Below are 57,671 nucleotides of genomic sequence, written 5' to 3' on the forward strand. Positions count from 1 at the left end.
AGCTGTGCCTCGGGACTTGTTGCATCATTGAATTTTTCGATTAATGCCTCAAAATCCACTTTAAATTGATGCATATCTGGACGTTCGTATTTAAAATCTTTAAATTTCATAATGCCTCCTAATTTATAAATTACTTTACTTAACTATACCATGACTTAAGTTTATCATAAAAAAAAGAGCACGTATAATTTTTTTTATACGGCCCTTACCATACATATTCATTTGTTGAAAAAATCACTCTGCAAACATTTCAAATTCAGGTGGGTTGAACATATGCTTTTTAACGGAGCACAAATCCATTGATCTCATAATTGCAGCTTTATATTTCTCAGGAAAACCATCTGGTAAAGTCAAGTTTAAGGTAACTTTCTCTATCATTTTAGTTTCTGGGTTTTTAACGGTATCCATTGTAAGTGCTAATCCCTCTGAACTGATTCCTTTGTGTTGACAAAAGCTCAAGGCATAGATGCCTGCACAGGTGGCAATCGATGATAAAAAAAGATCAAAAGGTGCTGGTGCACTGCCTTCTCCCCCAGCATGTACAGGTTGATCAGTTGATATAACATGCCCTTTCATATGAGCGTCCACTCGAACACCACCAGGAAACTTTACTTCAATCAAAGCCATATTTAACTCCTTTTCATATATTATTTCAATATAAGTTAGATTAATTGCATTATAGATAATTCAAATTTCTCCGTCAAGAGATTTAGTCACACTATGGTACTAAGGATTCATTATTTTTGCATCTTTTGGAAGTGCTAATTCAGTTTCAAAAGTGCCACCAATCGTCAAATCTTTAAAATAATAACTATAAGATGGTTGTCCCTCAGTTTCGACGACCATCTTGACAATCAACCCCTCATCTTCCCATACATAATAAGTCACTTTCATTCCTAAGTGCTCTGCAACAAAAATATAACATGTTTTTCCATCAATGATTTCGGTTCCTTTTTCTTTCATGCTACCAAGTGTCTCATCGTCAATCTCGCCTGCAAATAGAAATGGAGACTCCCACTCATTGCTGGTCGTTTCAATTGGTGTTTTCATCAACAGATTTTCTGAAGGCATGTAAAGAAAGCCTTCCCCTTTGTCATAGTCAAGGTATAAACTTTGTCCCTCATCTATTGCATCATATCTTGCTTTATTTCCTGCAATCCATAACTTAAACCCACCGATTCTTTCATCACCTGTTGTCATCACAAACTCATAATAGTAGTTATCAATTTTGCGATCGCGATTTATCATATCAAATGCTTTGACGTTATCAAAGTTTTCTTCAGTATTTTCTTCATTTGTAGCAACAGAGACTGGTATGTTTTCAGTATTTTCAGTAGTCGCGTCATCATTAGAACTACAAGCACTCATCACTAAAACTACTAAAATCAGCAACATCATGATACTTGCACTTCTAAATGAAACTCTTTTAAAAGACATAAAAAAACCTCCCTTCTTCAGAGAGGTTTATACCCATATTTACTTGAAAAATGCATACCCGGCTTTTCCCGAGTTCTTAACTTTATAAAGTGCTTGATCTGCTTTGTCAAGCAAATCATCTGCATCGTTACCATCTTCTGGAAATAGACTTATCCCCATTGAACATGTCACAAACAAACTTTTATTTTCAATGATAAAAGGCTTAGTAAATTGATCGAGTATATGATTTGCTACCCGCTCAATATCTTTTCTATCAATGAGACCTTCCATCATTATGACAAACTCATCCCCAGAAAGTCTTGCAACAGTGTCAGAGAATCTTATAGCATTTTTAAGCCGTTTAGACATTTCCATGAGAATCGAATCCCCATATCGATGACCAAACTGATCATTTACTTCCTTAAGGTTATCTAGATCAATAAAAAATACGGCTATACTTTGTGCTGATTGATCTATGATAAAGTCCTCTAGTCTTTTCCTTAATTTATCCATAAAAAACAAACGATTAGGTAATCCTGTTAAGACATCGTGCATCGCCATCTGTCTGGATATTTCTTCATTTTGTCTAATTTCGTCATTTTCTTTTTCAAGATATTTGATAAAATGTTTCATCTTTTGTACTTTCTGATAATGGCCAGTATGATCTTCAATTTGAATCAATATAAACTTGTTGTCAATACTTTCAATTTGAAGATTTTGCTGCATATTGGGATTGAGCTCTAAATCAATATTGGAAAAAAAACCACCATGAACTGCGCCCGCCAAAAACCGACCTTGACCTGTTTCTATCACTAGGTCCAAGATTTTGCTGTATTTGGGTCTTAAAAATTTTGGAGCAACTTCATCAATTTCATAGTTAAAAACGGTCTCCATTTTTAATTCAGTTTTTAACTCCATCCAGTGATTCCAAAACACGATCTTCTTTTGGTGATCCAATAATATTACGCCATTATTTAATTTATTCAAAACTTCGTAAAAAAAATTGTTCATTATAATTCTCCAAGGACCTCATCAATTTTACCTAAAAGCTTATTTAAGGAATTTAAACCGAGTGCAACTATGACAACACCTTCAACTTGAGCCTTTTCAAGTTCAAAGCTTGTGTATAACATCATCATGTACACATTGTTTTTAAGGTACATTTTCTGCTCGTCCTCAGATACAAATACCACTTCAACATCGGGTATTGAAAATTCAACAGTTGTTCCAATGAGATTGCTGAACTCACCAATTACTGAATTTAAAATCACATTACTAATTTCTTTTAACACATCAAAATCTGTATCAATCAAATCAAAACTATTTTCTTCAATAGAACTCGACGCCATGCCCATGCATGCATCCACTAAAAGTTTCGCTTTTTGAGCAGGAAAAATTAAAAGTGCTCTACCAGAAAATTCGTGTCCAAACTTCATAGAAGAAGAGACGATATGACCATGAGAAAACAACGGCCTATCAAGTGCTCCTTTTTCATCAGACATATTGACAATTTCAACTTCAGGCACACTTAAAAGGACACGCTGATTTGCCATATCAGAAAGCATACTGGCTGCTTGTCCTATAAAAACATTCACATATTCTTTTAAAAGATCTTTCTGAAGTTCAGTCATCATAAATTTTCATCCTTTAGTAATTCTATTAGTTCACCTATTTTATCTGACGTCAACGGCTTGTTAATAAACTTAACAATTCCAAACGCTTCAAGTTCTACTTTTGTGCCTTTCTGAACATCCGCTGAGATGACAATAGTCTTCACCTTTGCGCCATCTTGATCTAATTTTAAAAGTAGTTCTTGCCCTGTCATCTCTGGCATAAGCAAGTCAGTAATAAGCCAATCACTTTTTATTTCAGTATACGTGTCATAAGCCTCTTTTCCATTGGTACAAAAGGTCAATTTTGCCTCTGGAATGGCGGTACTAATCGCTCTCGAAATGATACTTCTAACAAATGCCGAATCATCTGCAATAATAATATTCATGTAATCTCCAAACTTATTTATATTTATAATCTATGTCTCATATTTTATCACATTGGGTAAAATTTTGGGTAAATGATTTGTAAATATTCTCTCTCAAACATTAGATTCAACTACTTTTTCACAGCCATTGAACTTAGCAAATTGATCAAAGCACTTGTTTAATGCAACTTCTAACTTCTTAGTTTTCTTTACGCCTTCTTCTAACCATATGTTTTTTACCAACAATGTTTTGGTTTTCTTTTGATTGATGACTTCAACTCTGCCAATTAATCGTTCACCATATAAAAGAGGCAGCACATAGTAAGCATATTGCCTTTGTACTTCAGGTGTATATATCTCCCATTTATATGAAAAGTCAAAAACTGCTTGAATCAACTTCCGATCCCAAAGAAAATTATCAAGCGGTGCCAATAATTCACATCTTGGTTTTTCACTTTTCATTTGTATAACTTGATGGATTAGCGGCACATCTTCTGCCAGAATATAAAGTCGGTCATTTATTGACTCGACTTGAACTGCTACGATTTTGTGTTCGGCAATGAGCGCTTCAAAAGCCTGCTTTCTCTTTGCCGCTTTAAGTTCCCATATATTGAGCCATGCATCTGATGGTTTATTCCAAAGCAAACCAATGGCTCCAATTCTTCTTAAAATGCGCCACTTAATGTGCTCAATCTCATCTATATATGGATCCGATGATTCTAAGATCCTTTGATCTATACATCGCTTGGCTAAGTCATAGTATTTAAACGTTCCTTTTTTATGGTGAACTACCAAGTCCCCTCTAAAATAAAGTGTCTCAAGAGCTGCTCTTGATAACTTGGTATCGCTCCAATACCAGTCGACTTTGTGATCATATCCAATATCTCGGGATGATAAAGGGCCTTTATCTTCAATCATTTTAAGTACTTCATCACAAATGTCTTCAATTTCTTGATGGCTTCTACCACCACCTTTATACGCATCGCGGTAGCGCTGAAAATATGGCCAATCAGAAGCTTGCATAATCGCTAAGTTCTTGTCGAAATAATCTATTAGTTCTCGCTTATGGTAGAGCAAATCGTATAACCACTGTTTGTCAAAATCTTTTATTCTAGATTGAAGCACAAGTTCAGCGTTTTTTCCACATACATCAATAGGGTCAAACTGGATACAACCAACCTGCTTTACAAAAGCCATGATGCCTTCTTGTCCTTTAAAAATGTGCTTTCCCATTAGACCATGTTTTACAAGCATGAATCTACGTGCTTCTTCCTTTGATAAAGCGATCATGTAAAATCTCCTTCACTTTTGATATATTTCCAAGAACTTGAGCCGGAACATTTGTTCTTTTTTTATATCATGATTTTACTACAGTCCAAAGCAATTGGCAACCGAAAGGAAAGGGATACTTATTCTGCATATTGTACCGCGATTCCCGTTGAACGCAGATTTTCTAATAGTCCCCTATCAATAATCTTTTGGTCAAGTTCCTCATATGCAGTTAATTCTATCAATTTTGTCAATTGCATAATAGGCGTAATATCTGCCACATGGTTATAAGAAATATTAAGGCTTTGCAAATTTGTCAAAGTAGACAAAGCATCTATACTAACGACATTATTCATATGAATATTTAGGCTAATGATACTGTCTTTTCCTCTGAGCGGCTCAAGATCAGATATTGCATTATAGGTGAGATAAACATCTGTTAAGTTTTCCCAATTTTGCATAAACCCAATATCTGATAAGTTACAATCCGTAACAATAATACTGCTAACTGCTGTAAGATTTTTTAGAAAATCATACTCTGCTACATTAGTTTCTATAAAACCAACACGTTCAAGTGCAGGCGCATCGAAATCAGCAATAGGGTCAGATATTTCTGCATAACTCACATTTAGATAAAATAAATTCTGTAGGTTTACAACTGGGTTAAGAGATTTTAAAGTTCCTCTAGAAAATGAAAAATCATTTAAGTTAACCGCATATTCCAGTCCTGAAATTTCATTAACTGGATTTTTTTCATAATTGATATTAATTGAATAAAGCATCTCCATATCAAGCGTTGTAAGTTCACCCTCAGGCTTATCAAGTTGTTCTCGAATCATTTGCTCAAGAACTGGATCTTTAATTGTGATTCTTTCTTCAATGACAGGGGCATCTGTTTCTAGCATATCAGTATCTTCTAAAGTCTCTTCTTGTTCTATTGATGCTTTATTTACATCATCAATGACTTCATCTGATGTATCACATCCCACTGTAAGTAATGCAATGACGCAGAAACCAATAATTCCAATTACATTTTTTCTCATTATATTCACCTCCAATTTTATCATAACGCTACTCAGAAGATTGAGCTACTTCAATTAGAGATTTGTCATTGACATCTTTAGCTATAGTTATAGTACTGGTATTCTAGATAAGATAAAATATAATAGATCATACAAATATAAGCTCAAAAAAAGACTATATAGATATCTATATAGTCGATCATTTTGGTGCGAGTAATGGGACTTGAACCCACACGATATTACTATCATACGATTCTGAGTCGTACCTGTCTGCCATTCCAGCACACTCGCAAATACTTGCTTCAAGTGTAATTATACACCTTAAATTCGCAAAATGTAAATTGAATTTGAGCAAAACTTCTTTTGGTTGAACAGTAATGCCTCAATTGATATAATGTACTGGAATCAATTAATAGGAGGCAACATGACAAAGAAAAATTATACCAGTATTCATTATATGAGGATTGTTGCTTGTTTGATGGTCATCGCCATACATATCACTGCAGCGCCAGTCGTTACACTCGACAAAAATTCGATAGTACAATTGTTTTTTTTGTTTATTAATCAAGTTTCGAAACCTGCTGTTCCAATTTTTATATTCATCAGCGGTTTTTTACTGCATCATATCTACGCGAACAAACCTATACACCTGTTCACATACTATAAGAAACGATTACCTGCGCTAGTTTTCCCATATATTGTGTGGTCTTTGGGGTATTATTTACTCTATGTTAAGCTTGGCTATTATCCTCTCAATTTCAAATTTGCCTTGTCCGGGTTGATGTGGGGGACTTTCATTTACCATCTTTATTTTATGATCATCATCATACAGATGTATATTCTCTATCCATTATTGAAAATGTGCGGGAACAGATGGGGTGAAATCAAGTTGTTTATCGGAGTACTTGTGATTCAACTCCTATTGATTAAAGTTCCTTTTGAACATAGAGACCGCATTTTCATAACTTACATGAGTTATTTTACTTTTGGGATACTGCTTCAGTCACTCTATTCGAAAATTAATTTTAAATCGCTTTCATATGGGATTATGATTTGCCTTTTTATCTTATTTGGTATATTAAATGCAAGTGTATTTTTAGTACATCAAAATGGTTGGTTTGAAATCGCAAGTATTTGGGATTCACTTATATATGTAGACCTTAGCTTATCAGCGATCTTAGTCCTCTTCATTGGTCTAGAGTCATTTGATCAAAGGCATCCTCTTAAAACGACTCGGCACATCTCTATATTAACTCAGAGTAGCAGTAGCACTCAGTTTATCTACTATGCACATCCATTGTTTATTCTTTTAAGTGAATACTTTATGGATCAACTGGGCGTCATCTCTATCTCCTTACGGGCACTGTCAGCTTTTATGATGATTCTCTTGCTTTTAATCCCACTTGGTTATAAACTTGAGTCTTGGAAAACCAAATCAATTGAAAGGAAAAATTATGCCTAAAGATACTTTCTTTAATCTATCTGAAGAAAAAAAACAAAAGATTATGGAAGCTGCACTTAAAGAATTTGAACAAAATGATTATGATGCGGCAAGCATCAATCAAATCGTTATCAATTCTGGCATTTCTAAAGGAAGTTTCTATCAATATTTTCAAGATAAAAAAGACCTTTATATTTACCTTATGAATTTGATGGTTGAGAAAAAATTAAAATATATTACACCTGCAATGATGAATCCTTTCGAGCATAGTTTTTTTGAAGTTATTCGTGAAATGAATCAGTCGGGACTTATGTTTGCTAGAGAAAATCCTCAATATATGAAAATAGGCACACGACTACTGAAAGATCAAAACAGTGATATCTATAAAGAAATAATGGCACAAAATCAAGATCAAGCTTATGAAGTTTACGAACAACTACTACAACATGCTATTGCAAAAGGTGAAGTAAGAAATGACATTGATGTTAAATTAACTGCTCGAATTATATTTACAATTAGTGCGGACCTCGTTTCATCAAATAGTGAATTAATTGCTGAAACATGGCCAGAAAACCTTATCCAGCAGCTTGAGAAAGTAATGGCACTTATCCAACATGGAATTGCCAATCCAAAATAATGAAAAAAGGCGTTATTGCGCATCTAAGTTTTGATGTGCAATAACGCCTTTATTTATATGGCAAAATCCTGTACTATCTAATAAATTCTTTACCACCCATATACATCTGAAGCGGTTTAGGGATCTTAATTGACCCATCTTCTTGTAAGTTGTTTTCAAGGAAAGCAATTAACATCCTTGGAGGTGCAACCACTGTGTTGTTTAGTGTATGTGCAAAAATGTTACCTTGTTCTTTGTTTCTCACCCTGATACCAAGTCTTCTAGCTTGCGCATCGCCTAAGTTTGAACAACTTCCTACCTCAAAATACTTTTGTTGACGTGGTGACCACGCTTCAACATCTATGCTTTTTACTTTAAGGTCTGCTAAATCTCCAGAGCAACACTCAAGTGCACGTACTGGAATATCAAGTGTTCTAAAGAAATCAATTGTGTTGTTATATAGTTTATCAAACCATATTGGACTTTCTTCAGGGTTACATACGACGATCATCTCTTGTTTTTCAAATTGATGAATACGGTATACGCCACGCTCTTCAATACCATGTGCGCCAACTTCCTTTCTAAAGCAAGGAGAATAGCTCGTCATCGCTTGTGGCAATTCTTCTTCATCCATTAATGTATCTATGAATTTACCAATCATTGAGTGCTCACTTGTACCAATAAGGTAAAGATCTTCCCCTTCGATTTTATACATCATATTTTCCATCTCAGTGAAACTCATAACGCCAGTAACTACTTCAGAGCGAATCATATACGGAGGAATGTAGTACTCAAATCCTCTATCAATCATAAAATCACGTGCATAAGATAATATCCCAGAATGTAATCTCGCTATATCTCCCCTTAGGTAGTAAAAGCCATTACCACTTGTTTTTCTTGCACTTTCAAGATCAATGCCTTTTAATTTTTCCATAATTTCAACATGATATGGTACTTCAAAAGCTGGTACAAATGGTTCGCCAAATTTCTCAACTTCTACGTTTTCGCTGTCATCCTTACCTATCGGCACAGAATCGTCAATGATATTTGGAATCACAAGCATTCTCTCTCTGATTTTGTCAGCAAGTTCTTGTTCTCTTACTTCTAACTCTGCAAGTTCTTTTCCAATAGCTGCAACTTTTTCTTTTGTTTTTTCAGCTTCTTCTTTCATGCCCTTAGCCATGTATCCACCAATCTCTTTACTGATGGCATTACGTTGTCCTCTTAGATCATCGCCTCTGGTTTTAGCTGCTCTAAATTCAGTATCCATCTCGATAACTTCATCTACCATGACGAGTTTTTGATCTTGGAATTTCTTCTTAATGTTTTCTTTTACTAGCTCTGGATTACTTCTAATCATTTTAATATCTAACATGTTCTTCCTCCTGATTCAATAGTCAAGTATTCTGCGGCATCACCCGCTTTAATAAAATGGAAGTTCCTTCCTTGATGGAAGAATTTTCCGGTTAATGGTCAGAAAAAAACTCCCTGTCCCATTAAACAATGGGACGGAAGTATCCGCGTTGCCACCCAAATTGCAACAGAAAACTGTTGCCAACTCATAACTGCTATAAAGGGCTTACCCTTCGACTCATCGCCGATAGCTCCTAAAGTGGACAGATATGATTACGTACTAGCTCTCACCAACCGCTAGCTCTCTTAACCGCCTTCATTATCTTAGCTTTAATCATAGCTAAATTCATATGTTAGTACTATTTTACCTTAGAATCAGATAATTTCAAGTGGAATTTTAAAAATGCCAAAATCTAATTTAAATTATATATAGTTTTCAATATAAATGTTATTCATGGTCATCATTCTATTGCTCGTTCAACAGCTTGGTTTGAACCATGCTTTACATCTCTCAAAATACCAAGACCGAGTAAAAGCATCCCAATACCTGATAGCAAAACACCTGATAGTAGCATCTGATGAACCCCTAGTAGTTCAATTACCCATCCGCCACCGATGCTACCGATGATGCCACCAAAAGTTGTAGAAGCAATCAGGTAACTTTGACCTTTAACTTTGTCAAACTCAGTCATTCGATCATGTATATAAGAAACCGATGCTGGTACATATAGTGCAAAAGATAGAAACTGAAAACCCTGTGCAACATAAAGCATCGTAATATTCGTCGCAAATGCCATCAAGATACTTTTAATAAAGAAGAAAAGACCAGAAGCAATAAACAATTTGCCACAATCAAATTTTTTCAGTAAAAAACCAAAAGCGAGCATCGTTGGAAGCTCTGACATGGCAGCTATCGTAAGTGCTTTCCCAAATTGTAGTTCATTTCCATTGACATTTTGAACGATTTGAATCAAGTATATATTTGCCATGGTATGAAAAGCATATAATAGAGAAACCCCTAATAAAATCATGATAAATGTAGGATATTTATTGAAAAAATGTCCTTCCTTGTGTTTATGGGCTTGTGCGTGAGTACGCACTGTTTGACTTGCAGGATCGACTGGTAATATAAAAACTGCAAGACCACAAAATCCAAATAAAACTACCCCCATGAACGGTACCATTTGAGCTGAGAAAAGCCCTATTAAAACTCCCAAGAGGCTTGACTGTACTGCAAATGATAATGATCCAAAAGCACGTGTAATCCCAAAATTAAGCTGTTTACTTTGAATGATTCTGGTCATCACAAAAGCGTTGATCAGCGGTTGTAATGTCACTACAAGGGTGATGGTCAACAGATAGAGTACAGTCATTAACCAAAATATTTGATTAAAAACCATAGCTATTAACATCAACAATGCGCCTACTAGAAGTATGCTAATAATGATTTGCTTTAATCTTTTTGCTCCACCTTTATCAGCAATCGTGCCAAGTATAGGCTGAATCGTTATCGATAATACACTTGCTATAGCAATAATTATACCTATGCTTCCACTTTTATGTCCTGCCTGTTTTAAATAAAATGTTGAATAACTGTATACTGTGCAAAATATCATCCAATATAGGATTTGCACTAAAATCGTCACCACGCCATTGTTTCTATTTGATATTGTTTTAGCCACTATACTCACCAATCCTTAACACCTTTAATCTACAGTTATATTAACTGTAAATTATATATTTATAAACTTTAATTACAATACGAGTATACCCCATAAAAGTATGATAAAATATGAGATATCTCATACTAATAACAGAAAATTTTATTTGGAGGCAAATATGCAGATCAGTAATAACCCTGCAAACGTAGAAATGCTTTGCAATACCCATCATTTTAAAGATTTTTTTTCATTTGATATTATACCTTATTTAGAAATACATACATTTTCAAATAAAGAAATTATTTGTAATGAAGGCGAACCATTTCCTTACCTTTACTATCTAGTTAAAGGTAAAGCAAAAATATATTTGACGCATAAAAACGGACAACGCACTCTTGTACTTTTTGCCCAAGCACCTTGCTTCATTGGAGAAATGGGCCTCTTAGAAATTGAACCTTACGCAAAAGGGGTTACTGCTATGGAGATGTGTACATGCTTAGCACTCCCTTTATCAAGCTGTAGTAATATGCTTCTAGAAGATCCCAAGTTTTTAAGAAACCTCGCTAGAATTCTCGGTGATAAAGCAAGAATTCGAACTGATAATTTAGCTAAGAGCTATGCATACCCTTTTGAAAATCGCTTTGCATCTTTTATACTACTAAGCTCATGTGATAACGTCTATAACGAAATGCATACTGAAGCTTCAGAATTTCTAAATGTAAGCTACAGGCATCTTTTATTTACTTTGCATGATTTATGCTCCCGTCAAATTTTAGAAAAACATGGACGTGATTACCATATTCTAAATCGCGATTACCTTGAAAAATTAACAGATGAAATTAGCGAGACAATCTAAATTAACACATAAAAAGAACCCTTTTATGATTTTAAAAGGGTTCTTTTGCACAATTTAATCTAATCTTCTAAAGAAAATTGATCAACAACCTCTAATGGATATATAACTTCAACTTTCCATGTATCAGCCCCATCAAATTTTGATAATGCTTCATAGTTATCGATAAACACTTTAGGATATGTTACGTCACTGGATTGTATATACTGATCATTCGAATTCCAATTTTCCGTAGGTAAATACAGAGGCTGAATGTTCATGGATACTTCTGACATAGACTTACCAATTTTTTTGTACATTTCCTGAATTGGTTTTATCAATTCTTTTCTAATTGTAACTCCAATCTTATCTGATTGTACATTACCTTCAGTTGCATATGCAATTAAAGCAGGTATAAATATTTCATCTTCCCCAAACGTCACTAAATGACTCTTAAAAGGTTCCTCCATCTCATAAACATTTAATGTATTTTCAACCGTATCAATGTTTGGATAAAAATAATTTAGATCTTTATAATCATATGTCCCCATATATCCTTCTGCTTTTGGCATATCGACTTCTTCCATTTGCGGTAACATGTCCTTAACCTTATCTTCAAATGCTGCAATACATGCTTTGGCATAGTCTTCAGTTGGGTTTTCTTCATAGTATAGTATTGAATTATACCAACTTTCTTGATTAAATTTCTCTTTAAACGAACTTTTCGAATTTGAACTATTAGAAGCTGCTACGCTTGAGTCTTTTGAAGCATTTGAGTTAGATGATTCTAAAACGGGTTTTGACAATCCTATATGTGTCAATTGACTATCTGTATTAAATACAAATTCAACAGTATAAGCGCCTGTAAAATACGATAAAATAATTGAACCATCTTCATAAACTGCCATACCTTCTGGATCATCTACAGTCACTTGAAGGTTAGGTTCTCCAACGATTCCTCTTACATCTTCTATACTCATGCTAGGTGAAACACCATAAATCGATTCTTTAGGTGTCACCGAAATAAAAACCAAATCAGAATCTCCAAACTGATACAAAACATCATCATTATAAAGTCCTGGAGATCCCCAATATTGAGTTAATTCAAGTTTGTCATTATAAAGCGACTTTATCTCATCAAAAGTTGATGACATCGAGCCTTTTATAGTAGGAACCTTTCCCTCATATGCAGGTAATAAATTGTTTTTCAATATCTTATTTTCATATTCGTAGTTATCGATACAGTACCACTCAGCTATCCAGCCTGTAGTATCACCATCTATTATTTTTAGCCACTGTTTGCCCTCGTCACCAAAATAAATTTCTTGAACTTCTACTACTGCATCTTTTTCTAGTTTTCCAATCACATTGCTGTCTAGGTTATGACCATCTCTGACATTTAAAACGTCTGTTAGAACTCTAACTGAATTAGATTCTTCCGATTCCATCTTTTCAGTTGTAGCTTCGTTATTGTTTGCCGAAGTCACAACTTCATTTGTGGTTTCTTGGGTACTGTTCATAGATTTCTCTTCGCCTGAACATCCTATGGCAGAAAGTGCCATTACGATGCATAGCAATACGACTAAATATTTTTTCATAAGTCCTCCTAGTATAGTTTTGCATAAAACCAATTATATAAGAAGTCTTTTATTAAAACAAGTAATTGTCAGTCTCATTTTTCAAATTTATTGCCCTTTTTTTTATATCTGATAAATAAGGCAATGCACTTTGCGCACCCAGTTTAGTCACTGTAAATGCCGCTACCTCTGTTGCAAACTCCATTGCTTGTTGAGCAGTACCGCCTCTAGAGAGTTCATATATAAACCCGCCAATAAAACTATCTCCAGCTGCTGTAGTATCAACAGCTTTAACAACCTTTGCAGGTGTATGAAATTGTTTCACTCCATCATAAAACCATGCCCCTTTTGTACCAAGAGTCAAAATAATATTTTTTACGCCTATTTTTTCATACCCCTTGATTAAGTCATTGTGCTGAGTATAAGAAATACCAGAAATTTGTTCAAATTCAGTTTCATTTACGACGAGATAATCTACTAACTCTAGTAATTGGTCGTCTAATACTTTTGCTGGTGCGGGGTTCAGAAAAGTTGTTTTTCCAAGTTTTTTTGAATGCTTAAGGATTTCAGAAACTGTTTCAATAGGAATTTCAAGCTGTAAAGCTACATAATCCATCTTATCAAACCATTCACTCTTAACGTCTTCAGGTCTTATTTCTCCATTTGCACCTTCTATCACAACGATAGAATTATCTGCGTTGTCATTGACCATTATAAAAGCTAAACCGGTTGAAGCATTTTCAGTAACTTCAACATTGTCCTTTACGTTCATCTTCGCTAAATTTGCTTTCAATTGATGACCAAAAGTATCATTCCCAACTTTACCAATCATTGTTACATTAGCACCTAACTTACCAAGAGCCACAGCTTGATTCGCACCTTTCCCACCAGGATTATGATGAAGACCATTTCCTGAAACAGTTTCACCTATCTTGGGTGTTTTATGAACCCTTGTTACTTGATCCATATTCAAACTTCCTATGACGACAATGTTTTTCATACTCATAAGCGACTCCTTTACTGCGAATTAAATGATTACCTTGATTGTATCATTTAATATTTATTCGTCAATTCATCTATATTATTAGCGGATTATTTGTCTAACCCTAAAAAACACCTCCAAGTTAGAATCCAATTCTACTTAATTAGATTCTCTAACATGGAGGTATAATATCAAAATTAATACGGCTAATAACTCATCCTTATTTAATTTAATTTATTTTATTTTATTTTGTTGTAAGCATTCCGGTATAATTCCTTTAACTCTGAAACCAGTGGATACCTTGGATTAGCACCTGTACATTGATCATCAAAAGCATTGATAGCCATATCATCTAATGATTCTTCAAAACTTTTATGTGATATGCCCGCTTCTTCGATACTTAGTGGCAGCCCAATTTGAACTTTTAGCTGATTGATAGCATCTATCAAACGTTCAACTTTATCATCTTCAGTTATGCCACCAAGTCCTAGATAGTCACTAATTCTAGCATATCTCCACTTTGCATTTGGGTATTTATACTGAGGAAAGGCAGCTTGTTTTCTTGGATTATCCACAGCATTGTATTTGATCACTTCATTGATTAAAAGTGCATTGGCTACTCCATGTGGGATATGATGCGCAGCACCCAATTTATGTGCCATTGAGTGACATACACCAAGGAATGCATTTGCAAATGCCATGCCAGCCATTGTAGAAGCATGTGCCATTTTTTCTCTTGCTTTTATGTTCGTTTGACCTTCATTATAAGCAATAGGCAAATATTTAAAAATCAACCTTATTGCTTCTAGTGCTTGACCATTTGTAAATTCTGATGCAAGTACTGAAACATATGCTTCAATGGCGTGAACTAAAGCATCTATTCCAGATGATGCAGTTAAAGCTCTAGGCATACTCATCATCAGTTCTGCATCTACGATTGCCATATTAGGTGTAAGCTCGTAATCTGCAAGGGGATATTTAAAGCCTGTTTTTTCATCAGTTATAACCGCAAAAGGTGTCACTTCTGATCCTGTTCCAGCGGAAGTAGGGATGGCAATCATACTGGCTTTTTTACCTAATTTAGGGAAGCTATACACACGCTTTCTAATATCCATAAATCGCATTGCTAAGTCTTCAAATTCAACGGTTGGATGTTCGTATAATGTCCACATTATTTTCGCTGCATCCATAGGTGAACCACCACCAAGGGCAATGATTACATCTGGCTCGAAACTAAGCATATCTTCAGCACCTTTTTTTGCTGTTTTTAAAGTTGGATCAGGTTCAACATCGAAAAAAACTTTTGAGTCAATCCCTAGCTCATCTAAAAGTATTGTCACTTTATCAACAAATCCTAACTCAAATAAGACCTTATCTGTAACAATGTATGCCCGCTTCTTCTTTTGTTCTTTAAGTTCTTTAAGAGCAACCCCCATACATCCATATTTGAAATATATTTTTTCTGGTACCCTGAACCAAAGCATATTTTCTCTCCTTTCAGCTACCTGTTTAATGTTGAGTAAATGCTTTACACCAACGTTTTCAGAAACTGAATTGCCACCCCATGAACCACAACCTAATGTCAATGATGGTGCTAACTTAAAATTGTAAATATCACCAATAGCTCCCTGAGAAGCTGGCATATTAATAATGGTTCTACCCGTTTTCATCATGTTTCCAAATTTCTCAATTCTATCTTTAGACTTTATTGGATCAGTATACAGTACAGATGTATGTCCAAATCCTCCAAGCTCAATCAATCGTTCTGCTTTAGTAAGGGCAATATCAAAATTTTTGACTTTATAAAGTGCAAGTACTGGAGATAATTTTTCGTGCGAAAAGGCTTCTTCACGCTCAACTGAGCTCACTTCACCTATAAGAATTTTTGTTGCTTCATCCACTTCAATTCCAGCCATTTTTGCAATCGCATATGCTGACTGACCAACAATCTTTCCGTTTAGATGACCGTCTATGAGTATGATCTTACGCATCGCTTCTGTTTCTGCTTTGTTCAAAATATATGCGCCATGTTCAGCAAATTCTTTCTTAACTTCTTGATACACATCTTCAACCACAATTGCAGCTTGTTCTGATGCACAGATCACACCATTATCAAAGCTTTTTGATAAGAGAATAGAGTTTACTGCCATTTTGATATGTGCAGTTTCATCAATGATTGCAGGTGTATTACCTGCACCAACTCCAATCGCTGGTTTTCCTGATGAATAGGCCGCTTTCACCATTCCCGGACCACCAGTTGCTAGGATTAGATCCGATTCAGCCATCACCATCTGTGTTAATTCAAGTGATGGTTCATCAATCCACGATATTATATTCTTAGGTGCACCAGCTTTTACAGCTGCATCAAGTATAATTTTTGCAGCCGCTATTGTTGCCTTTTTAGCTCTTGGATGTGGCGATAGAATCATTCCATTTCTAGTTTTTAAAGCCAGTAAAATTTTAAAAATTGCCGTAGATGTTGGGTTAGTAGTCGGTATGACAGCAGCTACAACACCTATTGGCTCAGCAACTCTTGTAAATCCAAAAGAGGTATCTTTTTCAATAACACCACACGTTTTTTCGTCTTTGTATTGGTTATAGATGTACTCAGATGCAAAGTGATTTTTAATTACTTTATCTTCTAGTATCCCCATCCCTGTTTCTTCAACTGCAAGCTTTGCTAAAGAAATACGCGCATTATTTGCAGCAATAGCAGCTCTTCTAAAAATTTCATCAACCTGTTCTTGCGTATATATACTATATTCTTTTTGAGCGGCTCTGACTTGCTCAAATGCTTTTTGTAACTCCTCTATATTAGTAATAGCCATGTCCATACCACCTTTCGAAATCGTTAATATATCTCATCTTGTTTACACACTCATCGTAACACAAAGATAGTTAAAAATATATCAATTAAAAGCGTAATATCGATTAATAAATGTTAACAATTTAAAACAGTCGTTGAAAATACTCAGTTTTGAATTTGATTAATCGTTATTTTTTTAACAATAATAGTTAGGAATCAAGCTCTTCTTTCTACGAATATTACGAAATCGTCATGATTAGAGTTAGATAAATACTTCACTGTAATATATTTGTAATATAAAAAAGAGGACGCATGTGCCCCACCAATATAAGTAGTCCATTTTGTTGCTGTAGAACATATATGTAAATCGAAAAAGGGTAGCAAATTAGTTGCCGAAAGTGCATCCCGCAGGAACGAGGACGCATGTGCCCTCACATGTAGGTAGTCCATTTTGTTGCTGTAGAACTATTTGATATTAAATTGAAAATGACCGATGTAAATCAACTAAAGTGCATTCCGCAGGAACGAGGACGCATGTGCTTTAGTTGATTTACATCGGTCATTATTTAACTATCTCAAATCGGTCTACCCCAACATACAGGACTACTTAACCCAATTACGCCTCATCTTCTCCCACTTCTTATCTCTCGCTGCTTCAAGCTGCTTGATCTCAGCGTCCTTAAGGTGTTTGAATCTACCTTGCTTTTTCACATAGTTTTCTACTGGTGTGAATTCTTTTGGATTTTTGTTGAGTTTAAACTCGCCATCTTCATACTCTGCTAAGTACCAAAGACCACAGTCTACGGCTTCTTTTGCAAGTGAGATGGTGATTTCACTAGTGGTTCCCCAACCAGTAGGGCATGGTGCAAGAACGTGGATATAAGATGTTCCTTTAACGGATTTTGCTTTTTCTACTTTCATCATATAATCTTCAAGATAGCCAACACTTGCCGTTGCTGCATAAGCAATATCATGTGCTGCGACGATCTCAAACATATTTTTCTTCATCGTCGTAGAACCTGGGAGGTTTGCACCTGCAGGAGAAGTCGTTGTTTTTGTACCAAATGGCGTCAAGCCACTTTTTTGAATACCTGTGTTCATATAAGCTTCATTGTCATTACAGAAATAGATGATTTGATCGCCTCTGTCAATTGCACCAGAGAGTGCTTGAAGGCCAATATCAGCTGTTCCACCGTCTCCAGCAAAGCCCACTGAATATGTGTCCTTTATGCCAAGTGCTTGTAAACCTGCTGCAACGCCAGCTGCAACTGCACCTGTTGATGCAAAAGGTGTGATGATGGCATTGGTTCTAAACGCCATGTTTGGATATATAAATGAAACCGCAGACATACATCCTGCTGGTAATGATGCAAAAGTTCGCTCGCCTAATATCTTCATTGCAAGACGTACGGCTAAGCTTTCGCCACAACCGCCACATGCTTTATGCCCATAAAAGAGCTCTTCGTTCGTTAGATTTCTCGCTGTTATCCTCTCCATTATAATGCACACCTCACATTCATATAGTGAATTCGATCTTGTGGTTTGCTTGCAACATTAGCATCATTAACATCAGCTGAAGTTTCCAGATGAACTAACATCTTTTCATACATCTCATGGATGTTTTCTTTTGTCACATCTCTACCACCAAGTCCGCAGATAAAGTTATCTACCTTTTGTGATGCGCCTTCTTGCATAAGTGCAGAATTTACATTGGTAAAGATCGTCCCTTCATAGCCAAATGAGATGTTTTTATCAACGACGCCAACCACTTTAGCATTTTTAAGTGCCTCTGTAAGTGCCTTGGTTGGGAAGGGTCTAAGGTATCTCAGTTTTAGAAGACCTACTTTTTTACCTTCAGCTCGAAGCGTCTTCTGAACCATACGCGCCGTACCAGTGATACTACCTGTTGTTACGAGGATGACATCCGCGTCTTCACAGTCAACCGTCTCTAGGAGTCCGTTATAACCTCTACCAAATTGTTTTTCAAATGCTGCGTCTACTTGCTCAATGACACTGATGGATTCAATCATTTCTTCATTTTGCTTGATTTTAAACTCCATGTTATAGTTGTTACCCGCCGTGATACATAAACTCTTAGGTGCTTCCATGCTCATGATATTTTCAGATAAGTTGATCGGTGGTAAAAAAGCGTCTACTTCTTCTTGCGTCGGAATATCTACCACTTCGTAGGTATGTGTCAAAACAAAACCATCTAAGTTAACCATAAATGGTGTCAATACTTTTGGGTCTTCTGCTATTTTATAGGCTTGAATCATCATATCAAGCGCTTCTTGGGCATCTTCAACATAAACTTGTATCCAACCTGAATTGAGCATGAACATAGAGTCCATTTGGTCGCCATAGATGTTCCAAGGCGTTGCAAGTGCTCTGTTGGCATTCATCATCACGATTGGCATCCTTGCACCACTTGCATAAGGCAAATTCTCTGCCATATATAGTAAGCCCTGTGATGAAGTTGCTGTAAATGCTCTTGCGCCTACGGAACTTACACCCATTGCCGCTGCAAGGGCACTGTGTTCTGATTCTACATGCATGTAGATGGACTGTAATGAACCGTCCTCCACAAATTCAGATAATCTTTCCACAACGATGGTTTGAGGTGTAATAGGATAGGCTGAAATGACGTGCGGTCTTGCAAGTCTCACACCCTCTGCTACTGCGTCGTTTCCACTGACAAATCTTCTAGCCATTGATTGCCTCCTTCACCATGTTGATGGCTTTTGGTTTGCATTCATGTGCGCAAACGCCACAGCCTTTACAAAAATCATAATCTATCTCAAGTTGATCGCCAGATTTGTCGATGACGCCATCTGGGCATACTAAAAAGCAACGCATACATTTGATGCATTTTTCTTGATCTATGACAGGTCTAAACGTTCTCCAGCCGGCATTGATACTGGTAAGGTGATCGCTATCACATGTAGCGCCCATAGGATAATCTCTGACAGTTTCAGGGTCTTTAAAATTTACCATTTTAGGTCTATTCACGGGATGCTACCTCCTTTACAACATAATCAAATAAGGCTATATTTTTACCTGCAATTTTAGGGTTCATACTATCTTCAATTGCTGATTTACAACTTTCTGTCTCAACGACGCCTGTTATGGCTACAAGTGCTGCTAGCATCGCGGTATTTGTGATTGGGATCCCTAGATAATCAAGCGCCATCTGAGTCGCATCTAATCCCACCACTCTTTGTGATAACTCTGCTTGATATCTTTCTGGGTTTTTAGTGTTGATGAGCACGATAGAATTCTCTTTTAATCCTACTTTAACATCAGCACCCCATAGTGTTTCATCTAAAATAATCACATAATCGCATACGTCTAGTTCACTGCGATCTGTAATTTTATAATCATCTATTCGGGTGAAGCCAAGTACTGGTGCCCCTCTTCTCTCTGGTCCAAACGAAGGAAATGCCTGTGCGTATTTGCCATCATATACAGATGCTGCAAGGCCAAGTAACCGCGCTACTGTAAAGCTACCTTGTCCACCTCTTCCATGCCATCTTACTTCTATCATCTCATACCCCTTAATCATATTTGACTTGAGCAACTCTTCTGATATATCAGAAGTATATTTAAAGAATAATGGAATTTAGGAGACGTGTCAACACGATTTGCTAAATAATTTTAATTTATCAAATTTTTTTATAATTATTTACAAATAAAAAAGCGTCAAGACAACTGATGCTAATTTTAGCTCAATACTTGACGCTCTATTTGGGGGAATATTGGTTTGCTTTATTAATTTCTTCTGCTTATAGCTTTTCTAATTCAACTGCCAATTTTGATGCTAGTATTGCATTGTTAAATACCAATTGGATATTTGAATCTAAGCTATCTCCACCTGTGAGCTCTTTTACTTTTGAAAGTAAGAACGGTGTCGATTCTTTTCCTTTAATGCCCTTTTCTTCAGCTTCTTTAACAGCTGTTTCAATCGCTTTGTTAATAAGTTCTGGATTCATTTCATATGCTTCAGGAATAGGATTTGTAATCACCATACCACCGTTTAAGCCAAGGTCCCATTTTGCTTTAAGCGCTGTAGCAAGTTCAACTGGTGTATCTACTCTGTAATCTACACCGAAACCACTTTTTCTCGTATAGAAAGCAGGCAGTTCATCTGTTTGATAACCTACAACTGGTACACCATGTGTTTCAAGATATTCAAGTGTTAAACCGATGTCTAAGATTGATTTTGCACCAGCACATACAACTGCTACGTTTGTTTGTGCAAGCTCTTGTAAGTCAGCCGATACGTCATATGTTTCTTGTGCCCCTCTATGCACACCACCGATACCGCCAGTCGCAAATACTTTGATACCCGCCATTGCAGCGAGGATCATAGTTGTTGCAACTGTTGTAGCGCCATCTATGCCCTTAGCAACGATAAAAGGGATGTCTCTTCTTGATGTTTTTATAACATTTGGCGCTTTACCAAGATATTCAACTTCTTCTTCAGTTAAACCCACTTTAAGTCTGCCACCAAGGATCGCTATCGTTGCAGGAATTGCACCGTTTGCTCTCACAAGTGCTTCAACTTCAAGCGCTGTTTTAACATTTTGTGGGTAAGGCATACCATGTGAAATGATGGTTGATTCAAGTGCTACGACTGCTTTACCTTCTGATATCGCTCTAGCGACTTCTGGTTTAATATCTAAATACTTATTTAACATGATTGATCTCCTTTAATTTTTCTAATAGTAGTTCTTCTGACATATATGGATTAATGGTGTCTTCATGTTCTAGTGCTATAAATGAAGCTGCCATTGCCATAAGTGTGGCTGATTTTATATCTTCTCCCTGTGCATAACCAAGGGCGATGCCTGCTAAGAATGCGTCTCCTGCACCAGTAGCACTTACTACTTTTACAGTTGGTGGTTTAAGCATACCGGAAACTTTACCATCACTATAAAACACACCGTCTTTTCCCATGCTGATAAATACATTTGAAACGCCCAGTCCATGAAAATACGCAGCTGCGCTGAGCATGTCTTTTTCGTCTTTGATCTCAATGCCACTGAGTGACTGCGCTTCTATTAAATTGGGTTTAATGGTATGACAAAGACCTATTACTTCTTTGATCTTCATGGCTTTTGCTGTTGAGACTGTATCGAGTAAGAATTTTTGTTCTTTATGTGTGTTCAAAATGTATTTGAGTACGTCTGGTGATAAGTTGGTATCGATGACACAAAATTCAGCATTTTCAATGATATGCTTTTTACTTTTGATAAATTCAACGGTCATGCGATCACATATATCCATATGAGAAATCGCAACTGCCATATCCTTAGTTTCATCTAAAATAGAAAGATACGTAGATGTTTGCTCGCCCTTTAAGACAAGGGTATCTTGCATATCGAGTCCAATTTGTCTCGCTTCTTCTAAAATCTTTTGTCCATAGAGGTCGTCTCCGATGACACTGATAAGTTTCGTTTTCAGTCCAAGTTTCACCATGTTCTCAGCGATGTTTCTACCGACGCCACCTAGTGTACTTTTAACGGATCCAATGTTTGAATCTCGAAAGATTAACGTGTTATTTGGAACACCTTGTATATCGATGTTTGACCCGCCAATCACACAAACATAAGCACCATCTCTGACGATATAGCCCTTACCTAGGATGTGACCTTTTTTCATAAGATTTGTAATATGAACAGCAGCTGATGATCTTGTGATCCCCAGTTGATCCGCTAACTCGTTTTGAGAAATCAACGGATTCTGTTTTAAAATTTCTAAAATCTCTTGTTCTCTGTTGGTCATAGGTTCTCCTTAGTAAAAATCAAGTTTGATTAAAAAAAGAAAAAGTAAGCAAATGTTTACAAGTTAATCATTTGCTTACTTTGATGATAATATATTTTTTTTTCTTTGTCAACCCACTTTTTGAGTTCTGACTTAATTCTTTTATTAGCTCTGTCTCAATTCTTTTTCGTGATCAATTTATCTAAAAATCCCTTATTTAACAAGTGGACGGTTTCAAATTGCCCTTTGTAAAAAACTGCCCAGTTATTAAAAACTGAAGGGAGGTTTTTAGCTTTTTCAAGTGTGTCAACATGGATTAGTTTTAGGTCAATATTCTTTTCCTCAGCGTAAGATACAACTTGAGAGATACAGTTGTGAATATACGGACATTGATGTGTATAGTAAATCACAAGTTCTTCACTATAAGGTAATTCCTCTTCAAGTGAATGAGAGAAAGCAGGAAGCGAGCCGTCAAAAGAGAGTGCCAAAAGTTCATATGTCTCTCTATAAGTTGCTACTACTTTAAAATCATATTTGGTCAAAAAAGCTTTGTCCGATAAAAAAGGGGTTTTCTTTTTTGAGCTTAAAATGCAAACACCAGATTTCCCCTCTTCTTTCGCTTTGGCAATACAACTTTCCAGAAGCTGTTTGCCATAACCTTTTCCTTTGTAGCTGCCAGAGACCCATAAGCAATAGATATAATAGTAATTTTTGCCAATAACGGGTACCCAAGCTTTTTCAAGAGGAGCGTATTCAATGAAAACTTTTCCTTTTGCATCTAGTTTTCTAAAGGTATGACCTTCTTCCATACGAGCAGTTAACCATTCTTTCTTGAGTTTTACGCCTTTTTGGTGCTTTTTATCTGAGATGGCACAGCATACATGCTCTGTTTCAATGTTTTCTTTACTGAGATCGATAAAACTGTTCATTTCATGGCCTCCATAATATTATTGATTATGAATATATTACCACGATAACGATGACAACAGTATGTCAGTGAATTATTCTATGGCTGCATCGCACCAAATAATACAAGCCATGCTAATATAGATTTAGCAACTAAGCTAAGTGTAATGTAGACTCTTTCACCATAAATATAGTTTTTCCACTTGCCTACTTTCTTATATTGAAGCACCATATTGATTGGAAATGTGTTAAATGCTACAAAATAAGTACCAACAATTGCCCAAACAAACCATGGTACTTGATCAAAATTGCCATTACCAAACATATAGAGTAAAATTGCAATCCAAGGTGCGATACCTGCAATTGATCCCCAGACAAATGGTCCCCAGTTCACATGGTCTTTATCCTTACCAGAATTCAGTTGTTCCATCACTAGACCAAAAAGGTTCATTACTGCATTGACAGTAAAAATAAGAATTAACGATGCGATATCGTAAATACCAAATAGAGTAGCGATCAAAACGATCATGATTGAAGAACTAAGTGCATATTCAAACCATCTAAATTGATTAATTCCCTTTTGTAAATCTGAATTGTATTGATCGTTTAATTTTTTAGGGATCGAGATAAGTGCATGTGCGCCAGCAGATAACAGTAAAAAGCTAGCAACCAATACTCCAAATGGGAGTTGAAATAGTACTTTTGATGCAGATTCAAGCGACATTGTTTCTGTATTAAATGCAAGGTAAAATTGTGTGATACTCGGTTTAAATTCACCAATGTTTTGAATCACTGTAGTTGCTAAAAAAAACATCATAATTCCCTGAATTAAATGTAATCCACCCATAATCATGTTAAATCTTCTTAATTTTCCAAATGACAATTTATCCAAACTCTTCTCTTTCATACTTAGCCTCCAATCATAATTTGTTGATAAAAACTATATACCCCTAAAAAAAAAATAATATCACAAATTGTGATATTATTTAAATATTTTATTGATTAGTATATACTTGTTTTTTCATCATGTTATTTTTAATGGTTTAAATGAAGACGATTCAGTTTTATTTTATGAAACAGCATTTGATTCTTTGTTATCAAAATCTCTAATTGATTGCATTTAACAAATTTTTGTCATGTATTACTTTTTTTGCAATAAAAGCTTTTACATCATCCTTGGGCATATTAAAAGCGATAGAAAATTCTCCATAAAGCATCTCTTCTGCTTTCTTCATGTAAAATTTATCGACTTGACCTAATTTTTTGCCTTTATCTTGTGCCATTTGATCTTTTACAGATACAGTTTTGATAATCTGTATGAGGTCATCACAATTGTAATTCTCTAGTGAAGTTTTATAATGTTCTTTTAGCAGATTGAGATTTTTATTATCAATAATTTCTTCTCTAATCTCTGGAATTCTATGAATGAGGTCTATTGCCTCTTCTTTTGTGATAATTGATCTCATAAAAGCCTTGCTGTCAATAGGGATGTATATTTTTCCGGATTCAAAAACGGGATCCAATGTATAATACCTCTTCGATTGATCGACACCACTAATTGCTGGAACTCCTATATCTTCTACTTTACATACACCTGTATTTCCATACACGATTATTTCGCCCTTTTGATACACTTTTACGCCTTCCTTTCAAAATGATACTTGCTTAGTAAAGAACAATAAAATAACGTGTGCATTTACAACTGGAATTACGCCGTAAAGCAACACGTTATATTACATTGTACCATTTTTTTGCTCTCTCATGTAAGTTTGAATCATTTTAATTAAAAAAACTTAACTTTTTTCTTTAATCTTCTATTTTATACAATGTATCAAGTACTTTTCCATCCCAAAGCACATCACGATCTTGTTCTAATATTGCCAATACTTTATCTTTCGACATTGCTTTTCGATATGGTCTATCAGATAACATAGCATCATATGCATCTGCAACTGCTAGTATTCGAGACTCAAGTAATAGTTCGTCCTTCGTTAATCTATCCGGATAACCAGAGCCATTACACTTTTCATGATGCTGTTTAACAATTAATGCGATTTTTTCACTTACATTCGCTTTAATCATTTGGTAACCATCTTCCGAATGTTTTTTGATGATGTCGAATTCTTGATCATTATATTTACTTGGTTTATTTAAAATTTCTAATGGCACATTTATTTTGCCCAAATCATGAATTTTGCTTGCAAACAATAAATCATTTAGTGCATCACTCTCTAAATTTAATACAATGCCCATTTGAAGTGCTAAATTTCCTGTTCGATTACAATGTTTTTCAGTGTAATGATCTTTGTCTTGAATTCTTTGAATTTCTTCAGACATCTTAACAGCATAATCAACCTGAAAATCAAAAAAATCCTTTTGAGTAACCATGAGCATCTTTACATCTTGAATAATATCGAAGTATTCAGTTTCTCTTAAATCTTTAGCCGAGATACAATCTCCCATAACAAGATCCACTTTGGTTTTTCTATGAAAAATTCGTCCTTGAATAATATAGAATAAATACAAAGCCCCTTCACACTCATAAGGATGAAGAAATAAACTTTTACCAGCATTAGCTTCTATATGAACTATCTCAAGTTGATCATCCTTTGCTTTTAAAGAAAAAGCACCTACACTGGATACCACTTTCATTATAGATTCATTTTTCTTCACAAGATTTAATCCACTCATGTTTTTCTCCAAGAACATTTTATTTATAGTGAGATTTTAACACAATTTATACTTGAAAGCTATAATATCAAGTACAGAGTTCCTATCATAATCAATAGCAATCTCACTTTATTATATATAATTATTGCTAAATTTTCTTCACATATTCTGATTTTAGTGACATAGCACCAAATCCATCAATTTTGCAATCAATATTATGGTCACCTTCAACCAATTTAATATTTTTAACCCTTGTTCCCATTTTAAGCGCTGAAGAACTGCCTTTTACTTTTAGATCTTTAATGATGGTAACCGTATCACCATCTTGTAATACATTACCATTTGAATCTTTTACAACCAGTTGATCATCTTCAGCAGCTTGATCAACGATTTCTATAGACCATTCATTTGCACATTCTGGACAGATGTACATCGTACCATCTTCATAAGTATATTCCGAATTACATTTCGGGCATCTAGGTAAACTTGACATGTTTATTTCCTCCAACATTTTCTTTATCGTTTTATATAGTAACATAGTAGATACAGTATCGCAAATAAGTAAGTTTTAGAGTAAGTTTTAAATTAACTCTAACCAAAATCAAATGTTACATATGCTATAATATGACTGATACTTATAACAAAACAATGCTTTAGAAATTTAATATGTAATTGGAGGAAATAAAATGTCATTACTAGGCAACTTAGTCTGGATTATATTTGGTGGATTAATATCTACTATAGGGTGGGCGCTTGCAGGTATTTTGCTCTGCATAACCGTTATCGGTATCCCTTTTGGTATGCAATGTTTTAAAATCGCAGGGCTAACACTGGCACCTTTTGGAAAAGAAGTAACACTAGGTGAGTTTGGCGCAGGTGGGCTTTTAGGCAATATTTTATGGATTGTCTTTCTTGGATGGGAGCTTTGCATCCTCCATTTAACTGCAGCAGTACTGCTTGGCATCACAATCGTTGGTTTACCTTTTGCGAAACAACATCTTAAACTTGCTGGACTAGCCTTGATTCCTTTTGGTGCTAGATTCTAAAAAAAGCGCTTTCAAATTTGACTTTATTTAGCAGTCTTATTTGTTTGCGCTTTTACTTATACTTTCCTTTTGAGGGTGATCTTCGTTTTTTATAAACCATATATTTTTTTCATTTCTTCTTAGTTTGCTTTCAACGCTTTCAAGGAATTCTTCTTGCAGTTTCTTTCTGTCAATATCAAGTTTACTTTTCTCTACAACTTTATCAGGCATAAAATCCATCTCCTTTTTTTATTTATACCCACTTAAAGCTAGAGTTGTCTATTTATTTTATTTTTCTCTATCGAACTCAAACTTTTTACTCTATAATAAACTGAGCCCTATAAAAAGTTAAGGAGTTTATTCCATGAAATATTATCTTGCACCACTTGAAGGTATTACGAACTATATATATCGCAATGCTTACCATACGCATTTTGAAAAATTAGATAAATATTACACCCCATTTATCTCAACAAATCAACATAACAGTTTTACAACAAGAGATCTAAAAGAAATACTTCCTAAAAACAACAAAGGCCTTTACACAGTGCCTCAAATCTTAAGCAATAAATCAGCAGATTTTGTAAGAGCAGCAAACTCAATTAGTGAATACGGCTATACAGAAATCAATCTAAATCTAGGGTGTCCTTCAAATACTGTGGTTGCAAAAAACAAAGGTTCTGGTTTTTTATACCACACTGAAGCACTTGATCGCTTTCTTGACGAAATATATAGTCAAGCAACCATGAAGATCTCTATCAAAACAAGACTTGGAAAATATAGTCCAGATGAGTTTTATGAATTGGTTAAAATATACAATAAATATCCCCTTGAAGAACTAATCATTCACCCGCGTATCCAAAAAGACATGTACAGAAATGTTCCTAACTTGGAAGTTTTTAAACAGACACTAGAAACTATAAACTGTCCTGTTTGTTACAATGGAGATGTCTTTACAACTGATGACTATCAGTCAATTACTGATAAATTTCCAGATGTAGATTTAATGATGCTTGGAAGAGGAATCATTGGAAACCCTGCCTTAGTCGGACAAATCAAGGGCAAACCAATGCCAAGTATTGCAACATTTAGAAGCTTTCATGATACTCTATATCACACCTACAGTGAAGTTATGAGTGGTGAAAAAAACATCTTATATCGAATGAAGGGCTTTTGGTTTTATATGATTCATATCTTCTCGGAAAACAAAAAAGTTATAAAGAGTATCAAGAAATGCGAGCGTCTTAGTGATTATGATAAAATCATGGATAACTTATTCAATGAACATGCGCTTACATTAAACACGCGCGGTTTTCGCAACGTGGTTGAGGGATTATCAAAATAAAAAAGCTTTCCAATTTGGCAAATCTCTAATTCCTTGCTCATATCCTAACTGATAACTATTATGAAGTTTAGAATAACCAGTCTCACGACTTGAGACTGGCATAACTTCAGGATAAACTAAAAAAGCTTTACCTTCACTTTCAAGCGCTTCAAGTTCCTCTAAAGTTTGATTATAGACTATGTGTCGATTCATCATTGCTTCGACTACACTCGGATATTTTCTATAATAAGTCTTAATAATTCGAGAATATTTCATTGGACTTTTTCGATATCCTTTTGGACGTGTTAACACCACAAAATACTTTTTCATCCCATCGTTTTTAGCAACATCTAGAGCGATCCCACCGCCAAGACCACCATCCACATAAATATGATTTTGAAACTCAGTTTCTGGCATAAATATTGGCATCGAAGATGATGCACGAACTATCAACATCAAGTCTTGCAGTGTCTTTATATCATCTTTTGAATGGTATTTAACAATTCCTTTGTCTCTGTCAAATGCACCGATCTTTAAGGTTGCTGAGTTAGACATAAATGTTTCAAAATCAAATGGAAACTTTGCGCCTGGAAGAGGCGTCACTTCATATAAATACTTTGATTTAAAATAGCCTTCCCCTTTAAAAAAAGATCGCCATCCTCCAAATTCCGGATCTAACACAAAATCAACAAAAGCACTTTTAGCACGCACTTGATCCCTAGAGAGATAGTTAACACTGTGACTTGAACCAGCTGAAATACCTGCAACATAGTCAAAGTAAAGTTCGTTTTCTAATAACACGTTTAGCATTCCAGCAGTGTAACTTCCGCGCATACCTCCCCCTTCAAAAATAAGAGCGGTGTCTTTAATGTTGTTTTCGAGTTTCATGTCAAATTCCTCCCTATGAAGTTTTTAGCGGTTGTTTGATAAACCAAGCGAGCACTAATGCACAAATTGTGGCTATACTCATTATAACAAATGCCGGGACATAAGTGCCCGTTACATCAAAGCTCATCCCAAATGGAACAGGTCCAAATGCAGAACCAAAAACAGCAAATACAGTTGCAGAACCTCTTATACTTCCCAGATACTTTCGACCAAAATATTGCACCCAAATCACATTAAGAGATATAGTTTGGATGATGGTTGCAAACCCATAGATGATGATAAATAATCCTGCACCAATAACGGATGACACAAAGATCATGAAAAGTAAATCTAATGCAATCGTTAACAGTGTAAATAGCATAATAATCCTTGGTGAATAACGATCTATAATAACTTTAGATACAATTGGAGACAATAAGCCCGGTAGTGCCATAAGTCCAATAATAAAAGCAGTTTGTGTTTCAGCGACGTTTTTTGTACCCATCAATGAATAAAAATGAAACATCATACCTGTCGTTACAAGTGGCGTCACCATAGAAATTAAGCCAATAAACCAAAACTCTCGTGTCTTTGTCGCTTCTTTTAATGTAAATGATGTTTTCTCAATATTCGCAAGTTCTAAGTCAGCTGTTTCTTTATTTAGCGCCTTTTGATTATCTGGAAGCAAAGAAAGATCTTCTGGCTTATTTATAACCGTAACTATAACCAATGGCAATAAAATCACAATTAGTCCGACACCCCAAACTTGCCAAGCTACGCGCCAGTTGTAATTGTTAATCATATAAGTATTGGCGATTGGTACTAGCAAATTGCCAAGTATAGTTCCCATAGATACAATGCTCAGTGCAAAAGCTCTTTGCTTTTCAAACCACTGTGGCACAAGTGTACTTGGAATGAGCGTCATTGAACCTTGTCCCCAAAATCTCAAAAGGAAAAAACCAATAAAAATCATAGGAATATTAACGACTGTACTGTTGAAAAATGTCGTTAATGCCAAAAATACCGTTGCAACAATCAACATATTTCTTGAACCAAATCGATCAACACTTTTTCCCATAAAAATCATTAAAAGTCCCGATAAAATAGTTGCACCTGAGTATATAGTAGACATATACGTTCTAGAATAACCAAAATCTGTTATATAGTTCCCTATAAAAGCCGATATTGAGTAGGTTTGTCCTGGTGACGAGAAAAAAGTAGCAACAGTAGCAGTTAATAATACAATCCAACCATAAAAAAAGTACTTGTTAATTTTCTTTGCTGTTTTAAATAACATATATCCTCACTTTTATCTTACATTTAATATCCTGTTAATTATAGTAGACCTTTTTATAATTAGCAAGTTGGTTAAAATAAAGCTTTAAAATATGGTACTATAGAGAAAAGTTGGTTACAGACTTATAGATATGTTTGGAGGTAAATATGGCTCAAAAAATAATACAAGTTGGTCTTGCTGGTTTTGGCATGTCAGGTCAAATTTTTCATGCCCCTTTTATTCATGCGCATGAACATTTTAATTTAAAAAAGGTATTCGAACGCAGCACTGAAAATTCGAAGTTAGAATACCCTTATGTGGAAGTCGTGAAATCATTTGAAGAGTTATTAACAGAAGATATAGATTTAATCGTCATTTCTACACCGAATAACTATCACTTTTCTATGGCTAAACAGGCGCTTGAGGCTGGTAAAAATGTCATCGTCGAAAAACCAATGGCAATTACAGTATCAGAAGGCGAAGCACTCTGTCAACTTGCCAAGGAAAAAGGATTGCTTCTTTCTGTCTATCAAAGTAGAAGGTTTGATAGTGATTTTTTAACGGTAAAAAACATTATAGAGACAGAGCAGCTCGGCGAGATATATGATTACGAAGTCCATTATGACCGCTATGTTACTAAGCCAAGTGCTAAGAAATGGAAAGCTGATGGTGGCAAGGGCATTAACATCCTTTATGACCTCGGCGTTCATATCATCGATCAAGTCTATTCCCTATTTGGCATGCCAGATGAAGTTTATGCAGATTTTAGAAAACAAAGACCTACAACTTATGAATTTGATAATTTTGAAGTTGTTTTATATTATGGTCAAAAAAAAGTAACGCTAACAGCAGGCGAATCCGTTATCTACCAAGGACCACGTTATAAAATCGGTGGCAGTAAAGGGTCCTTTGTAAAATATGGTCTCGATGTTCAAGAAGCTGCATTGGTTGCTGGCGAAAGACCACCAAGTGATCACTGGGGTGTTGAACCTGAAGAAAATCACGGCACTTTATTCTATCCAGAAGGTGATCGAATCCTTGAAAAAAGGTTGCCTTCTTATATAGGTAACTATGGCAATTACTATACAAATATTTTTGAAGCATTATCAGATCCAAATGCACTTTATGTCAAACCTGAGCAAGCAGTCGATGTCTTAAAAATCATTGCAGCAGCTGAAGAAAGTAATCTTTTGAAAAAAAGGGTCTCAATGATTCGTTAGATGTGTCACATAAAAAGTTACTAGATTAACAAATCGAAAATCCTAATGAGGTGAACAAATGATTATACTTACAATAGCTATATCAATCTTTATCTTTTTAGAAACGCTAAATGTACTGATTTTATATTTTAAACCAGATTCAAAAATGGGCAATGGTGTTGCGATCTTTGACGCTTGGGAAGATACAAAGGTCGATACAAATTTACACGATTTTGCACAGTACATGAAAAACTGGGTTGCAGGTACGAAACTAATCTTTATTGTATTGCTTTTGGTCATCCTTTTTGCAGGTACTGAAAAGACCAAGCTCTATGCTGTAGTCGCAATGATTCTATCAATTGCAACTTATTTTTGGAAATTACACCCATTCATCAAAAAACTAGATGCCAAAGGAAAAATAACACCAAAGGGATATTCTAAGCAATTAGGAACTACAATTTCTGCGTTTATGATGATGTTTATTATCGCACTAATCTTATATTTTGTTTTATAAAAATAAAAACTACCATTCGCTAAAATGGTAGTTTTTTGAATCCGATAAATTTCAACAAATTTAAAGTGTCTTCATTGTTTCTTTTTCTATTAAGTTGAAGATTTTTAATGAAAATTTACTTACAATGAGAAAAACGCAGCCAGGAACTACGAGTATCCCCAAAAACATAAACAAAATATTAGATGTGAATAACAAAATGATCATACCTAATAAAAGCCAAAGCATAAATGTTTTCATAAAGAACTTAATCGCAATTGTCACAGAATTTACAAGTATTCCCAATAAGGTGTTATGATAACGTGCACATAATGGAAATGCAAAAGTCAGACATAATAAGCTTAAAATTCCGATACCAATTACTGCAATAAAAAAAACAATTGGTGCTACATCGAATTTCGTTAAAAATTCTAAATTCAAATAGAAAGAATACATGACAACTAAATGAATTAATCCTAGTGGAATACCTTGCTTCAAATTCTCTAGAAAATTTTTCTTAAACTCTTTGAATATAAATACTTCTCGTTTTTCAATCAATTTAAATGTAACAGCGTAAGCTGCGACTGTTGAAGCACCAATGGTTACCAATGGCAAACTAAAAAATAACCATATCAAACTTAATTTAATTATATCCAAAGCCCATGTCTTAAAAGAATTAATATTACTGTTTAAACCTAATCGCTGCATTATAATACTCCTTTCGAAATATTATATCATTAATTCTAAATAGTATCTATTTAATAACAGTTACTCGATGTCACTTGGCATATTCATCACTTCAGGTGTATTAGAATCGTAAGCCATACGATATACTTTACTTTCATAATCTTGTACATTATAGAAGTAGAGATAATCACCATGAGAAAATGAATAATTAACGGGAAAATCGAGCACTTTTTCTGTTGAATAATCGCTTAAATTCATCTTATACATATTGTTGCCATCCAAATCGTTGGGATAAAATAAATAGCCTTGACATACGTTCATAAAGCTACCGTATTGATCTGTCAGTTTAGCTTTTCCACTGCCATCAAGATTATATTTATAAAGTCCCGGATCATCTTCCTGCATCGCATAAATCATATCATTTTCAATAATAAAGAAATCAATCCATTGATCATCCAGCATGTTCAGGTTACTGCCATCAGTCTCCATACTATAAAGTTCATGAGAATTCCAATAACGGCTGAAATATAATTTACCTTTATATAATATCATGATGCTTACGTTATCAAGATCACTGATTTGTGTACGTTCACTTCCATCTGGTCTAATTTTATAGATTAATTTATCCTCTTTATCATTTACATAATAAAGCCACTGACCATCGTAATTTAGATTAAGTGCAAAATCGTTTGATAGATTGAGAATTTCTCCAGTTGAAAGGTTCACTCTATTTAGCCCCATGATATTAGATTGAAAAACAAGGTCGCCCATGACAACATAGTGATTGCCACCCCCGTTTTTTACTTTTGAAAGTTCACCTGTCTCAAGATTTAGTATACCTAAATCATAATTTGCTGTATAGAACATCTCATCGTTTTGAAATCCAAAGAAAGCAGAATTGGCAATATTTCCTGGTGAAGCTGCCACTTCGTTTGGCACTCTAGAAACTTTTTCTTGTGTGGTTACTTGTTCCTCTGTCAAATTTTCACTCATCGTTATTGATTCATCTGAATCGACTTCTTCCACTGATGATTCTTGTAGTGAAGTAGCAGTGTCGTCCGAACTTTGTCCACATGCTACAAGAAATAAAGAAATCATACACATCAACATTATCAACTTAACCTTACCAAAACACTTCATAAAAACACCCCCTCTTATGCACTATATTTACCCAATATCGACCATTGTAAGACTAATTTAATACTTTCATTACAGAAAATTCAGATAATTTCAAAATAAAGTATGTTAGTATAAAGAAAATGTACCAAATCAATTTAATACAAGGAGGAGAGCATGTGGAAATTTATCATGAAAAGTCTATTTGCCATAGTGATCTTGCTTACTGTGACAATGATTACTTTTTTCTTTATGGATATGCGTCCAGTCAAAGCTGAAGAAAGAGCACTGAATAAAACTGGGGTTATATCGCAAGCAAAAATTGAGCTCCAAAAAGAAGCACTTGGTTACAATGATCCTATACATACAAGATATTTAAGATGGTTAGGCAATGTTTTTAAAGGCGATTTGGGTTACTATTATGACCGAGATAGTACCGTGAACAATTATTTGTTTATATTTATGGGACGGTCGTTACTGCTCAATGGGGTTGCCTTTATCGTTTCTCTGGCAATCTCCATCCCACTTGGAATACTAGCAGCAATGAAGGCAAGGAAAGCGAGTGATACCATTATTTTAGTATTAACGATGATTTTCACTTCAGTTCCAAGTTTTTATTTTGGCGTTCTAATTATACTGTATTTCGTCAAGTATGTCCCAGGCCTACTCCCAATCAGTGGTATAGGAGATGTCTTACTTAGAGCGCGTGGATATCCTAATATATGGGTTCAAATCACTGATACTGCACATCACATGGTCCTTCCTGTCCTCTCAATTTCAGTGGTATGGATTGGCACTATGGTGCCATTTATCCGCCACGCTATGCTTGATGTAATTCATCAAGACTATGTAAGAACTGCAAAATCAAAAGGTTTAACTAATTTTGCAGTTTTCTTTAAACACACATTTAGAAATGCTCTACTTCCTTTGATCTCTGTTGCATCGATGTTGTTGCCTACCTTAATCATCAGTAATATATTAGTCGAAAAAGTATTTAGTTGGCCTGGGATGGGCATGCTTTTTATAGAAAGCCTCAACTTTGGAGAACGCGATATGGTCATCGCTATCACATTGTTTTATGCTATTTTAGTTATTGCAGGGAATTTCATATCTGATGCCCTATATGTTAAATCAGATGCGAGAATAAAGGAGGGCATTTCATGATAAAGAAAATGTTTAAGAAAAAGAACCCCCTTTTGCTCTTTGGTTTAACCGTGTTCACTCTGATAGTGCTTGGCACAGTTGTATTTCCAATGGTTTCACCTTATACATGGAACGCCATAGATAGCACACAAAAATTTCGAGCGCCATCAAGCACTCATTTTTTCGGTACTACAGAACGTGGATTAGACCTATTCACGTGCATATGGATTGGTGGAAGAACATCACTATTTATTGCAATTATTGGCACACTCCCGTACACTTTGATCGGTAGCTTCACTGGAATAGTGGGAGGCTATTTTGGAAAAAAATTTGACTTTGTATTGTCTCAAATAATGACCTTTATATATGCCATGCCATTACTACCACTCATTATGATGTTGAGTTTTGTTCTTCGAAATATAGGACTAAATACACCACAAGTCGTCTACACGTCTATTATCATTTACAGTTTATTTAGCGCACCAACGCTTTATAAAATTATCCGTGTTGAAACGATACGGATCAATTCTGAAGAGTATATGAAAGCTGCAGAATTAATCGGTATTGGTAGTTTCAGACGCATCATAAAACACCTTTTGCCTAATTTATCTGGTCAAATTATCGTCGCAATGATCCAATTTATGTCACAAGTTTTAATCTTTGAACTGATCCTCTTCTTTTTTGGTGTTTCTTTCATGCCATTAAGTACTACGAGTTGGGGCAGTCTTATTCCAAATCTAAGTGGACCTAATACATTTAAGGATTACTACTGGATATGGCTTTTTCCAATTCTCACAGTATCTGTCACAACGATAAGCCTTAAATTTATTAGTGAAGGGTTACGAATAGCCTATGATCCAAAAGTTGAAGATAGCCACTAGACATAAAAATAGGTGCTGTTGCTTATCTAAATTAGATTTGCAACAACACCCTTTTTTTATCCCATATTAATGGTAATCTTATGCAGTACTTGATCGTTAACCAAAGTAATTATATTTCCAGCTAAAATCTCACCATCAAGTATAGTCTCTTTAACACCTTTGTTCACATGATAAGGGTTAAAAATTTCAATTTCATATATAGTTTCTTCAAACTGATACTTCATTTGAAACTCATGCCATTTTTTCGGTATGCAAGGATCAATGCTAATTGTGTTCCCTTCTTTACTAAAACCTAAGATTTCTTTGGTGCCAACGCTGTACATCCAGCTGGCAGAACCTGTGTACCAAGTCCATCCGCCTCTGCCTATATGAGGTGCACTGCTGTAGACATCAGCTGCCATGACATAAGGTTCCACCTTATAGACTGATACCTCATGGTTAGTCCGTGTATGGTTGATTGGATTAATGAGTTCAAATAACTCATGTGCCTTATCGCCATAACCTAGTTTAGCAAAGGCTGCTACTACCCATGCAGCAGCATGCGTGTACTGTCCACCATTTTCTCGAACACCAGGTACATAACCTTTAATATAGCCCGGTTCTAGTTCACCATCATAAAAAGGTGGCGTCAAGAGTTTAATTAAGCCCTCTTCTCTAAGCACTAAGTAATCTTCAAGTGAATGCATGGCTCTTTCAACACGATCTTGATCAGCCTCACCAGAAAAAACTGCCCAAGTTTGTGCTAATGAATCAATTTTACATTCAGCATTTTCAACAGTGCCAAGCACATCTCCATTATCAAAAAATGCACGTTTATACCAATCGCCATCCCATGCAACGCTTTCTATGGCATAGATTAAGTTATCGCACACCATTTGATAACGCTCCATTCGCTCGACATCTCCATATTGGTTACATATCGGGATAAACTTTTGAAGTGTTACATGCAAGAACCAAGCTAACCATACACTTTCACCGATCATCTTGTTTCCTACCGTATTCATACCATCGTTCCAATCTCCAGTTCCCATAAACGGCAGTCCATTTTTACCAAATTTCAGACTATGTTCTAGTGCGCGTATACAATGTTCATAAAGTGTTTCAGTTTCATTTGAAACCGTTGGTGAACAGTAACGTTCTTCTTCAAATTCTTTCAAAACGTCATCCACAACAAAAGGTGCTTGTGCATTTAAAATCGTCACGTCACCAGTTGTTTTTACATACTCTGCAGTCACATACGGTAGCCACAAGTAATCATCCGAAATCCGCGTTCTCATCCCTTTATTGGTTGGTTCATGCCACCAGTGTAAAACGTCACCCTCTATGAATTGGTGCCCTGCATGTTTAATAATTTGCTCCCTAGCAAGCTCTGGCCATATCGCTAAAATAGATAAACTATCCTGCAACTGATCTCGAAACCCAAATGCACCACCTGATTGATAGAAAGCAGAGCGACTCCATAGTCGACATGAAATGACTTGATAAAGTAACCATCCATTAAGCATATAATTAAGTGAACGCTCAGGCGTTTTCACTTCTAACATCTGTAGTTTCTTTTTCCAAAATGACCTTACATCTTCAAGCGCTTGATATGCAGTTTCATACGAAAGATATTGTTTTGCTTCTTTTACTACACCTTCTATACTCTGAGCAATACCAAGTACATAGACGAACTTAAAGGTCTCGCCTGGTAAAATGGTAATTTCTGTTTGCATTGCCATACATGGATTATACCCTGCGCCAACGGTACCTGATAGATGAATTTGTCTTAATCCATCTAACTTCCTTTTGCAGTTACTTCCATAAAATTCGTGACGATTACCAGTGACACTTCTATTGTTTTCTGAGACATCCATGTACATTTGCTCACCCTTAAACTCTTGGTTATAAGGATTTTCAACTACAAGTGTGCCATTTTCCATCATGGCACTTTTTAGATGCAGTCCTGTTACACTAGGCTCTACACCCATTACTGGTGTTACATAATATGTGACGGCGATTTTTCTTTCACGATCACCTTTATTCTTTAATTCTATGATACTTATCTTAACAGGCTCTTCAAGTGGCACAAATTGTGTCAACTTTTGGTGGATGCCATGACTCTCATGTTGAAAAGACGTATAGCCAAAACCATGTTCCACAGTATACGGCGCATCTTCTCTAATAGGTTGTGGCGTCATTGACCAAATATTGAGGTATTCATCTCTTAAATAGAATGTCTCACCTGGTAAGTCACTGACTGCATCGTTACTCCATGGTGTCAATTTGTTTTCACGACTGTTGTTGCTCCATGTGTAACCACCACCCGATTCTGTTACCATAAATCCAAATTTAGGATTGGAGATTATATTAGACCATGGAGCAGGTGTTGTTTGCCCATTTTCAAGGTTGATAATATAGCATTCTCCATTTTCATCAAAACCTCCAAGTCCATTAAACAATTGAAGTTTATTCTGAAGTTGACTTACTGAAATCTCAGTTGTGTAAGATGCCGTTTCAAGTGGTTCTAATTGTGTTTCAACCATTGGTATAAATTGAACTGGAAGATTCAGCATAAGTTGCTCTTGCATGGTTTCTCCATTTCCTCTGAATATTAACCGCGCACTTGCCTTGACCAGATCTGTATCACCATCTGCCATATTGCTGGTGATAAGTATAAAGATATCTCCTCTATTACTTAACACGCCACTGGTTTGGTTGTCATAAACAATCTCTTTAACCAAAGAGGAAAGTGGATTTAGATAACTGTTTTCTTCTTGGATGAGTATGACAAGGCTCACATTTAAAGCTTTTATTCTCCAAAATTCTTGTGCTTTTAATAGTTCAAAAAGAATTTCCACTTCGTCGATTCGATCTAAGCAGACCAATACAATAGGTGTGTCGCCAGATATACCATATGGCCATAGTGAAGTCTGTCCTTTTTGATTTGAGGCAATCATGTGTTGGTTCATTTGCCTCATTGGACTTAGGTACAAGATATCTTTAATCATATCTTGATAAACTTCCATATCAGCAGCTTTTATGTTTAAATATTTTGCTTCAACTTCACTTCTTGCTAGTGCCAACCAGAAAGATGCATCGCAAGTTTCTAAGCTTGCGTACTTTTCAACAAGTTCCAAAATAGCTTCTTTACTATCGGCAATCATTGTCACAAACGAAATTCTCGTTGCTTTTCCACTTTCAATGTTTAGCTTAAGTCGTATACTCATTATCGGATCTAAAACAGTCCCTACTGTATTTGAAAGTGGTTTATCACGTTCAATCATAATAGGATTTTTAACGGTTCTACCTCGTCCAATAAAAAGTGAACGATCTGTTTCATACTGGATTTTAGAGATTGTATCACCTTCAACGACAGGCATATGTGCCATCCAAATCGATTTGTCTTCAGCACTTCTAGGACGCCTTTTTGCTAAAAGTGCATTAAATTCACTATTGTATTCAGTTTCAACAAATAAGTTCCCAAACGCTGGATGTGCTAAATCACTATTATGTGGGGCAAGCACTATTTCAAGATAACTTGTCAATTCTATAACGCTAGCCGAATCGCCATTGTTTTTGAGTTTTATTCTTCTTATCTCTGCATTATCCGCTGATGTTACAATCACCTCTGTTGTAGTTTCAATATTTTCATCAGCCCTTTTATATACGGCTTTATCTGCAGTAAAAACCACTTCATACGCATCAGGCTCAGTCTCTATTGGACAATATGTCGATGACCAAATGCGATTGGTACTCTTGTTTTTCACGTAGAAAAACATACCATAGTGATCTAAGATTGGATCTTCTCTCCATCTGCTAATAGCTAATGATTTTGTCTTACTATAACCTGTACCTTTATCAGTTAACATCACAAAATAGCTATCACTTGAAAGTACATGCGCCATTGGCAGAGGTTGATTAAGCTTTGTAAACCTTCTATAGGAACCTTTATCTCTATAAATTGATCCTTTAAATGGCATAATTTTTTCTTTATTTTCTTTGCTTAAGACTGTATTGGTCGGTATTCTCTCCTGGAGTAATAACCGCGCTGCATTTACATAAGGTTCGTCTGAAAAACGTGTTTGCATAATGTTATCATTCAAGTAATTGGTAAGCGCTAATAAGCTCATCCCCTGATGATGTGCCATATAGCTTTTGATCACTACCGGTTGATTATTAAAACCTAACCTCTCAGGTGTGTAATCAATCGCTTCATAGTATCCATATGCACCTTCACCACCTTGTGCTTTTAGTATTTGCATATTTTTATAGGCTTCAAAAGGCGATACCATAAGTGCCAACAGCGTCGCATAAGGTGCAGCGACAGCATCTTCAATTAGTCCTCTTTTAAGTCCCAACCAAGGAACACCTATGGCTTTATACTGATAATCCAAGTGAATGTCCATTGAATTAAATGCGGATTCTGAAATTCCCCATGGCATACTTCGTTCATTTGCATATTTCTTTTGACATTTAATCACAAATGAATAGGTTTCATCTAACAATGTGTTGCTATAGCTTTTCATGATTAATAAAGGCATCAAATATTCAAACATCGTGCCACTCCATGAAATCAAACCTTTGTAGTGGTCAACAACAGTTAGTGAACGCCCTAACATAAACCAGTGCTTAACTGGCACTTCTCCTCTAGCAATTGCAATATAGCTTGTTTGTCGTGCTTCAGAAGCCAATAGATCATAATATGAATTCGTCATACGATTATCTTCAATATTAAAACCAATAGAAAACAGATGCCTTCTATTTTCAAAAAGCACTCCAAATTTGGTATCCACCGAAAGTCGATTTACTTGTGAGATCAAATCATCTAACGCTGTGTATAAGTTATGCGCAGTGACTTGCGATTTTTCAACGGTATGAGTAAGAGTGTTTAACCATAGTATAGCCTCTGCAATCTCATCAACTTGCATAAGATCAGATGCGATGATGATGCTTTTGAGATCAACTATACTCGATAAAATCAATTGATTTTTATCAGGTATATCTATAAGTTTATCGTTCTTTACTAACATTTTTACAAGTTCATTTGTATAAGATGCTATCGATTGATCTAGCAGAATATCAGGCAACTGACTCATCTGTTCAAGCCATGGTGCAAAATATAAGACATCACTTTTAAATTTTTGTAGCTGTTTAATAATTTTTGCTCGCCATACTTTATCTTTCATTTCTTGGATTACTTTGCTTTCAAGTAACTTGTTGATTATCTGAAGCCATAAATCTAGGTTTTGTTCTTTTTTAAAGGATTCAATATCTACAGCGATTATCTCCTCTATACTTGCATATAAAATATTGTTTGCACAACGTATTGTATCTTCAATTCCCCTTAAATAAGCCTCATCAAACACGGTTTTATGATATAAACTTCTTAAGCCCTGTTCTAACGTAATAAGATAACATACAAAGTTTCCACTATCTACTGTGGATACATATCTTGGTCGAAGCGGTTCAAGCGATCTTGTATCATACCAATTGTATAAATGACCATTCCATTTCTCCATCTGATCAATTGTCCGGGTTGTTTTTATAAGTGTCTCAACAGATTCAATTGTACCAAGATACCCCATATCACGTGCCGACAAAGTTGCTAACAGACCAAGTCCAATATTCGTTGGAGAAGTTCTGTATGCAATACCTCTATGTGGTTCCTCTTGATAGTTATCAGGGGCTAACCAACTGTTCTTTTCGTTTGCGAACTCCTCAAAATAGCGCCATGTCTTTCGTGCAACAACTCTAAGTTCTAGTAATGCGTTATCATTAAGTCGTTCGATCTCTTTATCTCTATTTTTACTGATTAAATAAGCAATGATCGGTGATGAAAACCACAAAGCAGCCATTAATAAACTTAAACCAAAATTTGATGGTTTGAAAAAGTAACTTAAACTTGCTAAGATCAAGCCTCCAATTAAACTTGGTCCCATTGAGTATAGATAACTTTTAAGTGAATTGCTTTGAAACTTTTCAGCATCATCAGAAGTTACCCATTCCAGCATTTTCTTTTTTGAAAAAAAGACGCGAAACAATGTAGTACCAATTGCTTTCATTACCATCAGAGCATGATATGGTAAGAAAATGAGCGCCAGCATAAATTGAAAAAGTGAAGATTTTATACCAAAAAAACCATTAATATGTCTTCTGACGCGCCTAAATAGTGGTGCGTTAGAAATCAGTTCGCTAAAAACATGGATTAGGAAAGGCAGTCCCAATGCAGCTAACCCATATCCGATCCAGACAATTGCATTGCCTGGTAAGAAACTAAAACTTGCTATGAATAGTAGCATAATAGATGGCGCAACAAGACTCCTTCTTAAATTATCAGTGATTTTCCACTTGGATATTTTTGAAAGCGGATTTTTTACCTTTTGTAATTTTCTGTTGGTAATTGTTTTGCCAAGCCAACGAATCAACTGCCAATCGCCGCGAATCCATCTGTGAAGTCGTGTCATATAAGCATTATATTTAGTTGGATATGAATCAACGAGTTCCAGATCTGACACAAGTGCCGCTCTGACATATGAACCTTCAAGTAAATCATGACTTAAAACAACATTTTCTGGAACGATGTCTTTTAGAACTTGATTGAAAATACTTAAATCATAGATTCCTTTTCCTGTAAAAACACCCTCTCCAAATAAATCTTGATATACGTCTGAAATTGCACTGGCATATGGGTCCATCCCTTCTTGACCTGTCAATATTCTTGAAAAAATAGAACGATTTGAGCTTTCAACATCAAAGGAAATTCGAGGTTGCATTAAGCCATAACCGTCTACAACGATCCCCCTAACAGGATCGATAATTGGGGTATTTAAAGGATGAGCCATCGTACCAATCATTCGCTTTGCCATGCCCAGTGGCAAAATCGTATCAGCATCTAGTGTAATGATGTATTTTATCTTTTCAATTGGCATTGTATTTTCTGAGTACACAGAAAATGTCGTTTCTTTTGACCCTAATAGGAGCTCATTGAACTCCATAAGTGCACCTCTTTTACGTTCCCAGCCAGTCCAAGTGTTATCGTTTTTATTAAGTACACTTACTCTATGGTAAAAGAAAAAAAGTGCTTCTCTTCCCTGTGCATATTGCTTATTCAGCTTTTCAATCCCCTTTTCAGCTTGAAACAATATTTTGTTGTCTTCAATCGTGTTTGGTCCTTTTGAATCTTTAAACGCACCAATCAAGGCAAAGTATAAATTTTTTTCAGGATTAGAAAGATAATGATTCTCCAAGTTTTCCAACAATTCAACCACACGCTCCTCATTGTTTAGGAGTGTTGGAATCACAACCATGGTACTGAATTCTTGGGGAATTCCATCTTTAAATTCAAGTTTCGGAAATATAGCAGGCTTAACGACTAATGTGACGCCCCAGTTGATTAATGTAATCGCTAGCTCTGAACTTGGTATAAGCAGCATTATAATTACGCCACCTATCATCCATAATGATGCAGTTGCCGAATTTATAATGCCATATGCAAGAGCCGTTCCTAAGACGGTTAACATCACCGCTACAATTGCACATGCGTATATGACCCCAGGATACAGACTAAGTTTTTTATGGATTTTGCCAATAAAGCTACTTGTTCCTTTTTGTATATCTTCTAATCTTTCAATACCTGCACCTAACAAATAATAACCGACATGTTTTTTACGGTTATAAATATTTTCAGCCTCATTAGCAGAATTCCCTTCTATGAACGCTTTCTCAGCCATGGATAAAGCTTCTCGAGCAATATGAATCTCGGATACACTGTATTTTCTCGCAAGTAATTCTATTTTTCTCAGATAAAATCCTCTTGATATCTCATCCATTAGCAAATATGTTCCATCGGGATCAGATTGTAGTATTTTCTCAACATAACTAGCAGCTTCAAAAAAGTAACTCCAATTTAAAGTTGATACGTACTTTAGGCTCATGATACAATTCCCAAAAGAAACGGTACTAACTGCTTGTGCATTGTGCTCTTTGTGAGCAATCAATTCAGTTGTCATACTAAATTTATCCAGCACCTGATCTATACTTCTCAGTACACCCGAATAACTTCTCCCTGCTCTTCTCAATCTATAAAATAGATGTTCAACAAAAGACGGGTTTACCTCACTCTCTTTTTCAATAATACTTTTGAACTGTATTACTAATCTATCAAGGTCAACTACATCTTCAGACCAGTATTTATCAATAATTAAATCCGCTTTGTTCCATTCTAACTGAGTATCTTTTATTTTCTCACAAATCATACGCACATGTTCAATTAAAGCTATTCGCATCATAATTGGTAACACACGAATTTCTCTATCAAAGAGGATACTATGTGATTGATAAGCTTCTAAGTACCTAAGTAGAGTGCTCTCTTCAACCTGACCATCTACCACCGATATGAACTCAACAGCAATGGCAAATACACGTGTATAACCTTTAAATGGTCCCTTTTTTAAGACAGGAAGTTGATAATAATTTTTCTTTGTAAGCGCATGTGTCACGCCCTTAACTTGCTCTTCTATAACATAAAAATTGTCAAGTAACCACTCTGCTGCTGGTGGTATAGATCGCTTTAAATTAATATCTTCATTTAGACTTTTATAAAGTTCGAGTATTAAATCATAATTTTCGTTCATTCGTGTAATTGGCCAGTTAAGTACATTGCGTTTTACAGAAATCGTATGGTCTTGTGCCATTCGTCTCGCACGCTTTTCAAGCTCTTCAACAGTCAATGAGGCATATCTAATATTGAGGTCCCTATTTCTTCTAAGTTTTAGGATAAAGATAATGCCCGATATAACTACTAACGCAATAATGATGAATTGAATCCATGCCGAATAGTTCAATATAATCCCTACTTTCCAATTGGTTTTCCCGTACATCTAAGTATTTTTAGAAAATTTTAAATAAAATAAAGCCACTTATAAATAAGTGGCTTTGAAAATTTATTTTTAATTCTGTTGCATCCGTCACCCGTAATGCTCCTTTCTTAAGCATACGCTTATAAAGGCATAATGTCAATTTTCCAGTACTACATATATTCTCCTAAGGCTTATGGTAGTGACTTCGGTAATGGCACATGTTATACTAAATTTATTCGAAATTTTGGAGGCTATTTTGAACATACAAAATTTGATATCAACTAAAAAATCGTCTCATAAATATACTTTTTTATCACTTTTTCTTTTAGTAATTTTACTTGTGAATATAAATGATGTTTTACCAACTTATCAACAACCTATTGGTGAAATCATCTCTATTGATGAGGCTGGTGTGCCAGATACTGAGTTATCACCATTTTTGGATTATAAGCAGATCCTAACTCTCAAACTCATCAACGAAGAGCTTTCAACTCAACCCATTAAACTTGAAAATGAATTTTCTTATTCTCAAGCATTTTCTAATCGTTATGAAGTTGGTCAACTATTGATTTTAAGGAAAACTACTGTTGGCACAAAAAACGAATATGATATAGTCTCCTTAAAACGCGATACATACATGGTTTCCCTGCTGATCATTTTTGCGTTTTTAGCTGTGCTAATAGGTGGCAAACAAGGCGCTAAATCACTTGTCAGTGTTTTACTAAATTTTGCTATTGTATTTGTCATTATGTATCTATATAGAAATAATGTTAGTATCTACCTTTTGGCACCCATCGCAGTTATAATCTTTATTTTTACTTCTATGACACTTGTGACTGGCTTCAATAAAAAAACACTTGCCGCATCACTAGGAACTGCACTTGGTTTACTTTTTGCTATCACAATTGCATATGTGACTTTTAAACTTACGGGCTCTCGCGGTGTTAACTATCAAGAAATGGATATCACCATTAGTTCGCCAGTTGAACTCTTCTATTTTCAACTCGTAATCGGTACACTCGGGGCAATCATGGATATTGCTGTATCAATTGCCTCTTCAATAGAAGAAATCCTTAAAACTTCAACTGTTGTTACACGTAAAATGCTTATTAGTTCAGGCCGTAAAATTGGGAATGATATCATGGGAACTATGACAAACACTTTAATTTTAGCTTATCTAAGCGGTAGTATACCTGTAATCCTTTTGATGATGAAAAGTGGCATTTCACTTGGCTATATGATGAACATCTCACTATCATTAGAACTTTTACGAGGTGTCATTGGGAGTATCGGAATCGTACTCTCCATACCCATCACACTCTTAATTTCCATAGTACTTCTAGACAAAGTACCTCATTCGGAGGTCAAATGAATACATCACTAATAGTTCTTACTGGTATATTATTTATTCTGATGGCTACAATTGGCGGCGCAAGAGGGGTTAGATCTTTCTTTTCGATGCTCTATACGGTTACAATTTTCATAGTGTTACTCATCTTTATCTCAATGGGGTTTAACCCACTTAAAACGACATTAATAGCGAGTCTTTTAATTAGTGTAATTTTACTCTTTAATATAAACGGCATCAATAAGATGACCATTATTTCGAGTATTTCAGTCCTTATTGCAATCATTTTAACGCTGCTCATTTCACTCCCCTTTGTTAAAGAAGCTAGAATACAAGGCTTTAGTTTTGAGCAAGTTGAACAACTCTCTGCCATGAGTGCATATGTTAATATCGACTTATCAGAAATCGTCTTTATTGAAATCCTTATTGGACTGTTAGGGGCTGTAATTGATGTGGCTATATCAATCACTTCTGCAATGAACGAGTTATATGTTATTGATTCATCTTTAAAATTTGAGCAATTGTTTAAATCAGGCATGAAAATCGGTAGGGATATCCTTGGTACCATGACACACACGTTGCTTTTTGCTTTCCTTGGTGGCTTTTTTTCGATATTAATCTGGTTTTCAACTTTAAACTACACCTTTGTAAATACCATCAATTCAAAATTATTCGCTAGTGAAGTTTTCCATATCATCTGCGGTGGTATAGGTATACTTTTGATAATACCTATTGCAACTGCATTGATGGCTGCTACGTTAACTAAAGAAAAGTAGAACATCCACATCATCTAAAGGTCATGTGAATGCTCTACTTTTTCAATTTTGCTTTTGTTGATTAGTCTATATCTCTTACAGCTAACACATAATTATATACATATCTAACATCACCTTGTGGCCCAAAATACTTTGGATAATCATCTGAATCACCAGACTTAGGATCACTTCTAACAGCACCAGCGCCGTGAACATCCATGATGGAACCATTCATTTTTCCTAGTGCTTCCCCAAATGACACATATGAAGCACTGCTTGATTTGTTGATGCCATCTTGATGTGTTGTACTTGACCAATAAAAGCCATAATTTGTATTGCCATTTGGATCAGTCATCTCCGATAGTACAAACAGCGGATCTATCGCAGGAGAGTTAGTTGTATCTGGACTTCTTGAATAATCTACGATACTTTGTAGCTCTTTGATATTTGGTAGTCTCCAGTCATCATAACCTGCATATGATAAGTCCTCGGCATACTGAAGTGCTTCTTTCCAGTCACGTGTCTGACCATCATCTGTCATCTGCCACATTAAACCAGTGGCTAGATCACTGATTGTACCATCACCATTGTCAACAAAAAGGTTTTCACCGTATGACGTGTTTCCTCTAACTAATCTAAAATAAGCGGTGTTATCTAATTTGGTTTGTGGTTTTATCATACCATAACCTTTTATACGCCCATCAACGAAATTCACACCAAATACTGTTGCATCATCTTTCATAGTAGTGCTCACATACTTTGTACTTGACCAAACCTGCGCATCAATCTCTCTTTCTCCAATACTTGTGTTTCCTATAGGTTGATCAAAGTAATCAGTATCTATAAAAAGTATATCTGCTTTCTCTCCACCTGAAGAACCATTATAATTTATAAGCGAAAATAGTTCTTTTATATTTGGGATACGCCAGTCATCATATCCGCCGAGTTTAGCATTATTTGCATACTCAAGTGCCTCATCAAAAGTCATTTTAGAGTCCATGGTTTGCTGCCACATTAGGCCAGTGACTGTATCCGTCACCGTGCCATCACCATTATCAGTATAACTTGGCTCATAGCCACTATAGTTTGCATCTTGTCCATAAAACGCCTCACCAGAGGATATCTTAGAAACTGTCGTCACATCAGTAAAAAATTTAGAAGTTCCTGTATCAACGATTTTATAGGATAATTCTGTTGCAGTTAAATCACTGTTATTTAAAGTTACTGACTCGCTCGATGTCGCTATCGATTTTACAGCCTGGATGTTATCATCTTTTTCATTTGCAAAACTATAAAGCAAACCACCCATTATAACTATTAAGACGACCAATATAATTCCAATTTTATTCATCATCACACTTTCCTTTCTTATTTATTATCCAATACCTACATACATTATATGATGCATGCAATTGGAAATTCAAAGGTCAAAATGTGGCAAAGTATCGTTTTTTTGAATTTGATAATTATTTTGAAATTTTAAAGTTGTTTTCATATTATTCACATATTTTACCTCAAAAAGGGGTATGATATAGTTATACTTAAAAACTAATAAATATAATTATGCTATGAATGGTCTTTAAAATAAATTTAATACTCTAGTTTCAGCCTCAACTGTGCTAAGATCGATCATCATGAAGATTTAGTTGAACCTAATAAGGAGGTTATACTTTATGAAAATTAACCCAAATTCTCAAGCCTTAAATACGTATCGACAACTTAGTACAAATACATCAAATACTAGCAACACCATCGATAGAAGTATTGTAAAACCAGATACGAAGCAACAAGATCCCCAAAAGACTTCAAATAGTAATTCTGTCTCTAGTAATCCCATCAACGTATCGATTTCAAAAGAAGGTCAAGCCCTTAGTAAAGCACAAACAACAGCTACTGCTACACCGCTTGCCCCTACTGCTACCAAGACAAATACCGTGACATCTGCTGGTAAGCCCGTGAGTGCAAATTATTCACCACAAAGACCTCAGCGTTCTGTTTCTCAAAATAATTTAGGTGAAAATAAAATTCAACAAAAAGCTGATCAAGCTGCATTGGATAGTCCACAAAAAGCAGCAGATGCGCTTAAATCAGTGAATGATATGATCACTAAGCAAGCAAGTAACGCTAGGATGGCACAAGCGAACCAATCACCACAAAGTGTTTTACAATTATTAAAATAGTGAACAAAAATAGAACCCAAAAGTTTAGATCTATCATCTAATCTTTTGGGTTTCTTAATATCGGATCTATGCTAATTCATTGATTGCAACATGATAGTTTGGATCTTCTATGATGTTAATATCCACAACACTTGTTGCATCTTTTATAAATTCATAACACTCTGGCGACAGATGCTTTAGATGAAGAATTTTTCCCTCATTTTTATACATCTCTGTCAGCGAGTTGATAATATCGATTCCAGAATGGTCAAATACCCTAGCATGGAGGAAATCAATAACAACTTCATCTGGATCACTTGATATATCAAAACTTTCAATAAAGTTTCTCGCAGAACCAAAGAACAAAGCCCCTCTTATCTGATAAACTTTAGTATGCTCCGCTTCCTTCGTAACTGTAATATCAATTCTTTTACCTTTTTCCCAAGCAAAAATCAGTGCTGAGACGATTACGCCAGCGGCAACTGCCACTGCCAAGTCTTGTACAACTGTTATCCCTGAAACAAGTATAATTACAAAAGCATCTGACTTTTTAATGTTCCTAATCATTTTAAATGATGACCACTCAAAGGTCGCGATAACTACCATAAACATAACACCAGTTAGTGCTGCTATAGGAATCATCTCTATCAGTGATGAACCAAAAAGGATAAACCCTAATAGGAAAAGTGCAGCTGAAACACCTGATAACCGATTGCGACCACCAGAATTTACATTGATCATACTTTGACCAATCATCGCACAACCACCCATACCACCAAAGAAACCAGTAGCAATATTGGCAACGCCTTGACCGATGCACTCCTTGTTTCCACGACCTCTTGTTTTAGTGATATCATCCACCAACGTTAGCGTCATCAAGGATTCGATAAGACCAATCGCTGCAAAAACCACTGCATAAGGTAACAGAATCTCTAATGAGTGAAGGTTGAAAGGTATACTTGGGATGTGAAACTGTGGAAACCCACCACCAACTGATGCGATATCGCCGACACTTTTCGTATCAATATGAAGAAAGTTCACCAAAACCGCAACAGAAAGGATCGCAACGAGTGCTGATGGGATCGCTTTAGTTAACTTTGGCAATATATACATAATGAACATCGTCATTAGAACAAGTCCTATCATGGTAAAAAGTTCCTTACCACTCATCCACACAAGCGTGTCATTTATACTCTTTACTTTAAACTGATTGAGCTGGGCTAAGAAGATCACAATCGCAAGTCCATTGACAAACCCAAACATCACTGGTAGTGGAATGATCCTGATAAACTTACCTAATTTGAGAAGTCCTACTGTGATTTGTATAATTCCCATTAGCACCACGGCACCAAAGAGATATTCAACGCCATGCTCTGATACAAGATCAACCATAACAACTGCTAGTGCGCCAGTTGCACCTGAGATCATACCTGGTCTTCCACCAAATAAAGCTGTTATAAGGCCCACCATAAACGCAGCATAAAGTCCCACAAGTGGCTCAACGCCAGCCACAAAAGAAAATGCAACTGCCTCAGGAACAAGAGCGAGTGCAACTGTTAACCCTGATAATAATTCGTTCTTAATATTGATATTCTTAAATCTTGATTCTCTTTTTGACAATGTATTACCTCCGAAATTTTAAGTACATAAGTCATTAATATACCATAAAATAGAGGTAAATAAAAGAAACACTTTATAGCTGGCTTAAATTCCTATGTCCCACAGGTAGTTGTATAGTTTTTTGGCCAGTTTTTCTGTGGCGTACCGATAAGGAGTTGTTCATCTGTATATAGATAAGGATTCGATAGCAATCGCATCAATTCCCTAAACGGCTTATCGTCACCCTCTAAAACCCAATCATTAAGAACGCGCTGAACGATGTGATTACGGGGGATAATTGCAGGATTCTGTCCTTTCATGAATTCCCTTAGTGATTTTTCATCCCCTAGTTCCTGTGTGAGACGCATACGCCACTTTTGATACCAGTTCTTAAAGGCTTCTGAAGAAGTACTTTCCTCGGTTTCAAAAGTGCCTAGTGTTAGTTTTTTAAACGTCTCGTGGTAGTCTAGTTGATCCCTTTCCATGCATACTAGTAATTCATTTACCATAGCTAAATCCTCATAATCAGAACTTAAAAGACCTAATTTGTTTCGCATCTTTAAAAGCCACTCTGCTTCATATACCTGGTCATAATAATCTAAAGCCTCATTTGCGACTCGTTCACCATCATGATTAAAAAGTGGTATCAAAGTCTCTGCGAATCTTGCCAGATTCCATTTTCCAATAAGGGGTTGGTTCTTATATCGGTATCTACCACTTGTGTCTATAGCGCTGAATACCGTATCGGGATCGTATTGATCCATAAAGGCACAGGGCCCATAATCTATCGTCTCACCTGCTAAAGTTACATTATCTGTATTCATGACACCATGTACAAACCCGAGGCTTTGCCAGTGTGCTATCAGTTTAGCTTGACGCATCGCAAAGTTAAAAAGTAAGCATCTTATCTGATCTTCTTTATCAGAGCACTGCGGATAGTGCCTAGCTAAAGTGTAGTTGAAGAGTGCCTTTAATATAGCATCACCGCGCGAAGCGGCATACTGAAAAGTACCTACTCGTATATGACTGGACGCCATACGCGTAAGTATCGCACCTTCTTGCTGGGTTGCTCTGTATACGGTCTCTCCCGAACTTACAACCGCAAGGCTTCTAGTTGTAGGTACGCCAAGGCCTGCCATGGCTTCACTAATTAAGTATTCTCGAAGCATAGGTTCTACCCCAGCTCTTCCATCACCACGTCTAGAATAAGGCGTTGGACCTGAGCCTTTTAATTGCAAATCAACCCGCCTGCCTTCAGGCGTTAGATGCTCACCAATCATTAGTGCTCTTCCATCTCCAAGGTGGTTAAAGTAACCAAATTGATGACCTGAGTAGGCTTGTGCAAACGATCTACTACCGAGAACTTGTTGATTTCCGGATAAAATAGCAGTTCCTTCTAAAGTACTTAACCCATCTGCATCCAGACCAATTTCAAGTGCTAATGCAGTATTTAAAAGAATAATCTGAGGATCTTTTACTGGCTTAGCAATTTGAACTGTATACAGTATATCTGGTAACTCCAGATATGAGTTATCTATGCAAAAACCAAAGTTATCTTTTCTTTTTATATTTGACATCATCATTTATACCTTTCTGTTATTATAAATACTTTTAATGGATTTAAATTGTACTTATATCAATTAAATACCCATCTCAATTTGACTTAACCAATGCGCCTAACTTGGTTAAACCACTTGCTAATGGGTATAGAAACACCGTATACTACCTATTAGAGGAAGGTGAAAAAATGTTACAAACTTATAGTGAAAAATTTAAGAGAAGTCTATCAAAAGTTGCATTTGGCGGTATCGTCGTTGCTAACGAAGTGCAAGAAGATGCAAACAGATATGTTGAAGAAGCTATAAAAAGCGGGGTGAATTATTTTGATGTCGCTCCTACTTATTTTGATGCTGAATCAAAACTAGGGCCTGCACTTAGAGGAAAGCGAAAAGATATCTTTTTAGCGTGTAAAACTGAGGATCGCACAGCATCTGGCTCAAGAAAATTACTTGAAGAATCTCTCGAGAAATTGGAAACAGACTATTTTGATCTTTACCAACTTCATGCTGTTTATGATCTAGAGGATGTCAAAAAAACATTTGGTCCTGATGGCGCTTTTAAAACTTATTTAAAGGCAAAAGAAGAAGGCCTTATCAAACATATTGGTTTTTCAGCACATTCAACTGAAGCTGCACTGGCACTTATGGAAAGATATGATTTTGATTCTATTATGTTTCCTTTTAATTTTGCTTCGATGCTAAATTATGGATATGGTGACGATGTCCTCAAACTTGCAAAAGAAAAAAACATGACCATTTTAGGCATCAAATCTATGGTACTTACAAGTTATCAAGAAAGCGATAAAGAAAAATATCCTAAAGCTTGGTATCATCCAATAGAAGATTTTGAACTTGCTAAAAAAGCTGTGAACTACTCGCTGAATCGCGGTGTAGATATTATAGTTCCCCCTGGAAATATAGAGCAATTTAGATGGGCATTAAAAATAGTTGAACAAGGACTACAGCTTGACGTGTCTGATGTAGAAGACTTAAAAAAAGTTGCGCGTTCAACAACACCTTTGTTTCCACTTAAATCTAGATAAAATTCAATGAAAACCCCTTCAAAATTCAACTTGGATTTTGAAGGGGTTTTTTGTGTCTCATAAGTTTTAGACGCATAGTGGTTCACTTTATTTCAGATTATTGACGCATCTCATCACTAAGAACGACTGAAATGATCCGGTCAACGATAGCACTATAACCCGCTGCATTTGGATGAAAATCATCTATTGTCAGATAAGCATCTAAGTGATACTTAAAAAGATCATAAGTTGGGATGTAAACACTACTCGAGTAAGAATCTACTAGTAATGAGGTCTTGTAATTCATATTTAGTAACAGTTCAATTTTCTCCATATCAACTTTATCGCCATAAGGATTATAAAGTCCGATAAAAACAATTTGTGTATCTGCGTTTTTAGCTTTTATTGCGTTTAAAATGACTTTTAAATCACTCAGATATTGCGTTAAGAGTTCTTCATAGTCAATTGAAAGTGTGGAAGCTTCATTATCAAGAAGGCTTTTGATATCATTACCACCTATTGAGATCATCACCATATGCGATTGAATCAGAAACGCATCTGTCTCGGTATTTTGAATGACGGCTAAGAGATCTTCAGTTTTCGCACCTGGAACAGACAAATTAATCACTTCAGTCGACTTTGAGTTATCATTCAATTTTAAGGCATAACCTTTGCCAAGTCCCATACTTGTTTCATCACCAACGCCAGCGCCTATAGAATCTCCTATTACTAGGATATTGAGATTATCTGCCGACTTAAAAACACTATTGGTCTTTTCAATGCTCGTCTCAATGTTTGACTTTGTCATTTCACCGTTCTGAGTTGATGTCGTAATATGAATAGTTGTCACGATTCCTATAATAAAGCCCACTGCTATCACAATTGAAAATACAAACAATATCAGCCATAAGATTTTTTTGTTCATACCATGCCTCCTATAGAACTACACCAATACATCTTGTTTCGAAAAAACAAAAAAGCTTATAACCAAAGATACAACAGACCATACACTTAGCACCAATACTGAAAATACTAAACTCATCCCTTCAATTGGTTGGAAGGAACCTGTTAAGTATTTTATGAGATTGAGATTTGACACAAAAAAGTATTTCACAATTCCCCAATCTGATAAGAAAAATTGTAAAAACTGTCCACCAATCAGTGATGCCATAATTATCCCTATGGCAGTTGCTGTACTTCTAACAAGTGCAGAGATCATGAACGTTATTGATGCAATTGCAATAGATACAAACCATCCTAGTGCATAGACTAAAAACATATACTCTAATCGTGTTATCCTTATGACTGAGTCTGAGTTTAATGTGCCTCCAATATATTTAAACCCAGTAGCGATGGGTTCATCAAATCCCCATACGCCAAAAAAGAGCCTAGAAACGCCGCCTGATATAATGCCAATTAAGAGTATAACCATAGTCGTCATCATCACGAGAGCAAGATACTTACTTAAGAGAACTTTCCATCTAGGCACTGCCCTTGTAAGTAGTAATTTTATGGTTCTATTTGAGAACTCACTTGAGATTAAATCAGCTGCTAAAATGATGATTAGCAATGGTAAAAATAGAATAATAGATTGTTCCATAAATTCTACTGTAAACCTTGCTGTGCTTGGGGTAATTGGATTCAAATCATGAGATACAAAGTATTCTAATTGCTCGATCTGAATGTTTATGGATTGAATCGCAGATTCAGGAATATAGGGGCTATCTACTCTACCTTTTAGTTGCTCGATTTGCTGATTGACGAGGCTTTTCCAATCATAAGAAGCGCCACTTACTGAGGATTCAAACTTACTAATCGTTTTATCATATGCATATTTTTCACCATAGGCAAACAGCCCAACAAGAACGATCAGTAAAATGGCGATTAATATCATTTTCTTCTTTAAAAATATTTTAGTAATTTCATTCTGAATTAAAGAAACCATCGTGCCATCTCCTCTATGTGATATGATGATGTTCAGTTAGGTTTAAAAACAACTCTTCAAGTGTAAGACTTTTTATACCTACATATTTAAGTTTTATCCCTTCATCAATTAGGTACTTGTTCATCTCTTCTATTTTCTCAAGATCGATATTTCCCATCAGTTCATTATTTTCAATCTTTAAATCGGCTTTATATTTTTCCTTTAATAAGGTCTGTCCCTTCAGAGGGTCATCAAGAACCCAATAAATAGTGCCTGAAGATAATAAATCGCTCACCTTTGCATTTTTAATAATTAGTCCATCATTGATAATAGAAACTTTATCGCACATGAGTTGTATTTCAGAGATAAGATGAGATGATATTAACACTGAAATGTTTTTATGTCTCACTAAGTCCTTTATAATTTCCCTGAACTCAAAGATCCCTTGGGGATCAAACCCATTTGTAGGTTCATCAAGAATTAAAAGTTTCGGTTTATGAATCAAGGCCTGTGCAAGACCTAGTCTTTGCCTCATCCCCATAGAGTAAGTACTTACTTTGTCGTTGATCCTATTCTCAAGTCCAACGAGCCTAACAACCTCAAGAATATCTTCTTTAGAGATATTTTTAGACATAGCAGATAACATCTCTAAATTCTTCATACCAGTGGCAAAATTATATAGATCTGGCCCTTCTATTAAACACCCAACGTTCTCCATGGCTTTTATATATTGAGTTGATATAGACGCTCCGCAAATTTCGATTGTACCTGAAGAGGGTTTCGAAAGTCCCACAATCATTCTAAGGGTTGTTGATTTTCCAGCACCATTAGGACCTAAAAAACCTAAGATTTCACCTTCTTCTATATTAAAACTGATGCCTTTAATGATTTCTTTTTTTTCAATATATTTCGTGACATTATTAACTTTAAGCACCCTACTCATAATCTGCCTCACTTCAACTCTACATTAATGACTCGTAGCAATCTAATCGTTCTTATATTTAGAGTATTATATCCAATTTGTGCTTATATAAACGCATCTTACTGTTTGCTCAACAATATAAGCATTGCCAAACCAACACCCGCTAAAAAGGCCAAGTAAGAATGTTCCCTTTCATTTTCTCTTACTTCTGGCAAAAGATGGGATGCGGAAATATAGATTAAGACGCCCACTACAAACCCAAGAGCAAGTCCTAGAATTGAACTGTTTAATTTGCTTACAAATGGAAAGGCTATAAAAGCACCTATCGGTGTAGTGAGTGCAGCTACCAGAAAAGCATAAAAAATGGCTTTTTTATCACTTAATCCTGCTTTAGTTAATACTGAAAATGTAATGACCCCTTCTGCAAATTCATGTACGACGAGCCCAATCCCTGCCAATATACCTATGAAAATATTCACATTAAAAGCAACTGAATAAATGATGCCATCTATAAAAGAGTGAATCCCAATTCCCTCTAAGGCTGTAATTCCAAATGCCAATTCATGTTGCTTGGTTTTGTGTTTGATAATCCTATTGCTAAAAAACATAAATACAAATCCAATTAACGCAGCCAAACCTGCGTTTGGGTTTTTTTCTATCGCCTGAGGAAACGCCATGATTAAAGGTGATGAGATCAACACGCCAGCAGCAAAACACATAAAGTACTCAACATTCTTTTCAGCCCATACTTTGTTTTTATAAATCACCAAAATTCCAATACTATTAACTACCATTGCACTTAGTGCAAAAATAGCCACCCATGTAAATGTACTGAGTTTTAACACTTAAATCATCTCCGATCTGATCATTATTTTAGTCTATAGGTCAGCATCCCTTTATATTCTATTAAAGCGATTTGCTCATCTTGTTTTAACGTATTCATAATTTTGACACTATCTATGCAGCCTCTTGTCTTCAAGAAGCTTTCTATTTCAAATTGATTCATAGGATGTCTTTTAATGATACTGATGATGGCTTCATAATGATCTTTTATTTCACTATAAAATCCTTGTGAAGCTAACAACTCTATAGAAATACCTCCAAGTATATTGACTGCCCTTTCTATGCATTCATGGCTGACAGATTTTACGTTAGCTTCTGCAGGCGGTCTAACGGGTGTATTGATATAGACCTTATCATACTTTAGTGTTTTCAAGATTTCAGAAAGTTTTAAAAGTGAAGT

Annotated in this window: 51 protein-coding genes, 1 tRNA gene and 1 other annotated feature (2 of these 53 cut by a window edge); of the genes, 13 read left to right on the forward strand and 39 right to left on the reverse strand. The window is 35.6% G+C overall.

All coding sequences use genetic code 11. From position 1 onward, the window contains the following. The 9 genes from QE109_RS14885 to QE109_RS14925 form a co-directional block, all read right to left on the reverse strand. On the reverse strand, window positions 1–110 hold the 5' end (the start) of the coding sequence (locus QE109_RS14885) for a M3 family oligoendopeptidase (RefSeq protein WP_281095340.1). 1,585 nt of this gene lie to the left of the window's left edge; the window shows 110 of its 1,695 coding nt (coding positions 1–110); the start codon lies at window positions 108–110; its stop codon lies beyond the left edge, outside the window. A 124-nt stretch (window positions 111–234) separates the two neighbouring features. After that, on the reverse strand, window positions 235–627 hold the full coding sequence (locus QE109_RS14890; protein WP_281095341.1) for an OsmC family protein: 393 nt from the start codon (window positions 625–627) through the stop codon (window positions 235–237). A 99-nt stretch (window positions 628–726) separates the two neighbouring features. Further along, on the reverse strand, window positions 727–1,437 hold the full coding sequence (locus QE109_RS14895; protein ID WP_281095342.1) for a hypothetical protein: 711 nt from the start codon (window positions 1,435–1,437) through the stop codon (window positions 727–729). A gap of 39 nt (window positions 1,438–1,476) precedes the next feature. Further along, a complete protein-coding gene (locus QE109_RS14900) occupies window positions 1,477–2,427 on the reverse strand; it encodes a GGDEF domain-containing protein (RefSeq protein WP_281095343.1) in 951 nt (316 codons plus the stop codon). Next, window positions 2,427–3,050 (reverse strand): chemotaxis protein CheC, encoded by a 624-nt coding sequence (locus tag QE109_RS14905; RefSeq protein WP_281095344.1) that lies wholly within the window; start codon window positions 3,048–3,050, stop codon window positions 2,427–2,429. Before QE109_RS14905 ends, QE109_RS14900 begins: the two co-directional genes overlap by 1 nt. Continuing rightward, a complete protein-coding gene (locus QE109_RS14910; protein WP_281095345.1) occupies window positions 3,047–3,415 on the reverse strand; it encodes a response regulator in 369 nt (122 codons plus the stop codon). The genes QE109_RS14905 and QE109_RS14910 overlap by 4 nt, the downstream gene beginning before the upstream one ends. Before the next feature lie 93 nt (window positions 3,416–3,508). Next, entirely contained in the window at window positions 3,509–4,684 is a 1,176-nt protein-coding gene (locus QE109_RS14915; RefSeq protein WP_281095346.1) for a winged helix-turn-helix domain-containing protein, read from the reverse strand. A 119-nt stretch (window positions 4,685–4,803) separates the two neighbouring features. Continuing rightward, window positions 4,804–5,706 carry a leucine-rich repeat domain-containing protein gene (locus QE109_RS14920; protein ID WP_281095347.1) on the reverse strand — a complete coding sequence of 301 codons (903 nt, stop codon included), beginning with the start codon at window positions 5,704–5,706 and terminating at the stop codon, window positions 4,804–4,806. A gap of 184 nt (window positions 5,707–5,890) precedes the next feature. Beyond that, window positions 5,891–5,976, reverse strand: a tRNA-Leu gene (locus tag QE109_RS14925). A gap of 133 nt (window positions 5,977–6,109) precedes the next feature. Between QE109_RS14925 and QE109_RS14930 the strand changes: the two genes are divergently transcribed. Both QE109_RS14930 and QE109_RS14935 read left to right on the forward strand, forming a co-directional pair. Next, complete coding sequence (locus QE109_RS14930) at window positions 6,110–7,147, forward strand: acyltransferase (RefSeq protein ID WP_281095348.1); 1,038 nt, start codon at window positions 6,110–6,112, stop codon at window positions 7,145–7,147. Beyond that, window positions 7,140–7,763, forward strand: a complete 624-nt coding sequence (locus tag QE109_RS14935; RefSeq protein ID WP_281095349.1) for a TetR/AcrR family transcriptional regulator — start codon at window positions 7,140–7,142, stop codon at window positions 7,761–7,763. The genes QE109_RS14930 and QE109_RS14935 overlap by 8 nt, the downstream gene beginning before the upstream one ends. Before the next feature lie 73 nt (window positions 7,764–7,836). Here QE109_RS14935 and serS read toward each other — a convergent pair whose 3' ends face one another. Next, complete coding sequence (gene serS / locus QE109_RS14940) at window positions 7,837–9,117, reverse strand: serine--tRNA ligase (RefSeq protein WP_281095350.1); 1,281 nt, start codon at window positions 9,115–9,117, stop codon at window positions 7,837–7,839. A 126-nt stretch (window positions 9,118–9,243) separates the two neighbouring features. After that, window positions 9,244–9,442 (reverse strand) — a binding site (T-box leader). Window positions 9,443–9,556: 114 nt separating this feature from the next. After that, a complete protein-coding gene (locus QE109_RS14945) occupies window positions 9,557–10,777 on the reverse strand; it encodes an MFS transporter (RefSeq protein WP_281095351.1) in 1,221 nt (406 codons plus the stop codon). A 157-nt stretch (window positions 10,778–10,934) separates the two neighbouring features. On the opposite strand from QE109_RS14945, the gene yeiL reads away from it, so the two are divergent. Beyond that, the gene (gene yeiL, locus QE109_RS14950; protein WP_281095352.1) at window positions 10,935–11,612 is read left to right on the forward strand and encodes a transcriptional regulator YeiL; all 678 of its coding nucleotides are present in this window, start codon (window positions 10,935–10,937) and stop codon (window positions 11,610–11,612) included. Window positions 11,613–11,671: 59 nt separating this feature from the next. Here yeiL and QE109_RS14955 read toward each other — a convergent pair whose 3' ends face one another. From QE109_RS14955 to QE109_RS15020, 14 genes are all read right to left on the reverse strand, one after another. After that, a complete protein-coding gene (locus QE109_RS14955; protein ID WP_281095353.1) occupies window positions 11,672–13,186 on the reverse strand; it encodes an SH3 domain-containing protein in 1,515 nt (504 codons plus the stop codon). Window positions 13,187–13,238: 52 nt separating this feature from the next. Next, complete coding sequence (gene rbsK / locus QE109_RS14960; RefSeq protein ID WP_281095354.1) at window positions 13,239–14,171, reverse strand: ribokinase; 933 nt, start codon at window positions 14,169–14,171, stop codon at window positions 13,239–13,241. 215 nt (window positions 14,172–14,386) lie between these two features. Next, window positions 14,387–16,975, reverse strand: a complete 2,589-nt coding sequence (adhE, locus tag QE109_RS14965; protein ID WP_281095355.1) for a bifunctional acetaldehyde-CoA/alcohol dehydrogenase — start codon at window positions 16,973–16,975, stop codon at window positions 14,387–14,389. Between the two features lie 581 nt (window positions 16,976–17,556). Continuing rightward, complete coding sequence (locus QE109_RS14970; RefSeq protein ID WP_281095356.1) at window positions 17,557–18,450, reverse strand: thiamine pyrophosphate-dependent enzyme; 894 nt, start codon at window positions 18,448–18,450, stop codon at window positions 17,557–17,559. Beyond that, window positions 18,450–19,664 (reverse strand): transketolase C-terminal domain-containing protein, encoded by a 1,215-nt coding sequence (locus tag QE109_RS14975; protein WP_281095357.1) that lies wholly within the window; start codon window positions 19,662–19,664, stop codon window positions 18,450–18,452. Before QE109_RS14975 ends, QE109_RS14970 begins: the two co-directional genes overlap by 1 nt. Further along, complete coding sequence (locus QE109_RS14980) at window positions 19,657–19,962, reverse strand: 4Fe-4S binding protein (RefSeq protein ID WP_281095358.1); 306 nt, start codon at window positions 19,960–19,962, stop codon at window positions 19,657–19,659. Before QE109_RS14980 ends, QE109_RS14975 begins: the two co-directional genes overlap by 8 nt. Continuing rightward, window positions 19,955–20,497, reverse strand: coding sequence for a 2-oxoacid:acceptor oxidoreductase family protein (locus tag QE109_RS14985; RefSeq protein WP_281095359.1), 543 nt, complete (start codon window positions 20,495–20,497; stop codon window positions 19,955–19,957). The genes QE109_RS14980 and QE109_RS14985 overlap by 8 nt, the downstream gene beginning before the upstream one ends. Window positions 20,498–20,735: 238 nt before the next feature. After that, window positions 20,736–21,650, reverse strand: coding sequence for a pseudouridine-5'-phosphate glycosidase (locus QE109_RS14990; RefSeq protein ID WP_281095360.1), 915 nt, complete (start codon window positions 21,648–21,650; stop codon window positions 20,736–20,738). Next, window positions 21,640–22,737 (reverse strand): PfkB family carbohydrate kinase, encoded by a 1,098-nt coding sequence (locus tag QE109_RS14995; RefSeq protein WP_281095361.1) that lies wholly within the window; start codon window positions 22,735–22,737, stop codon window positions 21,640–21,642. Before QE109_RS14995 ends, QE109_RS14990 begins: the two co-directional genes overlap by 11 nt. Window positions 22,738–22,892: 155 nt before the next feature. Further along, window positions 22,893–23,645 (reverse strand): GNAT family N-acetyltransferase, encoded by a 753-nt coding sequence (locus QE109_RS15000; RefSeq protein WP_281095362.1) that lies wholly within the window; start codon window positions 23,643–23,645, stop codon window positions 22,893–22,895. Between the two features lie 77 nt (window positions 23,646–23,722). After that, the gene (heR, locus tag QE109_RS15005; protein ID WP_281095363.1) at window positions 23,723–24,529 is read right to left on the reverse strand and encodes a heliorhodopsin HeR; all 807 of its coding nucleotides are present in this window, start codon (window positions 24,527–24,529) and stop codon (window positions 23,723–23,725) included. 199 nt (window positions 24,530–24,728) lie between these two features. Beyond that, window positions 24,729–25,256: a CarD family transcriptional regulator gene (locus QE109_RS15010; protein ID WP_281095364.1), complete on the reverse strand. Its 528-nt coding sequence runs from the start codon at window positions 25,254–25,256 to the stop codon at window positions 24,729–24,731. Window positions 25,257–25,428: 172 nt separating this feature from the next. Continuing rightward, a complete protein-coding gene (locus QE109_RS15015; protein WP_281095365.1) occupies window positions 25,429–26,313 on the reverse strand; it encodes an HD-GYP domain-containing protein in 885 nt (294 codons plus the stop codon). A gap of 127 nt (window positions 26,314–26,440) precedes the next feature. Then, the gene (locus QE109_RS15020; protein ID WP_281095366.1) at window positions 26,441–26,785 is read right to left on the reverse strand and encodes a zinc ribbon domain-containing protein YjdM; all 345 of its coding nucleotides are present in this window, start codon (window positions 26,783–26,785) and stop codon (window positions 26,441–26,443) included. A 193-nt stretch (window positions 26,786–26,978) separates the two neighbouring features. Between QE109_RS15020 and QE109_RS15025 the strand changes: the two genes are divergently transcribed. Next, window positions 26,979–27,338 carry a YccF domain-containing protein gene (locus QE109_RS15025; RefSeq protein WP_281095367.1) on the forward strand — a complete coding sequence of 120 codons (360 nt, stop codon included), beginning with the start codon at window positions 26,979–26,981 and terminating at the stop codon, window positions 27,336–27,338. 36 nt (window positions 27,339–27,374) lie between these two features. On the opposite strand, the gene QE109_RS15030 is transcribed toward QE109_RS15025, so the two are convergent. Then, window positions 27,375–27,548, reverse strand: a complete 174-nt coding sequence (locus QE109_RS15030; protein ID WP_281095368.1) for a hypothetical protein — start codon at window positions 27,546–27,548, stop codon at window positions 27,375–27,377. 133 nt (window positions 27,549–27,681) lie between these two features. Between QE109_RS15030 and QE109_RS15035 the strand changes: the two genes are divergently transcribed. Further along, entirely contained in the window at window positions 27,682–28,662 is a 981-nt protein-coding gene (locus QE109_RS15035; protein WP_281095369.1) for a tRNA dihydrouridine synthase, read from the forward strand. On the opposite strand, the gene QE109_RS15040 is transcribed toward QE109_RS15035, so the two are convergent. Both QE109_RS15040 and QE109_RS15045 read right to left on the reverse strand, forming a co-directional pair. Further along, window positions 28,654–29,529, reverse strand: coding sequence for a patatin-like phospholipase family protein (locus QE109_RS15040; RefSeq protein ID WP_281095370.1), 876 nt, complete (start codon window positions 29,527–29,529; stop codon window positions 28,654–28,656). The two genes, QE109_RS15035 and QE109_RS15040, sit on opposite strands and share 9 nt — an antisense overlap. A gap of 13 nt (window positions 29,530–29,542) precedes the next feature. Beyond that, a complete protein-coding gene (locus QE109_RS15045; protein WP_281095371.1) occupies window positions 29,543–30,805 on the reverse strand; it encodes an MFS transporter in 1,263 nt (420 codons plus the stop codon). A gap of 146 nt (window positions 30,806–30,951) precedes the next feature. Here QE109_RS15045 and QE109_RS15050 point away from each other — a divergent pair, with 146 nt between their 5' ends. Both QE109_RS15050 and QE109_RS15055 read left to right on the forward strand, forming a co-directional pair. Next, window positions 30,952–32,004: a Gfo/Idh/MocA family oxidoreductase gene (locus QE109_RS15050; RefSeq protein WP_281095372.1), complete on the forward strand. Its 1,053-nt coding sequence runs from the start codon at window positions 30,952–30,954 to the stop codon at window positions 32,002–32,004. Window positions 32,005–32,062: 58 nt separating this feature from the next. Beyond that, the gene (locus tag QE109_RS15055) at window positions 32,063–32,497 is read left to right on the forward strand and encodes a hypothetical protein (protein WP_281095373.1); all 435 of its coding nucleotides are present in this window, start codon (window positions 32,063–32,065) and stop codon (window positions 32,495–32,497) included. Window positions 32,498–32,557: 60 nt separating this feature from the next. On the opposite strand, the gene QE109_RS15060 is transcribed toward QE109_RS15055, so the two are convergent. Both QE109_RS15060 and QE109_RS15065 read right to left on the reverse strand, forming a co-directional pair. Then, window positions 32,558–33,181 carry a YesL family protein gene (locus QE109_RS15060; protein ID WP_281095374.1) on the reverse strand — a complete coding sequence of 208 codons (624 nt, stop codon included), beginning with the start codon at window positions 33,179–33,181 and terminating at the stop codon, window positions 32,558–32,560. A gap of 60 nt (window positions 33,182–33,241) precedes the next feature. Beyond that, a complete protein-coding gene (locus QE109_RS15065; protein ID WP_281095375.1) occupies window positions 33,242–34,300 on the reverse strand; it encodes a DUF5050 domain-containing protein in 1,059 nt (352 codons plus the stop codon). A 153-nt stretch (window positions 34,301–34,453) separates the two neighbouring features. Between QE109_RS15065 and QE109_RS15070 the strand changes: the two genes are divergently transcribed. Continuing rightward, on the forward strand, window positions 34,454–35,440 hold the full coding sequence (locus QE109_RS15070; RefSeq protein WP_281095376.1) for an ABC transporter permease: 987 nt from the start codon (window positions 34,454–34,456) through the stop codon (window positions 35,438–35,440). Then, a complete protein-coding gene (locus QE109_RS15075) occupies window positions 35,437–36,300 on the forward strand; it encodes an ABC transporter permease (RefSeq protein ID WP_281095377.1) in 864 nt (287 codons plus the stop codon). Before QE109_RS15070 ends, QE109_RS15075 begins: the two co-directional genes overlap by 4 nt. A 56-nt stretch (window positions 36,301–36,356) precedes the next feature. On the opposite strand, the gene QE109_RS15080 is transcribed toward QE109_RS15075, so the two are convergent. Beyond that, window positions 36,357–45,161 (reverse strand): GH36-type glycosyl hydrolase domain-containing protein, encoded by an 8,805-nt coding sequence (locus QE109_RS15080; RefSeq protein WP_281095378.1) that lies wholly within the window; start codon window positions 45,159–45,161, stop codon window positions 36,357–36,359. A gap of 235 nt (window positions 45,162–45,396) precedes the next feature. Between QE109_RS15080 and QE109_RS15085 the strand changes: the two genes are divergently transcribed. Together QE109_RS15085 and QE109_RS15090 are read left to right on the forward strand one after the other, a co-directional pair. Continuing rightward, a complete protein-coding gene (locus QE109_RS15085) occupies window positions 45,397–46,512 on the forward strand; it encodes a YibE/F family protein (protein ID WP_281095379.1) in 1,116 nt (371 codons plus the stop codon). Continuing rightward, window positions 46,509–47,264 (forward strand): YibE/F family protein, encoded by a 756-nt coding sequence (locus QE109_RS15090; protein ID WP_281095380.1) that lies wholly within the window; start codon window positions 46,509–46,511, stop codon window positions 47,262–47,264. Before QE109_RS15085 ends, QE109_RS15090 begins: the two co-directional genes overlap by 4 nt. 61 nt (window positions 47,265–47,325) lie before the next feature. Here QE109_RS15090 and QE109_RS15095 read toward each other — a convergent pair whose 3' ends face one another. Beyond that, on the reverse strand, window positions 47,326–48,597 hold the full coding sequence (locus QE109_RS15095) for an Lcl C-terminal domain-containing protein (protein ID WP_281095381.1): 1,272 nt from the start codon (window positions 48,595–48,597) through the stop codon (window positions 47,326–47,328). Between the two features lie 319 nt (window positions 48,598–48,916). Between QE109_RS15095 and QE109_RS15100 the strand changes: the two genes are divergently transcribed. Further along, window positions 48,917–49,423, forward strand: a complete 507-nt coding sequence (locus QE109_RS15100; protein WP_281095382.1) for a hypothetical protein — start codon at window positions 48,917–48,919, stop codon at window positions 49,421–49,423. A 66-nt stretch (window positions 49,424–49,489) separates the two neighbouring features. Here QE109_RS15100 and QE109_RS15105 read toward each other — a convergent pair whose 3' ends face one another. Both QE109_RS15105 and QE109_RS15110 read right to left on the reverse strand, forming a co-directional pair. Continuing rightward, window positions 49,490–51,022, reverse strand: coding sequence for a SulP family inorganic anion transporter (locus tag QE109_RS15105; RefSeq protein ID WP_281095383.1), 1,533 nt, complete (start codon window positions 51,020–51,022; stop codon window positions 49,490–49,492). Window positions 51,023–51,114: 92 nt separating this feature from the next. Then, complete coding sequence (locus QE109_RS15110) at window positions 51,115–52,578, reverse strand: protein adenylyltransferase SelO (protein ID WP_281095384.1); 1,464 nt, start codon at window positions 52,576–52,578, stop codon at window positions 51,115–51,117. A 170-nt stretch (window positions 52,579–52,748) separates the two neighbouring features. Between QE109_RS15110 and QE109_RS15115 the strand changes: the two genes are divergently transcribed. Further along, window positions 52,749–53,603 carry an aldo/keto reductase gene (locus QE109_RS15115; RefSeq protein WP_281095385.1) on the forward strand — a complete coding sequence of 285 codons (855 nt, stop codon included), beginning with the start codon at window positions 52,749–52,751 and terminating at the stop codon, window positions 53,601–53,603. Between the two features lie 97 nt (window positions 53,604–53,700). Here QE109_RS15115 and QE109_RS15120 read toward each other — a convergent pair whose 3' ends face one another. The 5 genes from QE109_RS15120 to QE109_RS15140 all read right to left on the reverse strand — a co-directional run. Continuing rightward, window positions 53,701–54,507: a GDSL-type esterase/lipase family protein gene (locus tag QE109_RS15120; RefSeq protein ID WP_281095386.1), complete on the reverse strand. Its 807-nt coding sequence runs from the start codon at window positions 54,505–54,507 to the stop codon at window positions 53,701–53,703. 18 nt (window positions 54,508–54,525) lie between these two features. Continuing rightward, a complete protein-coding gene (locus QE109_RS15125; protein ID WP_281095387.1) occupies window positions 54,526–55,527 on the reverse strand; it encodes an ABC transporter permease in 1,002 nt (333 codons plus the stop codon). Window positions 55,528–55,540: 13 nt separating this feature from the next. Next, entirely contained in the window at window positions 55,541–56,452 is a 912-nt protein-coding gene (locus tag QE109_RS15130; protein WP_281095393.1) for an ABC transporter ATP-binding protein, read from the reverse strand. Between the two features lie 95 nt (window positions 56,453–56,547). Beyond that, complete coding sequence (locus QE109_RS15135; protein WP_281095388.1) at window positions 56,548–57,246, reverse strand: ZIP family metal transporter; 699 nt, start codon at window positions 57,244–57,246, stop codon at window positions 56,548–56,550. A 50-nt stretch (window positions 57,247–57,296) separates the two neighbouring features. After that, a protein-coding gene (locus tag QE109_RS15140) for a radical SAM protein (protein WP_281095389.1) crosses the window boundary here: on the reverse strand, window positions 57,297–57,671 show its 3' portion. 552 nt of this gene lie beyond the right edge of the window; the window shows 375 of its 927 coding nt (coding positions 553–927); its start codon lies off the right edge, out of view; its stop codon occupies window positions 57,297–57,299.

This window comes from Fusibacter bizertensis, assembly GCF_029914245.1.
GTDB lineage: Bacteria > Bacillota > Clostridia > Peptostreptococcales > Acidaminobacteraceae > Fusibacter_C > Fusibacter_C bizertensis.

What these genes read in the sequence shown, in the direction of transcription:
- QE109_RS14890 (WP_281095341.1), bottom strand. Translation starts at nt 627, where the DNA reads ATGGCTTTGATTGAAGTAAAGTTTCCTGGTGGTGTTCGAGTGGACGCT.
- QE109_RS14895 (WP_281095342.1), bottom strand. Translation starts at nt 1,437, where the DNA reads ATGTCTTTTAAAAGAGTTTCATTTAGAAGTGCAAGTATCATGATGTTG.
- QE109_RS14900 (WP_281095343.1), bottom strand. Translation starts at nt 2,427, where the DNA reads ATGAACAATTTTTTTTACGAAGTTTTGAATAAATTAAATAATGGCGTA.
- QE109_RS14905 (WP_281095344.1), bottom strand. Translation starts at nt 3,050, where the DNA reads ATGATGACTGAACTTCAGAAAGATCTTTTAAAAGAATATGTGAATGTT.
- QE109_RS14910 (WP_281095345.1), bottom strand. Translation starts at nt 3,415, where the DNA reads ATGAATATTATTATTGCAGATGATTCGGCATTTGTTAGAAGTATCATT.
- QE109_RS14915 (WP_281095346.1), bottom strand. Translation starts at nt 4,684, where the DNA reads ATGATCGCTTTATCAAAGGAAGAAGCACGTAGATTCATGCTTGTAAAA.
- QE109_RS14920 (WP_281095347.1), bottom strand. Translation starts at nt 5,706, where the DNA reads ATGAGAAAAAATGTAATTGGAATTATTGGTTTCTGCGTCATTGCATTA.
- QE109_RS14930 (WP_281095348.1), top strand. Translation starts at nt 6,110, where the DNA reads ATGACAAAGAAAAATTATACCAGTATTCATTATATGAGGATTGTTGCT.
- QE109_RS14935 (WP_281095349.1), top strand. Translation starts at nt 7,140, where the DNA reads ATGCCTAAAGATACTTTCTTTAATCTATCTGAAGAAAAAAAACAAAAG.
- serS (WP_281095350.1), bottom strand. Translation starts at nt 9,117, where the DNA reads ATGTTAGATATTAAAATGATTAGAAGTAATCCAGAGCTAGTAAAAGAA.
- yeiL (WP_281095352.1), top strand. Translation starts at nt 10,935, where the DNA reads ATGCAGATCAGTAATAACCCTGCAAACGTAGAAATGCTTTGCAATACC.
- QE109_RS14955 (WP_281095353.1), bottom strand. Translation starts at nt 13,186, where the DNA reads ATGAAAAAATATTTAGTCGTATTGCTATGCATCGTAATGGCACTTTCT.
- rbsK (WP_281095354.1), bottom strand. Translation starts at nt 14,171, where the DNA reads ATGAGTATGAAAAACATTGTCGTCATAGGAAGTTTGAATATGGATCAA.
- adhE (WP_281095355.1), bottom strand. Translation starts at nt 16,975, where the DNA reads ATGGCTATTACTAATATAGAGGAGTTACAAAAAGCATTTGAGCAAGTC.
- QE109_RS14970 (WP_281095356.1), bottom strand. Translation starts at nt 18,450, where the DNA reads ATGGAGAGGATAACAGCGAGAAATCTAACGAACGAAGAGCTCTTTTAT.
- QE109_RS14975 (WP_281095357.1), bottom strand. Translation starts at nt 19,664, where the DNA reads ATGGCTAGAAGATTTGTCAGTGGAAACGACGCAGTAGCAGAGGGTGTG.
- QE109_RS14985 (WP_281095359.1), bottom strand. Translation starts at nt 20,497, where the DNA reads ATGATAGAAGTAAGATGGCATGGAAGAGGTGGACAAGGTAGCTTTACA.
- QE109_RS14990 (WP_281095360.1), bottom strand. Translation starts at nt 21,650, where the DNA reads ATGTTAAATAAGTATTTAGATATTAAACCAGAAGTCGCTAGAGCGATA.
- QE109_RS14995 (WP_281095361.1), bottom strand. Translation starts at nt 22,737, where the DNA reads ATGACCAACAGAGAACAAGAGATTTTAGAAATTTTAAAACAGAATCCG.
- QE109_RS15000 (WP_281095362.1), bottom strand. Translation starts at nt 23,645, where the DNA reads ATGAACAGTTTTATCGATCTCAGTAAAGAAAACATTGAAACAGAGCAT.
- heR (WP_281095363.1), bottom strand. Translation starts at nt 24,529, where the DNA reads ATGAAAGAGAAGAGTTTGGATAAATTGTCATTTGGAAAATTAAGAAGA.
- QE109_RS15015 (WP_281095365.1), bottom strand. Translation starts at nt 26,313, where the DNA reads ATGAGTGGATTAAATCTTGTGAAGAAAAATGAATCTATAATGAAAGTG.
- QE109_RS15020 (WP_281095366.1), bottom strand. Translation starts at nt 26,785, where the DNA reads ATGTCAAGTTTACCTAGATGCCCGAAATGTAATTCGGAATATACTTAT.
- QE109_RS15025 (WP_281095367.1), top strand. Translation starts at nt 26,979, where the DNA reads ATGTCATTACTAGGCAACTTAGTCTGGATTATATTTGGTGGATTAATA.
- QE109_RS15030 (WP_281095368.1), bottom strand. Translation starts at nt 27,548, where the DNA reads ATGCCTGATAAAGTTGTAGAGAAAAGTAAACTTGATATTGACAGAAAG.
- QE109_RS15035 (WP_281095369.1), top strand. Translation starts at nt 27,682, where the DNA reads ATGAAATATTATCTTGCACCACTTGAAGGTATTACGAACTATATATAT.
- QE109_RS15040 (WP_281095370.1), bottom strand. Translation starts at nt 29,529, where the DNA reads ATGAAACTCGAAAACAACATTAAAGACACCGCTCTTATTTTTGAAGGG.
- QE109_RS15045 (WP_281095371.1), bottom strand. Translation starts at nt 30,805, where the DNA reads ATGTTATTTAAAACAGCAAAGAAAATTAACAAGTACTTTTTTTATGGT.
- QE109_RS15050 (WP_281095372.1), top strand. Translation starts at nt 30,952, where the DNA reads ATGGCTCAAAAAATAATACAAGTTGGTCTTGCTGGTTTTGGCATGTCA.
- QE109_RS15055 (WP_281095373.1), top strand. Translation starts at nt 32,063, where the DNA reads ATGATTATACTTACAATAGCTATATCAATCTTTATCTTTTTAGAAACG.
- QE109_RS15060 (WP_281095374.1), bottom strand. Translation starts at nt 33,181, where the DNA reads ATGCAGCGATTAGGTTTAAACAGTAATATTAATTCTTTTAAGACATGG.
- QE109_RS15065 (WP_281095375.1), bottom strand. Translation starts at nt 34,300, where the DNA reads ATGAAGTGTTTTGGTAAGGTTAAGTTGATAATGTTGATGTGTATGATT.
- QE109_RS15070 (WP_281095376.1), top strand. Translation starts at nt 34,454, where the DNA reads ATGTGGAAATTTATCATGAAAAGTCTATTTGCCATAGTGATCTTGCTT.
- QE109_RS15075 (WP_281095377.1), top strand. Translation starts at nt 35,437, where the DNA reads ATGATAAAGAAAATGTTTAAGAAAAAGAACCCCCTTTTGCTCTTTGGT.
- QE109_RS15080 (WP_281095378.1), bottom strand. Translation starts at nt 45,161, where the DNA reads ATGTACGGGAAAACCAATTGGAAAGTAGGGATTATATTGAACTATTCG.
- QE109_RS15090 (WP_281095380.1), top strand. Translation starts at nt 46,509, where the DNA reads ATGAATACATCACTAATAGTTCTTACTGGTATATTATTTATTCTGATG.
- QE109_RS15095 (WP_281095381.1), bottom strand. Translation starts at nt 48,597, where the DNA reads ATGATGAATAAAATTGGAATTATATTGGTCGTCTTAATAGTTATAATG.
- QE109_RS15100 (WP_281095382.1), top strand. Translation starts at nt 48,917, where the DNA reads ATGAAAATTAACCCAAATTCTCAAGCCTTAAATACGTATCGACAACTT.
- QE109_RS15110 (WP_281095384.1), bottom strand. Translation starts at nt 52,578, where the DNA reads ATGTCAAATATAAAAAGAAAAGATAACTTTGGTTTTTGCATAGATAAC.
- QE109_RS15115 (WP_281095385.1), top strand. Translation starts at nt 52,749, where the DNA reads ATGTTACAAACTTATAGTGAAAAATTTAAGAGAAGTCTATCAAAAGTT.
- QE109_RS15120 (WP_281095386.1), bottom strand. Translation starts at nt 54,507, where the DNA reads ATGAACAAAAAAATCTTATGGCTGATATTGTTTGTATTTTCAATTGTG.
- QE109_RS15125 (WP_281095387.1), bottom strand. Translation starts at nt 55,527, where the DNA reads ATGGTTTCTTTAATTCAGAATGAAATTACTAAAATATTTTTAAAGAAG.